We start from the raw sequence: 52,106 nt of genomic DNA, 5'->3' as shown, positions 1-52,106 counted from the left end.
GTGTAGGCTTCGTTGGGCTGGAGGGTGACGCGCACGGTGATCCGCTCGCCCGGCCCGCCGGAAAGGGGGCTGACCGAGTACCACGCCTCGTTGGCGGGCGAGGCGGTGATCCGCCACGCCTCCGAGGTGGCGAACTGAAGCTCGGTGCTGCCGCCCGCGGCGCTGAACGGCGTCGGTGCGGGAGAGAGCAGGTTCAAGCGGGGTTTGTTCGGTTCGGGATCGTCGACCGTACCGCTGTCGCCGCAGCCGAGGAAGAGAAGTGCTGCCAGCACCGTCGGAAGAAGGGAGAAACGGGACATAGAAGTGGAATTTGGGGTTATGTGCAAGATAGTTAAAAAACGGCTGATTTGCAACTTACGTGCAACTTGTCGAGCTGTGCCGCACCCCTGAGCGGTTGGGCGGCGATGGCCGGCCGATAACCGTCCCAATTCGATTTTTTCGCCGGTCGCAGTCCTCCGGATTAGATTTCCGCCGGGCGACCGTCCGGTTTATTTCGTAATTTTGCCTCCTGCATGTTCGGGCTAAAGATTCGTTCAAGACGTCCGCAGGCGTATTCCGTCAGGGCGCAATGTTGACGCGAACAGGTGTTTTTGCGGGTGCATTCCCTGTCAGAGCCGCGTGGAGCGCAGATCGGGAGGCGTCTTTACAAGTGTGTAGTAAAATATCCCTTTCGAATTGCGGTAATTTGCACCATGAAAAGGCAGCGGCGGAATACATTGGTGGACGTCCAGATTGCAGTGCGGCTCAAGGGGCTGCGCTATGCCCGGGGACTGACGCAGGAGGATGTCCGTTACGCAGTCGATATGAATATCGCCCGCATCGAAAGCGGCCGCCACAGCGTCTCGCTGGGCACGCTGGCCGATCTGAGCGATTTCTACGACGTGCCGTTCGAAGAGCTGTTCCGCGGAGTAGTGACGCACTGACCCGGAGAGGGGCCGGAACCGGAAGGTCCCGGCTCTGATTTTACAGCCGTTTCTCGAACGCCAGCCGCTCGCCGCTCTCGTAGCGGATCTTCCCGCAGTAGGCAAAACCCAGCCGAGAGAGCATGCGCAGCATGTAACGGTTGTCGAAATTGGTGTCGATGCGGAACGCCCGCACGCCCCGTGCGCGGGCCAGCGCTTCCGTGCGGCGCATGAATGCGGTGGCCGCGCCGCGCCCTTTTTCGCCGTCGGCCACGGCGAGCCGGTGCACGACCACGTAGGGACCCTCCGTCAGCCAGCTGCCCGCGATGCCGGCATAGGCCGCCTCGCCGTCGAAAACCACCGCCCCGTAGGCGATCGGGCGATCCGGCGCGGCTGCCCGGACCAGCACATAGCCGTATCCCAGCCGCAAGTCCCGCCGGATGTCCGCCTCGGCGGGATAGCCGTCCTGCCATTGCGTGCTTCCCAGCGCCCGCATCTGCGCTTTGGCCTGGGCGATAATCCGCAGGATCTGCGGCAGGTCGGCGGCGACGGCCTCTCTGAATTCGAGTTCTTTCATAGTTTTCGGCAAAGATAGTGCAAGCCGGGCGCAGAATCAAGCGCAGCGCGTTATGCCGAGGCGCAGCCTGTCTAAGCCGGGTTTATCAAGGGCAAAGATAGGTCGTTTCGGCGGTCGAACGGTCGGCGGGAGGCGGAAATATGTCCTTCCGCAAGGATCGGAAGCAGGGGCCGTGGCACAGGATTTGACCGTATGCAGTCAGACCGCATCGAGCGGCAGCAAGTAAATTCAAGTTAAACCAAATAAACCGAGGAGGACAAAATTATGGTTCCTGCAAGACGTAATCAAAACTGGTTGCCGAGCATCTTCAACGATCTGCTCGGATCGGAGTGGGTCGAGCGCCACAACACCACGGCCCCTGCCGTGAACATCATCGAGGATGAGCAAGAGTACAAGGTCGAGGTCGCCGCTCCGGGGATGACCCGCGAGGATTTCAAGGTCCACATCAACGAGGACAACGAACTGATCATCTCCGTGGAGAAGAAGTCGGAAGAGAAGGAGGAGGACAAGAAGCACAAAGGCACGTACCTGCGCCGCGAATTCTCCTATACGCAGTTCCAGCAAAGCCTGCTGCTGCCCGACAACATCGAGCGCGACCAGATCGAGGCCCGCGTCGAGAACGGCGTGATGACCATCGACATTCCCAAGAGGAAGGTCGAAGAGACCGCCGCTTCGCGTCAGATCGAGGTGCAGTAAGCACTCGCTGTGCGCCGTTCGAAGGGAGCTTTCAACCGAAAGCTCCCCTTTTTGTGACCTGCAGGATGCGAATCCGCCCGCGAAACTTGCGGTTTCGCGCGGAAATCCGTAATTTCGGGTCATGATCGAAACGGAACTTTGCGCCTATTCGCTCGAGGCGTGCGAGACGGCCCGCCGCGCGGGCGTGACGCGGGTGGAGCTGTGCGCTTCGCCCTGGGAGGGCGGCGTAACCCCGTCGGCCGCCGCCGTAGGGATGGCTCGTCGCATCGGGGGTTTGCAGCTGAGCGTGATGATCCGACCGCGCGGCGGCGACTTTCTCTATACCGACGGCGAATTTCGCCAGCTGCTCGAAGAGGTGCGCTTCGCCCGCGAAGCGGGGGCCGACTGCATCGCCGTCGGTGTGTTGACCGCCGACGGACGGGTGGATGCCGCGAGGATGACTGAGGTTATGGCCCAGGCCGGAGGGATGGAGGTGACCTTCCACCGCGCTTTCGATCTGGTCCGCGACCGGCGCGAGGCACTCGAAACGCTCGTCGGTCTCGGCTGCCGCCGCGTGCTCACCTCCGGGGGCCGCGCTACGGCTGCGGAGGGGATCGACCAGGTGCGCGCGCTGGTAGGTCAGGCCGCCGGACGCATCGCCGTCATGGCCGGCAGCGGTGTCAAACCGTCGAATGCCCGCATGCTGGCCGCAACGGGCGTGGATGCGCTCCACTTCAGCGCCCGGCTGCTGCGCGAGAGCGGCATGACCTACCGCAACCCCGACGTGTCGCTGGGCGGCGTACCGGGCGTTCCGGAGTACGCCTCGGTGGGCGCGGACGAAGCGATGATCCGTCAAATTCTCTTTCAGATAGAACGATGAAGACCTCTCTGATGTTGCTGGCGGCCCTGCTGCTGGGGGCCTGCGGGCGTTACGGGGCGGGTGTCCCTGCTTGTTGCGAAGCGCAGCTGGATGCGGCGCTGGCCGACTGTCCGCGCGCCGACAGTTTGCGGCAGCTGCTGCGCGAAACGCCGCGCTGCAACCGTGCGGCGATGGCCTGTCTGCTGGTCGGAATGCCGCGCGGCGACCGCGATACGATGGCGCTCGACCTGCTGCGCGAAAACGTGCAGTACGCCTGCCGGGCCCGGCGCGACTATCCGTGGACGCGGGCGCTGCCCGACAGCGTGTTCCTGAACGAAGTGCTGCCTTACGCCGCAGTCGATGAGGTGCGCGATGCGTGGCGGGCAGACTTTTACGCCCGGTTCGCCCCGCAGGTGGCTTCGTGCCGCACGCTGCGCGAGGCGGCCGAGGCGGTGAACCGCAGCCTGCGCGACCTCGTTGAAGTCGATTACAACACGGCCCGTGAGAAGACGAACCAAAGCCCGCGCGAGTCGATGCGGCAGCACATGGCCTCCTGCACGGGGCTGTCCATCCTGCTGGTCGATGCGCTGCGCGCCGCAGGCGTGCCGGCACGCTTCGCCGGAACCCCCGCCTGGCACGACGACCGGGGCAACCACAGCTGGGTGGAGGTGTGGATCGACGGGGAGTGGCACTTCACCGAATATTACCCCTCGGGCTTCGACCGTTCGTGGTTCCTCCCGGATGCGGGGCGCGCCGACCCGGCCGACCGGGCGCACGGAATCTATGCCGTTTCGTTCCGGGAGACGGGCGACTGGTTTCCGATGGTGTGGAACGAGGATTCGCGCGCGGTGCACGGGGTGAATGTCACGCCGCGTTACCGCGCCCTTTGGCGCGCTGCGGCCGACAGCCTGCGGGCGCAGGGTACGCATGTCGAGGTGCGCTTTGTGATGCTCCGCGAGGCGGGGCATGCCGCCGCTTCGGACGACCGGGTGGCGGCCAATGTGGATGTCTTCTGCGGAGCGGAGCAGGTGGGCGGCGGCCGCACGGCCGGACCGCGGCAGGATATGAACGACTGCCTGACCTTCCTGCTCGAAAAGGGTCGGAGCTATGCGTTCCGCTACGAGAATGCGCGCGGTGACCTCGCGGAGGTGACGGCGACGGTGGGGGATGCCCCGCTGACCGTTACGGGGTATATGGAGTAGTGTTTCGGGCGGCACTCTTACCGCTCGAGATGCAGGATGGGGTAGGGGCGGCCCGAGGGGTCCCGCTCGTCGCGCGATACGGGGCGGAATCCCAGCCGCCGGTAGAATCCGACGGCCTGTGCGTTCTGCTCGTTGACGTCGACCCGCCGGATGCCGCGCTCGCGGACGAGGTGTTCGACCAGCGTGCGACCTACACCTTTGCCACGGCTGTGGGGTGCGACGAAGAGCATCTCCAGTTTGTCGCCGCCGATGCCGGCAAAGGCCCTCCATTCGCCGCCGTCGCGTACGACGTACAACTCCGCCGCCGGAAGCGCTTCCGTGCGGACGATGCGGCGGAAATAGGGAATATCCGCTGCGTCCAGAAATGTGTGCGTGGCGACTACCGAGGCCTCCCAGAGTTCGGTCAGCCGGTCCAGCTCTTCCGGTGTCGGGGCCGTCAGGCGTTCGACCATGCTAAAGTAACGTGACAGGCGGTTTGCGCCGCGCGAAACAGCGCGACAGGGCGGCCGCGAAAGGGGTCGGGTAGGTGCGCGATCCGGTCGGACACGCCTTGACGCAGGCGTTGCAGCGGATGCAGCGCGCAGGGTCGGTACGCAGCTCGTCGCCCGGAGCGATTGCCTGCGTGGGACACACCCTGACGCAGCGGCCGCAACGGGTGCAGCGCTCCGCATCGCCGGAGGGAAGCAGCACAACTGGGTTGCGTTTCTGACGACGGCGGTAATCCAGCACGAAGCGGATGAACCGCAGGCGGGAAAGGAACGGCGTGCGCGGCTCTTTCAACCGCGCCGCATCGACGGGCGCAGGCGTGCCGGACGCGAGTTTGCGGCCGACAGCCTCCCCGAAGGCTTCGGCCTCGGCGAGGTCCGCGGCATCGGGCCGTCCGGCAGCGATCGGGGTCGCGGAGGTGGAGTAGGAGTGCTCGCCGACGAACGCGGCCGCGGCCACGGGCACGAATCCCCGCTCGGCGACGAAAGCGGCCAATTCCCGTACGGCTCCCTCGAAAGCGCGGTTGCCGTAGACGGCTACGACGACGGCGGGAGTGCCCTCCCCGCGCACGTCCCGCAGGCGTTCGAGTGCCGTCGGCGCCGGATGGCCTCCGTAGACCGGAACGGCGAACACGGTAACGGCGTCCGCGGGCAGGGTTTGTGCCGGGGCGGGAGCGTGCGTCAGATCGAGCGGCTCCACCTGCCCGGTTGAGAAGCCGTCCGGTTTATTCGATCCGTTCGGTTTGCCGAATCTGACTGCGCCGTTTTCCGACCGGCTGTCGGCGATTCCGCGGACGATGGCCGCGGCGATCTTTTGGGAGGTTCCCGTGGGGGAGAATACGAAGGTGTGGAGGGTGCGGGGTTTCATGACAGCGCTTTCAGTTGCACAAATTTACACAAAATCAGCCTATATTCGTTCGGAAAGCGATCGGATCCGGAAAGAAAAATGCTTATCTTTGACCAAAGGCTTGTTTGGTCGGGTTCCATCTGAGGGCGGCAGCCTGCGGAGGAACGCGACAAGCGGGCCTCCGCTGCCCGGAGGCTGCGGCCCGCTCGGCTCTTAGAGCCGAAAGAATAGGAAGTTGTGTGGCTGGGGTTGTATCGCATTTGATTTATAGACGCAGGCTGCGGCCCGCCGGCTCAAAAGCCGCTAAACAAGACGCAAGAATAAAACGATTGTATCTCAGTTCGTAGCCGGCGGAGGGGGATCGAAGCCGGAGGCTGAGATGCAGCCCTCCGCACCCGGCGGCTGCGGGCTGCCGGCTTAACAGCCGAAAACAAGACAAACCGGACAGTCCGCGCAGTTCCGAGAAGCAGCAAGAGCGAATACGAAGGGCTTAATTTCATACCTGAGGCTCTTCTCCTCCCTGTAGCGCAATTCAAACGATCAACCTGATTAACCGATACGACCATGAAAACCTTACTTCTTTCAGCCGCCCTGCTTCTGATGGCGTGCGGCACGCGGCCTGCCCGGCAGGTGACCGCCACTCCGGTGGAATACGATGCCGAAATCGCGCTGCTGACCCCCGATTCGACGGGCGGCCTGCCGATCGACGAGGCGTTGTGGAAGCGCGCCACCTCGCGCGACTTTACGGGCGAAGCGTTGACGCTCGAAGAGCTTTCGGGCGTGGTGTGGGCTGCGGCGGGGATCAACCGTCCGGACAACAACCACCTGACCGCTCCGTCGGCGCTGGCGCTCTATCCCATTCGGGTCTACGCCTTTCTGCCGGGCGGCGTCTACCGCTATGACCAGCCGGCGCATCGGTTGGTGCGGGTGGTCGACGGCGATCACCGGGCGCTGGCGGGCACGCAGCCCTTCGTGGCGACGGCCTTGCTGAATCTGGTCTACGTCGCCGACCTCTCGGTTTACGACGGGCGCGATATTCCGGCCGAGCATATCCGCTACCTCTGCGGGCAGGATGCGGCGGGGTATGCCGAGAATGCCAACCTTTACGCGGCCGGGCATGGGCTGAAGTCCGTGACGCGCGGCAGCGCACCTGCCGCGGAGCTGCTGGCGCTGCTGAACCTCGATCCTGAGCGTTACTTCTTCGCGCTGGCGCAGTCGGTCGGGAAATAATCCGTCCTGCGGAACGGACATTCCCCGATCTCCGTGTCGCGGATCGGGCCGTTTCATCCGGACGCCGGGACGCGACGCTATCGGTCCGCTCCGGCCTCTTCGGCCAGGTAGCGCCAGAGCGGTGCGGCCATCAGCGCCTGCCGGATACGGTCGGTGCGGAGCAATTCTACTACCTCCTCGCGTGTGAAAAGGTGCACGCGCAGGTCCTCCGTGGCGTCGAGGTGCTGCGCCGAAATGCGCTCCACGCCTTCGGCCAGGAAGCAGTGGGTCAGGTTGTTCTGTGTGGCGGGGTTGGGCGAGAGGGTTGTTACGAGCCGCCACTGTCCGCCGCCGTAACCCGTCTCCTCCTCCAGTTCGCGCTGCGCAGCGGCGAGCGGCGATGAGTCCGCGGGTTCCATGACGCCCGCCGGCAATTCGTACGAGGTCTCGCCCAGCCCGTGGCGATATTGGTCGATCATCACGAACCGCCCCTCGCGCGTTATGGTAATGACGTTTACCCAGTCGGGATATTCGAAAACGTAGTAGTCTGGGATGCAGCGTCCGTCGGGCAGGGCGATCGTCTCGTGCCGGACGGTGAACCACGGTTTGCGGGCCAGGTACTCGCTTGCGAGCACCGTCCACTTCCGGTTTTCGGGGTTTTTCATGGGACGGATGTTTTCTGCGGCGAAGATAACGATTTTTCGCTATCTTTGTAGGCAGAGTTATCCAAGAACCGAAACGATGATACCCCAGTCCGAACGCAAGCGCATCATCGCGCTTATCGACCGCGAGGTCGTGCCCGCCATCGGGTGCACCGAACCGATCGCCGTGGCCCTCTGTACGGCGCGTGCCGCCGAACTGCTCGGCACAGTGCCCGAAAAGATCGACGTGCGCCTGAGCGCCAATATCCTCAAGAACGCGATGGGCGTCGGCATTCCCGGCACGGGGATGATCGGCCTGCCGATCGCCGTGGCCCTCGGCGCGCTGATCGGCCGCTCGGACTACCGGCTGGAGGTGCTGCGCGACGTGACGCCCGAGGCGGTCGAACGGGGCCGCCGCTACATCGACGAAAAACGCATCTCGATCGCCCTGCAGGAGGGGATCGACGAAAAACTCTATATCGAGGTCGGGGTCTCGGGTGCGGGGCACACTGCCACGGCGATTATCGCCGGAGGCCATACCTCTTTTGTCTATCTGGCCCGCGACGGGGCCTGTTCGCTCGACAAGCGCGCACCTTCGGCGGCGGAGCAGGAGGAGGGAGACGTGGAATTGTCGCTCGCCCGCGTCTGGGAGTTCGCCACCACGGCTCCGGTGGACGAACTGCGTTTCATCCTCGAGTCGCGCCGCCTGAACAAGGCTGCGGCGGAGAAAGCCTTCGCCGGGGAGTTCGGCCATTGCGTAGGCCGCACACTGCGCCGCGACCGCGAACTGCGGATCATGGGCGACAGCATCTTCACGCGTATTCTCTCCTATACCTCGGCCGCCTGCGATGCGCGCATGGCCGGGGCGATGATTCCCGTGATGAGCAATTCGGGCAGTGGCAATCAGGGCATCGCCGCGACGCTTCCCGTGGTGGTCTATGCCGAGCAGACCGCCGCCACGGAGGAGCAGACCATCCGCGCGCTGGTGCTCAGCCACCTGACGGTGATCTACATCAAGCAGAGCCTGGGCCGCCTCTCGGCCCTGTGCGGTTGTGTGGTGGCCGCCACGGGGTCGAGCTGCGGCATCACCTACCTGATGGGCGGCGGTTACGAGCAGGTCGCGGCGGCCGTGAAGAACATGATCGCCAACCTGACGGGCATGATCTGCGACGGGGCGAAACCCAGCTGCTCGATGAAGCTCACCAGCGGCGTCTCGACCGCCGTACTGTCGGCCATGATGGCGATGGACGGCCACTGCGTAACGCCCGTGGAGGGGATCATCGAGCAGGATGTCGACCGGTGCATCCGCAACCTGACGGCCATCGGCCGCGACGGCATGAACGAAACCGACCGCCTGGTGCTGGGTATCATGACCCGCAAATGCTGACGGCTGGCTCCCGCCGATAAAAGAACCCCTGCCGCACTCTTTGCGGCAGGGGTTTTTCGACAAGCTGGGGACAAAAAAAGAAGCCGGACGGGTTGGCCGGCTCCCTGTTTGGCGGGGCGTTCAGTGGAAAATCGTCTTAACGATAATGCCCGTGGCCCCCTGATGGCGCATGGTGTAGTCCTTGGCGATGCGGCTGGTTTTGAGCAGGAACTCCTCGTTGTCGCGCAACGGAATGAACCACGTGCGCAGCGCCTCGTAGTCGGTGACCGGCCGGGCCGCGCCGAGCGTCACCAGGTCGCGCGCCTCCTTGAATTTTTTGTAGTTGGGTCCGAAGGCGACCGGAAGTCCGAACGTCGCGGCCTCGAGCGTATTGTGGATGCCGACGCCGAAACCGCCGCCGATATAGCTCCACGCGGCGTAGCCGTAGACCGAAGCGAGCAGCCCCACCGTATCGAGGATCAGCAGCTGCCGCGTGCCGTAGCTCGTGCGGGGAGTGCACTGCGTGAAGCGCAGCGCGCCGCCCTTGGTCTGCGAGAGCAGCCGTTCGATGCGTGCCTCGTCCATCTCGTGGGGGGCGATGAGGAACTTCACTTCGGGATTTTCGTTCATCAGCCGGATCAGCAGCTCCTCGTCGGGTCCCCAGGTCGAACCGGCCACGAAGAGCCGTCGGTCGCCCTTGAAACGCTCCACGATATCCACGTGTTTGGCCGCGCGGGCGATCTCCGCCACACGGTCGAAGCGCGTGTCCCCGGCCACGAGCACGTTGTCGAAGCCCAGTTCGGCCAGCAGCGTTTTCGACTCCTCGTTCTGCACGAAGAGCGTGTCGAACGATTCGAGCGCCTGCCGCCACAGACCGCCGTAGGGGCGGAAGAAGACCGAGTTGCGGCGGAAGATGGCCGAGACGATGTAGGTGCGCACCTTGCGGCGGCGCAGTTCGCGCAGCAGGTTGAGCCAGAACTCGTATTTGACGAAGATGGCGATCTCGGGCCGGGCCGCGTCGAGGAAGCGGCGCGCGTTGCGCGGGGTGTCGAGCGGCAGGTAGAAGATGTAGTCCACGCCCTTGTAATCCTTGCGGATTTCGTAGCCCGAGGGGGAGAAGAACGTCAGCAGAATTTTGAATTCGGGATGCTCCTTGCGGATGCGTTCGATGATGGGCCGCCCCTGCTCGAACTCGCCGAGCGACGCCACGTGAATCCAGACAATGCGGGCTGCGGGGTCGATCGCCTCCCTCATGCGCCGGAAGAGGTCTTTGCGCCCTTCGGTCCAGAGCCGGGCTTTCCGATGCCGGGCCGATGCGAGCCGAATGATCCAGGCGTAGAGTCTCAGACCGAAATTATAGAACCACATCGGTGTTTGCGTTTTGCGGGGTTTGAAGTATTATCGGTTCCTTTCCGCCGGCACGACGCGGGGTCGCGCCGCAGCTTCGCGGGTCTCGTTTTTGGTCCGACAAAGGTAGCACAATTTGTCGGAAATGCAAAATTACCAGTTGCATTCCATCGCCTGCCCGATCAGCCGCACGCAGGTCCCGCCGTCGGGGAATACGTCCACGGCCGCCAGGTCGAACTGCACCTCCCCCTGCCAGCCCGCGCGGGCGAGGTAGGCGTCGGCGGCGCGCAGCAGCGCACGCTGCTTCTGCGCCGTCAGGGCCGCTTCCGGGGGCGTCAGGCCGTCGGCGCGGCGCGTCTTGACCTCCACGAAGTGCAGCACGTCCGCTTTGCGGGCCACGATGTCCAGCTCGTAGCGACCCTGCCGCCAGTTGCGGGCGCAGAGGTCGTAACCCATGCGGCGCAGGTACTCCGCCGCGGCACATTCGCCTGCGCGGCCCGTATCGGCGGAAGCGGTCACGGGAGGATGCGTCGGATGGTGTTGGCGCGCCGGATGGCGTCGGCAAGCCCCTCGGCGTCGTCGCGCTCGATCATGCGGCGGAGGATTTGCAGCTGGTGGATATGCTCGCGCAGCACGTCCAGCACGTTGTACTTGTTGCGCAGCAGGATCGGAACCCATGTCGACGCAGCGCTCTTGGCCAGCCGCACGGTGCTTCGGAAGCCGCCGCCCGCCAGGTCGAAGATATGCCGCTGCTCGCGCTCCTTTTCGAGCACCGTCAGCGCCAGCGCGAACGAGGTGACGTGCGAGATGTGGGAGACGTAGGCCGCGTGCAGGTCGTGCTCCTCGGGGTTCATGCAGAGGACGGGAGCGCCCAGCGTCCGGAAGAGCGATTCCACCGCCGCCAGCGCGTCGGCGTCGCTGCGCTCCGTCTCGCAGAGGACGACGTTGCACCCCGTGAACGCGCCCCGGCGGGCTGCCTGCGGGCCGCTGTACTCGGTTCCCCACAGGGGATGGGCCGCGACGAAGCGGCCGCGGCGGGCGTGCATCGAGATCACCTCGCACAACTCCTCCTTGATCGAGCCGAGGTCCATCACCACCTGCCGGCCGTCGATGCGGTTGAGCGCCTTGACCGCCAGCAGCGGCAGCGTGTCGACGGGCGTGGCCAGCACGATCAGGTCGGCTTCGGGAACGCCCTCCTCGAGGGTTACGATTCGGTCGGCCAGCCCCAGCCGAAGCGCCTCGCAGGCGTGCTCCGGGGAGCTTTCGACCCCGAGTATCTCGTCGGCCAGCCCCCGCTCGCGCAGGGCGAGGGCCAGCGAGCCTCCGATCAGCCCCAGACCCGCAATGAGCACCTTCATATACCTATATTTATAGTAGGAACTTCAGATCGCCGCCCGGCTGCACCTCGAAAGGCTCCGTGCCGTGCCGAAATATCCGTATCGGGCGGCTGCCGATCAGCTCCAGCCGGTCGTCCTCCAGACGGAGCATGCACCCCTCCCGAAGTCCGGCCACCCAGCGCCGCGGATTGGCCCGGATGTACTCCAGGATGCGCTGCTCGCGCGTCTCGCCCGCATGCCCCTCGGGGTTGGCGTCGAGGTAGTGGGGGTTGATCTGGAACTTCACCGCCCCGATGGCCCGGAACGAGGCGGGCTGGACGATGGGCATGTCGTTTGTGGTGCAGATCGTGGGGCAGCAGACGTTGCTGCCGGCCGACCAGCCGACGTAGGGGACGCCGGCGCGGATGCGGCGCAGAATGGCCGCCATCAACCCCTGCTCCTGCATCTTTTTGGCCAGCGCGAAGGTGTTGCCGCCCCCGACGCAGATCGCCTCGGCCTGCCGGATCAGCTGCACGGGGTCCTTGGCGCGGTGCACCGAATGCACGCGGATGCCCAGCTCCGCGAAACGGGCCTGCACCCGCCGTTCGTACTCGGCGTAGGAGAACGTAACGGCGGCGTAGGGGACGAAGACTATTTCGCGTACACCCGCCAGGAAACGCTCTATTTCGGGCAGCGGATAGCGCAGATACTCCTCGCCGGCGTTGGTCGAATTAGAGATCAGAAGTAGTTTCATAAGGGTATGGTTTTAAATAGCTTACTCGGAAAAATGTGCTAAACGTCGAAAAAATTGTGAATAAAAAAAACCGCTGTTTTGTCAAAAGTAATAAAAAAAGTGTTACTTTTGCGCAGATTTCCACAAAAACGAGCGTAACTATTTCTAAATAATTGTTTAACTAAAAACTTAAAATTATGGCAGATGTTCAATCAAAAGTTGTCGAGATCATCGTCGACAAACTGGGCGTTAAGGAGTCGGAAGTAGTTCCCGAAGCGAGCTTCACGAACCACCTGGGTGCTGACTCGCTCGATACCGTCGAGCTGATCATGGAGTTCGAGAAGGCTTTCGACATCACGATTCCCGACGAGGACGCCGAGAAGATCGCCACCGTGGGCGACGCTATCAGCTACATCGAAGCGCACAAGAAATAAGTTTTACAGCAACGTTTTCACGGTAAGTAAGCCTTAAATTTATGACAGAAAGAAGGGTAGTAGTGACGGGTATCGGGACGATCAACCCGCTCGGCAGTAACATCGAGGAGTATTTTTCGAATTTGGAGAAGGGCGTCAGCGGAGCCGGAGCCATTACTCATTTCGATGCCGAAAAATTTAAGACCAGATTTGCTTGTGAAGTAAAGAATTACGACTCGAACCGGTATTTCGACCGCAAGGAAGTACGCAAGTACGACCTGTTCACGCAATATGCTCTGATCGCCGCCACGCAGGCCGTCGAGGATTCGGCGCTCGATGTGGAGGCGATCGACAAGGAGCAGGTGGGCGTCATCTGGAGTTCGGGCATCGGAGGACTCAAGTCGTTCTTCGATGAGTGTCTGGGCTACGCCGCGGGTGGAATGACACCGCGGTTTAGCCCGTTCTTTATTCCCCGCATGATCTCCGACATCGCCGCCGGGTTCATCGCCATGAAGTACGGCTTCATGGGTCCGAACTACTGCTGCGTGTCGGCCTGCGCCTCGTCGAACCACGGCATGATCGACGCCATGAACGCCATCCGCTACGGCAAGGCCGACGTGATGGTCACGGGCGGTTCGGAGGCCGCGGTCAACGAGCCTTCGGTGGGCGGTTTCAACTCCATGCAGGCGCTCTCGACGCGCAACGACGATCCGCAGCACGCATCGCGTCCGTTCGACAAGGACCGCGACGGCTTCGTCATCGGCGAAGGCGCGGGCGCGCTGATCCTCGAGGAGCTGGAGCATGCCAAGGCGCGCGGGGCCAAGATCTACTGCGAGATCGTGGGCGGCGGGGCTTCGGCCGACGCCTACCACTTCACCGCACCCCATCCCGAAGGGAAGGGGGCCATCAAGGCGATGCGCGATGCGCTCAAGGATGCGCACCTCACCGCCGAAGAGATTGATTACGTCAATGTCCACGGAACCTCGACCCCCGCGGGCGATGTTCCCGAGCTGAAGGCCGTAGCGTCGGTGCTGGGCGAGCATGTTTACGAGGTGAACATCTCCTCGACCAAGTCGATGACCGGCCACCTGCTGGGTGCTGCCGGAGCCGTCGAGGCGCTGGCCTGCATCCTGGCCATCACGCGCGGCGTAGTCCCTCCGACCATCAACTGCGAGACGCTCGATCCCGAGATCGACCCGCGGCTCAACCTGACGCTGAACCAGGCGCAGCGACGCGAAGTGAAGTGCGCGCTGAGCAATACGTTCGGCTTCGGCGGCCACAACTCGACGGTCATTTTCCGCAAATACTGAAAACCCTTACGGCGTGCTGGATTTCGTGTTGAGGCCTCTGAGGAGGAACTTCGGGCCGGACAGGTCGTATTACCGGGTGGTCGATGACATGTTCGGATTCATTCCGCACAACATCGAACTCTATAAGCTGGCTTTGATTCACAAGTCAGCTTCTTTGCTTTTAGACGACGGCCGCTCGATCAACAACGAACGGCTGGAATTTCTGGGCGATGCGGTGATCGAAGCGGTCACCTCGGACTACCTCTTCATCGAATTTCCCGATCGGGACGAGGGTTTTCTGACGCAGCTGCGTTCGAAGATCGTCTCGCGCCAGTCGCTCAATGCGCTGGCCGGGGAACTGGGGCTGGACCGGCATATCATCTCGAGCACCGGAACGGGAATCGCCCAGAAACACATCTATGGCGATGCGTTCGAGGCGATGATGGGGGCCATCTACCTCGATCAGGGCTACGAATTCGTCAATCGGCTGCTGATCAATACGATCTATGGCCGGCATCTCAACATCGACGAGCTGACCCGGTCGGAGAATGACTTCAAGAGCCGCCTGATCGAGTGGTGTCAGAAAAATCACCATCAGGTCGAGTTCCGCACCGATCCCGGCAAGGGATCCTCTTCGGCGCATCCGGTCTTCTGCTCCACGGTGGTCGTCGACGAGATCGAGGTCGGCCACGGCTCCGGCGAATCGAAGAAGGAGGCCGAGCAACAGGCCGCCTTCTCCGTGGCGCAGTACATGACCGACGAACAGTGTGCCTCGCTGCTCGACAAGGTCGACAGACTGGTCCGCTCATGACTGACCCCGCAGCCGACAAGATGGCGGCGCGCGGGGCCGCGGCGCTCTCGGACCGCGAACTGCTGACGGTGCTCACGGGGGACGAGCTGGTAGCCGAAGCGCTGCTCACCGCGGCGGGCGGTTCGCTGGCGCGACTGGCCGCGGAGGACACCGCACGGCTCAGGATGGTCGGCGGGCTGGGTCTGAGGCGGGCGCGCCTGCTTGCCGCCGCTGCCGAATACGGCCGCCGTGTCGCGCTGGCTCGCGCCGATGAATCCGACGTGATCCGCGAAAGCGGCGATGTGGTGCGGCTGTTCCGGCAGCAGTTGGAGGGGCTGGCGCACGAGGAGTGCTGGGCCGTCTACCTTACGGCGTCGAACCGCATCATCGAGCGGCAGCGCATCAGCCAGGGCGGAGTGCAGGCCACGGTCGTCGACCACCGCCTGATCGTCAAGCGCGCGCTGGAACTCCTTGCCACCCAGCTTATCCTGATCCACAACCACCCCTCGGGCGCGGCAGAACCCAGCCCGCAGGACAAGGTGCTCACCGAACGGGTCGCGCGCGCTGCGGCGCTGTTCGATATTCGGTTGGTCGATCATCTGATCATTTCGCGCGAGGGCGATTACTCGTTCCTCCGAGCCGGGTTGCTGCGGTAGCCGCCCGGACCGGACTGGGTAAGGACCGGGGCCAGGGTCGGGTTTGGGTTGGTGTTGAACTTCGGGCCGGGCCTGGGCATAGGTTTGGGATGTTTGCTTGCGGCCTCTCTCTCCGATCTGTCCCTTTTGTTCTCGTTTTTGGAGCGGACTGTTCTCTTGGCCCTTTCCGGCAGTTCCTCTCCTGTCAGCTTCTTTTCCGTCGATCTTACCGGGTGTATCCTTTGAGGCTGCTATCTCCATCAGTCGCCAGATCGTCTGTCCATGCGTTTCTGCCCGTTCCCTGTCTTTTTCTGTTTCCTCCCGTCCCGGCCTCCTTTCCGACGTCTGCTCGTCTGCTCGTCTCCGCTCCCCGGCTATCCCGGGGGCCTCTCTGCTTGCCGCCTGCCTCGTCCCTGCTTTGAAAAGTTCATGCGCGAAAAGGGCTTCGGTAATTCCCTTTATTCCCGATTATTTTGTACTTTTGTCCTTCAGAAAACAATAACAACTCAATACGATGACGCAGGAAGAACTTTTCAAAAAACTGGTCGCCCATTGCAAGGAGTACGGCTTCGTATTCCCCTCGAGCGAAATTTACGACGGATTGGCCGCCGTCTATGACTACGGTCAGAACGGCGTGGAGCTGAAGAACAACATCAAACGCTACTGGTGGGATTCGATGGTCAAACTGCACGAGAATATCGTGGGGCTGGACGCCGCCATCTTCATGCACCCGCGCACGTGGGAGGCTTCGGGCCATGTGGGCGCGTTCAACGACCCGCTGATCGACAACAAGGATTCGAAGAAGCGCTACCGCGCCGACGTGCTGATCGAGGACTGGCTCGCCAAGCAGGACGAGAAGATCGAAAAGGAGGTCGAAAAGGCCCGCAAGCGCTTCGGCGCCGAGTTCGACGAGGCCAAGTACCGCGCGACCTCGCCCCGCGTGGCGGAGACCGCGGCCAGGCGCGAGGCCGTGCATGTGCGTTTCGCCGAGGCGATGAACGCCAACGATCTGGATGCCTTGCGGCAGATCATCCTCGACTGCGAGATCGTCTGCCCGATCTCGGGCACGCGCAACTGGACCGAGGTGCGCCAGTTCAACCTGATGTTCTCCACGCAGATGGGTTCAACGGCCGAGGGAGCTTCGACGATCTACCTGCGCCCCGAGACGGCGCAGGGCATCTTCGTCAACTTCCTGAACGTCCAGAAAACGGGCCGCATGAAGATTCCGTTCGGCATCGCGCAGATCGGCAAAGCGTTCCGCAACGAGATCGTGGCGCGTCAGTTCATCTTCCGCATGCGCGAGTTCGAGCAGATGGAGATGCAGTTCTTCGTCCGCCCCGGAACCGAAATGGAGTGGTGGAACTCTTGGAAGCAGACCCGCATGGCGTGGCATCGCGCGCTGGGATTCGGCGACGAGAAGTACCGCTTCCACGACCACGACAAGCTGGCCCACTACGCCAACGCCGCCACCGACATCGAGTTCGATTTCCCGTTCGGCTTCAAGGAGGTCGAGGGCATCCACTCGCGCACGGATTTCGATTTGGGCAATCACCAGCAGTTCTCGGGCCGCAAAATCCAGTACTTCGATCCCGAGACGGGCGAGAGCTATGTCCCCTATGTGGTCGAGACCTCGATCGGCGTCGACCGCATGTTCCTGCAGGTGATGTCGGCGGCCTACACCGAGGAGCCGTTGGAAGGCGGCGAGCAGCGCGTGGTGCTGCGGCTGCCTGCGGCGCTGGCTCCCGTCAAGGCGGCTATCCTGCCGCTGGTCAAGAAGGACGGCATGCCCGAAAAGGCGCAGCAGATCGTCGACCGGCTCAAATACGACTACAACGTGGTCTACGACGAGAAGGATTCCGTGGGTAAGCGCTACCGCCGACAGGATGCCGTCGGCACGCCTTTCTGCATCACGGTCGACGGTCAGACGATGGAGGACGACACGGTGACGGTCCGTCACCGCGATACGATGCAGCAGGAGCGTGTGAAGATCGACGACCTGCATGCGATGGTCGGGGAGGAGTGCTCCTACCGAAAGTTGTTCAAGAAACTGAATCTGTAATGCGTCTTCTGCCCGACAGCTCCCGCAACGCACGCCGGATCGTGATGCTCGTCTGCTTCGCGCCGGGACTGCCGGCCGGCTGGCCCATTTCCGGCTGCTGGCTCGACTGCGGGTCCGGGATCAATTTATAGCGCACGACCGTGGGACGCATCCTTGCCATAGACTACGGCACCAAACGCACCGGAATCGCCGTGAGCGACCCGCTGCGGCTCATTGCCGGGGGGCTGGAGACGGTGGAAACGAAGCAGCTCGAGGCGTGGCTGGCGAGCTATTTCGCCGCGGAGGACGTTAGCACCATAGTCGTGGGCAAACCCACTCGCATGGACGGCACGCCGTCGGAGACGTGGCGCTACGTCGAACCGCTGGCGGCCCGCCTCCGCCGGGCCTGGCCCGACAAGGAGGTGGTCTTTTACGACGAGCGCTTCACCTCGGTGATGGCCCACCGCACGATGCTCGAGAGCGGCATCGGGAAAATGGCCCGCCGCGACCGGGCGCTGGTGGACAAGATTTCGGCAACGATTATTTTGCAGGGATATATGGAATCGGTTTCCCATTGAGGGAAAAGCGGTTTTTCGGAAAAAAGCTCGTCGAAAGACGGGCTTTTTTGTCGTGAAGCGATTTTTTTCTATCTTTAGCACCATCTAATCCGATGCTTATGAAGAATATTTACCGATTTTCCGACCGGGCGGCGCGCATGGCGCTGCTCCTGTTCGCCGGCTTCGCACTGGCATGCAGCGACGACAAGACCGACGATGAACCCGCTGCCGGAGGCGGCGATAACCCGCAGGTGGCCGTGACGGCGATCGTGCTGAGCGAGCCGTCGCTTCGGCTGGATATCGGCACGCAGCAGACGCTGACGGCCACGCTGACCCCCGATGATGCGACCGACAAGAGCGTGGTCTGGTCGAGCGACCGGCCTGAAGTGGCGGCCGTCGATGAGCAGGGAACGGTGACCGCCGCCGGTGTCGGCTCGGCTACGATCACCGCCACCGCGAAGGGCGGGAAAGAGCTGTCGGCGACGTGCTCCGTAACGGTCGATCCGGTGGTGTATGTCGCCGGTTCGTACAACGGCAACACGGCGGTGCTGTGGACGAACGGCGTACAGAGCGATCTGACGGACGGCGGCATTGCGGCCATAGCCAACGACGTTTACGTCTCGGATAAGGGCGACGTCTATGTTGTGGGATGGGACACGCCCGACGATACGGGTATCGACCGCGCCGTGTTGTGGAAGAACGGCGAGATGAGCTATCTGTCCGACGGCAAGAAGAATACGCAGGCCAAGAGCGTCTTCGTGCACGGCGGCGACGTCTATGTCGCCGGCAACGAAATCGGCACGGCCAACAAGGTGTTCCTCTGGAAGAACGGCGAGCCGACCGTGCTTCCCTCGCAGGCCAACTATGCCGAAGTGGGTTCGATGGCCGTGGCCGAAAACGGCGATATCTACGTGGCGGGCTTCGACAACGGACCGACCGTGTGGAAAAACGGCGTCAAGACGGGCGAGAACCTCGGCGACGAGGCGACGCAGCTGTTGGGCATCTGCCTGCACGGCTCCGACGTCTATTACGCCGGTTATCGGACCGACGCGGAGAGCATGTACCGGGCTATGGTGTGGAAGGGTACGCAGGTGACGGAGCTTACCGACGGTTCTGACGACTGCCTGGCCAATGCCGTCTGGGTGTCGGATGCCGGTGACGTCTACGTGGCGGGCAACCAGTCCTCTTCGCCCAAGCAGGCGCTGTTGTGGAAAAACGGCACGCCGGTAACGCTGCCTGCGGGCAGCTACAAGGCGTTCGACGTATCGGGTTGCGGGGAGGATCTCTATGTCGTGGGGCAGATCAGCACCGGATCGTTCCCGTTCGGCGCTCAGAAGGCGGTGTTGTGGAAAAACGGCGAGCAACAGCCGCTCTGCGAGGAGAAGTCGGACGCCCGTGCGGTCTTCGTGCGTGTGAAATAAGCGCCGGGGAATACGAAACCGGTTATTTCGATCGTTCACCGGAGGTGTTCGGGCACGTTTGTGAGCCTCGAACGTCTCCGGTGATTGTTTGGCGATCCGACATAAAAATTGTATCTTTGCAAGGCTTTCGTTTCGACGGGAGGCGCTTCGGGAACGGCAAGCGGTTGCCTCCCGTATGCCGGGTGGTAGCTGTTGCGCGATGCGCAGGACGTCTCAAATGGTAACAGTTGTCGGCTCTTGCGGCTTCAGCCGCGCGGGCCGCAGCCTCGGGTGTTCGGGGGTGGCAGCTGTCGTGCGACGCGACAGGTCCCTTGAAATTGAGACACCAGTTGGTTCTTGCGGCTTCAGCCGCGCGGGCCGCAGCCAATGGTGTTCGGGGTGTGCAGCTGTTGAGACACCAGTTGGTCCTTGCGGCTTTTGCCGCGCGGGCCGCAGCCTCCGGAGGCGGAGGCCCGCTGAAGCGTACCTCCGCAGGCTGCGACCGCGACTGAAAATGGAGCGGTAAAGCATTCGCTTCGTCTGTTGCACGCAGCCGAAGTTCCCTCCGAGGACAGCGCTGGATTGTCGTCTTGTTGCGCGATGCGACAAGCCCCTCCCGAGGGAGGAAATGTACTATCAATCCTGTCGCGCAGCTGAAGTCCCCTCCGAGGAGGGGATTTAGGGGAGGGTCAGATTTGTAAACGCGGCTTAAGGCCGCGAGTGCGGCGCTCGAAAGCGAGATTGAAAAATGAAAATCAAAATTGGTTCCATATCATGATTTATCCCATCGTAATTTACGGCGACGAGGTGCTTCGCAGGCGCTGCGAGCAGATCGCGCCCGACTATCCCGAGGTGAAGAAACTCGTGGAGGATATGTTCTCGACGCTCTCCGAGGCGGAGGGCGTCGGACTGGCCGCTCCGCAGATCGGCAAGAACATCCGTTTGTTCATCGTCGACTGCACGCCGTGGGCTGAGGAGGACCCCTCGTGCGTCGACTACAAGCGGGCGTTCATCAACCCCGAGATTTACGCCTTCTCGCCCGAGAAGAAGACCTACAACGAGGGTTGTCTCTCCTTTCCGGGGCTGCATGCCGATGTGCAGCGTTCGCTCTCGATCCGCATGCGCTACCTCGACGAGGAGTTCAAACCCCACGACGAGGAGTTCGTCGGGCTTAAGGCGTGGGTCATCCAGCACGAGTACGACCACGTCGAGGGCGTGGTCTTCACCGACCGCGTTTCGCCGCTGCGCCGCAACCTCATTAAGGGCAAGCTGCTGAATCTGGCCAAAGGTAAATACAGTTGTTCCTACAAAACCAAATAAGCGATGAAGAGACTTTTACTGGCGGCCCTGGCCGCCGCGGCCTGCGCGGCCTGCGTCAAAGCGCCCCTTGTGGGCGGTATCTATACCGATGTGAAGGACGGGCTGGCCGTCACGGGCAACGCCGGGTCGAGCAAGGTCGGAACGGCCGAGGCGAAGGGTTATCTGGGCATCGTGGCGCTGGGCGACGCGAGCATTCAGGCCGCAGCCCGCGAGGCGGGGATCACGCGCATCCACCACGTCGATTACCAGGCCAAATCCTACGTGGGGGTCTACACCATCTATACGGTAATCGTCTACGGTGATTAAATCCCTGCTGTTGGCGCTGTTCGCGGTCGGGAGCTGCGCGGTGTCGGCCCAGAATATCCGCGGCCGCTACGTGTCGAAGGCGGAGGAGGACGGGACGATCTACCATACGTTCCCCTGCACGCTCTTCGAGAATGACGAGGCGGGCGATCTGACCTTCGACATCACCTACAAGGAGCGGCAGGACGGGCTGGCGACGCTCAACTTCACCTGCATGCGGGAGGACGCCGCGGCGGTCGATTCGGTCCTCTTCGATGCGGGCCGGACGCAGCTGCGCGGAGCGGTCCGGCGCATCTACGCCGAACCGGAGAAGAAGCGCTGGAAACACCGCTATTCGCTCCGCACGCCGCTCGCCTCGCTCTGCACGTTCTTCGACGAAGAGGCCCTTCCGACCGTGACGCTCTACGAAGGCGGTCGGCCGACGGTCTACCGGGCCAAACGCTCCGCCTGGCGCAGCTATGCTCCGGTGGGCTACAAGATTTTCGAAACGGTACGGGTGAACGAAATACCCTGATACGGACCCTATACAACAAGAGCAGCGAACCCCCTCGAGGGAGTTCGCTGCTCTTGGTTGGGTCGCTGCGTCAGAAGCGGTACGAACCGCCCACGAAGACCACCAGCGGGTTCGAACGGTCGCTGTCGAACATCGGTTCGTACTTCAGACCGGCCGAGATGTCCCAGCGGCGGGCGACGTTGAAGTCGAAGCCGACACCGACGCTCATGCCGAACGCCCAGTCCTTGATGTCGTTGGCCACGAAGCCGACCAGCGGATAGACGTTCCACCACCGTCCGACGTGGAAGACGTACTGCGCGTCGAAGTTGATGTCCACCGAGCTGTCTTTCTCCGTCAGCACGTAGATCGACGGCTCGATGCGCCAGTGCGAGTCGAAGCTGAAGCGGTAGTAAGCACCGATTCCGACGGTGGCATCGTCCGTGTTGGTGTAGAAGTTCACGCGGGGACCGATCGAGCTGCGGTAGTTGGTGCGCGCATTGCCCGTGGCGTTGGCGTTGCCGGGGTTGTAGGCGTCGACCGTGTTGTAGACATCGCTCCGGCCGTAGTTGTTCGACGTGCCGTAGGTGTTGGCGTTGCGGTTCGTGCCCGTGTTGTCGTACGTGCCGTTCGTTCCGTAGCCGTCGTTCCGGGTCCGCCGGTTGTCGCGGTAGGTGTCCCGGTTGTCGTTGGTCCCGTACGCTTCGTTCCGGTCCCGGTTCCGGTTATCGCGGTAGGTGTCCGTGTTCTGAGCCAGGACCGATCCGGCGAACAAGGCGGCGATGGAGATTAGAAGAATCTTTTTCATGTTCTTGCAGTTAAAGTTTTTACTTGTGTTATAATGTGGCTTTTAGGCATTTAAAGTTCGGAAGCGGGCGGTCGGGACCAGCTCGGGGCACTCGTCGTTCCGTCGTGCCAAGATGTACAACACTCGTGCCGTGATCGAAATTTCGCGCATCGCACCTCCGCGTCGCCCGGGTGCGCACGGAGTTTCTGCGCGCTTCGGCGGACGGGAAAAATCCCGGAGCGTTTCGCTGCGGGGTTCCGCGATGAAGCCGATGCCGTTGGGTTCGTATGCCGTCTGCTTGGCAATGAAAAAACCCGGAACCCTTTTGGAAAAGGTTCCCGGGATAGCCGCTACCCATAAAAAATCCGGCAACCTTTTGGAAAAGGTTCCCGTTATGGCGTTATCAATTAAAAATCCCGGAAACCACACTATGGTTTCCGGGATCGCTTGTCCGGCGGTTGTGCCTTAGAACTTGTAGGCTGCGCCGATGCTGATTACGACGGGATTGCTGCGCTTGTTGTCGAACATGGGCTGCCACTTCAGGCCCGCCGACAGATCCCATTCGGAGGTGATCGCATAGTCGAAACCGCCGCCGATATTCAGGCCGGCTGCCCACTTGCCGATGTCGTTGGCCGTCAGACCGACTGCAGGGTAGACCTCCCATCCCTTGCCCAGGTGGAAAACATACTGCGCATCGACGCTGATGTCGATCGAGCAGCCGCTGTGCAGCAGCGCCATGAGCGAAGGTTCGATGCGCCAGTTGTCGGTGAAGCTATACCGTCCGAATGCACCCAGACCGACAACGGCATCACCCGTGTTGGTGTAGATGTTCATGCGGGGACCTACCGCCCAGCGGCCTGCGTCCTGCGCCGAAACGGCCGTTGCCAGGAACAGCGTTGCGATTGCCGTAAAAAGAATCTTTTTCATTTTTCCGTTTATTTTTTGTAGACTGTTTCCAGTTGTTTGCAGGACAAATATAGCCAAATTCCCTATTCGGGCCAAAAAATTTCAATGAACACGCCTTTTTTATCAATTAATAAGAGGTCTGCGACAGGGTGTCGCAACCCGGCCGGAATCGGGAAAGGAGCTGTGCGACGGGCTGTCGGGAACCTCCAAAAAAAGGTCCGCGGCATTTGCCGCGGACCTTTTCACTAAAGAAATTTCTCGGACCCGGAACTGTTATTTCTCGTTGAGGGCGGCGTGTGCAGCGGCCAGACGTGCGATGGGCACGCGGAACGGCGAGCAGCTCACGTAGTTCAGACCCGCATAGTGGCAGAACTCTACCGACGAGGGTTCGCCGCCGTGTTCGCCGCAGATACCGCACTTGAGCGTCGGACGCACGCCGCGGCCCTTGAATACGGCCTCGCGGATCAACTGGCCCACGCCGTTGCGGTCGAGAATCTGGAACGGATCGTTCTTGAGGATGCCCTTGTCGAGGTAGACGGGCAGGAACTTCGAAATGTCGTCGCGCGAGAAGCCCAGCGTCATCTGCGTCAGGTCGTTCGTGCCGAACGAGAAGAACTCGGCCACCTCGGCGATCTGATTGGCCGTCACGGCGGCGCGCGGAACCTCGATCATCGTGCCGACCATGTAGTCGATCTTGTCGTTGCGCTCCGTGAAGACCTGTTCGGCGGTGGTGTCGATGATGTTCTTCTGGTAGCGCAGCTCCTTGTGGTTGCCTACCAGCGGAACCATGATCTCCACGTGCACGGGCGTAACCGAAGCGCGAACGTTCATCGCAGCCTCGATGATGGCGCGCGCCTGCATCTCGGTGATCTCGGGATAGGTGTTGCCCAGACGGCAGCCGCGGTGTCCCAGCATGGGGTTGAACTCGGCCAGCGACTCGACCTTGGCGACGATCTTCTTGAGCGGCACGTTCATCTCCTCGGCCATCTCTTTCTGGCCTTTCTCGTCGTGCGGCACGAACTCGTGCAGGGGCGGGTCCAAAAGGCGCACCGTCACCGGGAATCCGTTCATTGCCTTGAACAGCCCTTCGAAGTCGCCGCGCTGGATGGGCAGCAATTTCTGGAGCGCCACGCGGCGTCCGGCCTCGTCGTCGGCGAGGATCATCTCGCGGAACGCCTTGATGCGGTCGCCCTCGAAGAACATGTGCTCCGTGCGGCAGAGGCCGATGCCTTCCGCCCCGAACGCGAACGCCTGTGCGGCGTCCTTCGGCGTGTCGGCGTTGGCGCGCACCTTCAGTACGGCGTACTTGCCGGCCAGCGTCATCAGCTGCCCGAAATCGCCGCTCAGGTCGGCGGCTTTGGTAGCCACCTCGCCCAGGTAGACCTCCCCCGTCGAGCCGTTGAGCGAAATCCAGTCGCCCTCCTTCACGGTGAAGCCGTTGACCTTGATCGTGCGGGCCTTGTAGTCGATCTCCAGCTCGCCTGCGCCCGATACGCAGCATTTGCCCATGCCGCGGGCCACGACGGCCGCGTGGGAAGTCATGCCGCCGCGTGCGGTGAGGATGCCGGCGGCGTCGAGCATGCCCTTGAGGTCCTCGGGCGAGGTCTCGATGCGGACGAGGATCGCGCGCTGGCCCGACTTCTCGAACACCTTCTCGGCGTCCTCGGCGAAGAATACCACCGGACCCGTAGCGGCGCCCGGCGAGGCGGGAAGCCCCTTGGTGATGACCTGCGCCGAAGCGATGGCCTTCTTATCGAATACGGGGTGGAGCAGCTCGTCGAGCTTCGCGGGCTCGCAGCGGAGCACGGCGGTCTTCTCGTCGATCAGCCCCTCGCGGAGCATGTCCATGGCGATCTTGACCATCGCGGCGCCCGTGCGCTTACCGTTGCGGCACTGCAACATCCAGAGCTTGCCGTCCTGAATCGTGAACTCGATGTCCTGCATGTCCTTGAAGTACTGCTCCAGGTGGTGCTGGATCTCGTTCAGCTCGGCGTATACGGTGGGCATCACCTCCTCGAGCGAGGGGTATTTCGTTCGGCGGTCCTCCTCCGAGATGTTCTGCGCCTTGGCCCAGCGCTTCGAACCCTCGATGGTGATCTGCTGCGGGGTGCGGATGCCGGCCACGACGTCCTCGCCCTGGGCGTTGATCAGGTACTCGCCGTTGAAGATGTTCTCACCCGTGGCGGCGTCGCGCGAGAAGGCTACGCCGGTGGCGGAGTTCTGACCCATGTTGCCGAAGACCATCGCCTGCACCGAAACGGCCGTGCCCCACTCGGCGGGAATGTTGTTGAGCTTGCGGTAGAGGATCGCGCGGTCGTTCATCCACGAGCCGAACACGGCGCAGATGGCTCCCCAGAGCTGATCCCACGGGCAGGCGGGGAAGTCCTCGCCGGTCTGCTTCTTCACGGCGGCCTTGAACTTGGCCACCAGCTCTTTCAGGTCGTCGGTCGTCAGGTCCGTGTCGTTCTTCACGCCGCGTTTCTCCTTTTGCTCCTCGATGATCACCTCGAACGGATCGTGATCCTCCTTCGATTCGGGCTTCATGCCCAGCACCACGTCGCCGTACATCTGTACGAAACGGCGGTACGAGTCCCACGCGAAACGGGGGTTGCCCGTGCGCTTGGCGACGGCCTCCACGGCCTGGTCGTTCATACCCAGGTTGAGGATCGTGTCCATCATGCCGGGCATCGAGGCGCGTGCGCCCGAACGTACCGATACGAGCAGCGGCATCTCCTTGTCGCCGAACTTCATGCCCGTCAGGCGCTCGATGTTCTTCATGGCCTTCTCGACCTCGGGCCGGAGCATCTTGATGACGGCCTCTTTGCCGTGCGCATAGTATTCGGCGCATACCTCGGTGGTGATGGTGAAGCCCGGAGGTACGGGGATGCCGATCAGGTTCATCTCCGCCAGGTTGGCTCCCTTGCCGCCGAGCAGTTCACGCATTTTGCCGTTGCCCTCGGCTTCCTTGTTGCCGAAGGTGTAGACTCGTTTTACGTCTGCCATAGTCTCTTGTGGTTTAATTGATCTGTTAAATATAATGAATTTTTCGAATTATGTTCGCCGCTCGACGACAAAAAGTTACGGCCGCTCCCGGAGCCGCCGCCACACCTGATCCTCACTGCCTTTTGCCGTTGGGATTGCGAATATAGGAAAACTTTGCGAAACCGCCAAAAAATTCTACTCGATGTAGGCGAACACGGGCAGCGCCTCCCCGTAAAAGCCCCGGTAGCGCTTCCCGTCGTAGGTCCGAAGCGGCGTACCCGTCTTTTGGTCAACCAGATAACGGCGCATGAAAACGTCGCCTCCCGTCATGCGCAGCGCCGTGTCCGCCGCAATGCGGTCGCGCATCAGCCACCCGCCCCGTCGGTGTACGTTGCCCCGGCCCGCCGCTTCGGCCCGCGCCGTGGCGTCGTGCAGTCCGTAAGCCGCTTCGGTCCGCCTGCCGATGCGTCCCGCAACGAGCAGTTGGACCCCGGGCCGCTCCGCACGCAGGTCACGGACGACCCACTCGGCCATGCGCTCGTCGCCGCACAACACCAGACAGAGCGTGTCGCACCCGTCCGGCCGCCGCAGCGTCCCCTCGACCGCAAGGTAGCGGCGGCCCGGTTCGACCTTGCCGGGGAAGAACAGATCGCCGTAGTATAGGAGGGCGAAGTCAATGCCGTCCAGCGCATCGAGCGTGCAGTGCAGGTAGGAGTAGTCGCCCCGGCAGGCGCTCACGATGTCGCGGACGACCGCCTCATTTTCCACGCCCCACAACGCCACCAGCGGCAGGGCCATCGAGTCGATCACCGCTGCCGTGTTGCGCACCTTGCGCGCATAGCGTTCCGCCGTCCAGCGCAGCCGCCCGCCGGGCGTGTGGTCGTCGTCGTTGTAGAAAGGGGAGGGGATCGTGTCGTAGAAGCGGTCGAGGTCCCAGTAGGCGATGCCGACGGGCTGCCGTGCCGCTGCCGTGCCCAGAGCGAGCAGCCCCGGAGCGGCCAGCGAAGCGATCAAGCGGCGCAGCATCTTGGGGAGGGATTATAAAGGCTTTTCGGGGAGAAAGTCGCGGGGCGAACAGCCTAAGTATTTGGCGATTTCGTTGATGTCCCGAAGTGTATATTTCGTGGGACACTTCGAACTTTCCACTTGTCCGATAAAACCGTTCGACTTACCAATGCCATACGCAAGCATCGCCTGCGATACTTTTTGGGCTTTCCGCGCTTTGCGAATAGCGTCGATGGCATATTGGTCGATTTTGGAAATCACTGGACAATTTTTAGTGTTGTAAAACTAAAAATCGTACCATTGATATTAACTCACAATACTAAGTATTGCTTCATTATAACTAAGCAAATCAAAGAAATTGCGGACGCAGCCTGCGGAGTGCACGCGACAAGCGGGCCTCCGCACCCGGAGGTTGCGGCCCGCCGGTTCTTCGAACCGATAAAGTGATAAATTGATCTTAATTATGAAGCCCCCGCTCTTTCTCGGACGCAGCCTGCGAAGGAACGCGAACAAGCGGGCCTTCGCCGGGGGAGGCTGCGGCCCGCGCGGCTCTTCGAGCCGGTTTCCCTGCCCTTTCTTCAAAAGAAAGGGCGAAAGAACGGCGCACGCAGAAAACGGCGGCCGTCCGTCCTACTCCTCGCTGAACGGGCACGAAAGCTAAAGCATATCGCACGCCCGTTCCGGGCGCTCGTCGTCGGACGGCCGCAATTCCCGCCGTTTCCAGAAGTGCGCAAGCAGGAGCGGCGCGATGCGCCGCAGAATAATTAAAGGAAGTGATAGTTTTCGGGCGCAGCCTGCGGAGGACTGCATCAGCGGGCCTACGCGCCCGGAGGCTGCGGCCCGCCCGGCCCGAAGAGCCGGAAACATTTGCAAATAGAAAGGTACTATTAAATTTTTTGCTATCTTTGTAAATAGATACTTCGGCATAGCCGAAAAGACATATTCAAAGAGCTGCAACTCTTTATATCCAATAGAGAAATTAGGCACTTTTCTAAACGGAGGTATAAATGTTGCCGGTCCTTGTTATGTCCTGTCCGGAAGCGGACGGGACAGGCAAGGGCGTGGTGCATTTCTCCGTTTTGGGTCGCCTAATACCTTCTATTGGAAAATGTATCCGCGCCTCTTGCTTTTTTTGTATTCATAGGTCGCGGTGGTTGTGGCTCATTTAATGTAAACCAACCGCCAACCTATGAAAAATCATTGGGACTTTTTCTGCCGTCGCAACCGTTTCCGGCGTTTAGCCGTCGAGTTCGAATCCAATCTCGGCCGTCTGGAACAGCTAACCGTCGAGGCGTTGACCGCCGAAGAACCGAAACGCAGGGAAATTACAATCGGGATGCGCAGTCGGATGGAGCGGCAGGAGGAACTGTTGGCTTCGCTGCGGGAGTACGGGAATGTGTGCGAGGAGTGGACTTTCCATCGTCTCCTTGACCGTCACGAAAAGGTTGGCAGCGCGATCTTCGAGTTAGAAAGATTATAATGCGCGTTTCGGGCGGCAGCCTGCGGAGGGCTTGGGCTATGCGGTCTCCTTTAATCGGGATAGACCTTTGTTTTCGGGCGGCAGCCTGCGGAGAGCACGCGCTAAGCGGGCCTCCGCCAGCCCGAGGCTGCGGCCCGCCGACCGAAGGTCGAAAACATGACAAAGCGAAACCGATCCGTGCGGCTTGAGGAGATGGAAATAATTCCTCAGCCGTCCGGGTCGTGCGCCATCTCCCTCCCTGAGGGAGGGTTGGGGTGGGGTCAGATTTGGATACGCGGCCATCGGCCGCGAGGATTCAACGGTCGGAAGCAGATTTCGCAGACGCGGCCCGATGACCGTCTGATAGTCTTAACCAATCACGCCTCGATCACCCCCGACCCGACGAGTTCATCGCCGTCGTACCACGCGGCGAACTGTCCGGGCGTGATGCCGCGCTGGGGTTGGTCGAAAAGCAGATAGGCTCCCGCGTCGCGCATGAAAAGCACCGCGCTTTGGAGCGGCTGGCGGTAACGGATGCGTACGGCGAAGCGGCGGCTTTCGCCGGGTGCGAGGCGCAGCAGCGGATCGACCCAGTGAACGTCCTCGGCCGCGATATGCAGCGCAGGCCGCCAAAGTCCCGGATGCGTGTCGCCCTCGCCGACCCAGATGACGTTCTGCGCGGTGTCCGTGGCGAGGATGAAGAGCGATTCGCGGCGTCCTCCGATGCCGAGACCCTTGCGCTGGCCGATGGTGTAGAAGTGGGCCCCGTTGTGTTCGCCGATCTTCTTGCCGTCGCGCACGGTGTAGCGCCACGGAGCGGCGAGCGCCGCCAGCTGCGCATCGCTCGGAGCGCCCGTCGCCAACTGCGCATTGGTCGGAGCGCCTGCTGCCAGCTGCTCATCGGTCGGAACGCCCGCAGTCAGCGGTTTATCGGTCGAAAGCCCTGCCGAAGCGTCGTAACCCTCCCGCAGCCCGTAGCCCCGCCACGAGGGAAGAATCTCGTGGATATTGCCTTTCCGGGCCGCGAGCTGCTGTTGCAGGAAGACCGGCAGATCGACCTTTCCCACGAAGCAGATGCCCTGCGAATCCTTGCGGCGCGCCGTGGCCAGCCCCTGCTCGGCAGCGATGCGCCGCACCTCGGGTTTGACCAAATCGCCAACCGGAAAGAGGGCGCGGCGCAGCTGCTCCTGCGAAAGCTGGCAGAGGAAGTAGCTTTGGTCCTTGTTGGGGTCGCTCCCCGCCAGCAGCCGGTAGACGGTCCGCCCGTCCGGAGCGGTCGTCTCGGCCTTGCGGCAGTAGTGACCCGTGGCCACGTACTCCGCACCCAGCCGGAGCGCTTCGCGCAGGAAGACGTCGAACTTGATCTCCCGGTTGCACAGCACGTCGGGATTGGGCGTGCGGCCCCGTTCGTACTCGGCGAACATATAGTCCACCACGCGCGTGCGGTACTCCGCCGAGAGGTCCACCACATGCAGGGGAATGTCCAGCTTTTTGGCCACCAGCTCGGCGAAGACCCGGTCATCGTGCCACGGGCAGTCGCCCTCCAGCGTTCCGGTCGTGTCGTGCCAGTTGACCATGAAGAGGCCGATCACCTCGTGTCCCTGCTCCTTCAGGAGCCAGGCCGCCACCGACGAATCGACGCCGCCTGAAAGTCCGATCACTACCCGTGCCATACCTGACGAATCATTTTGCAGTGCGGAATGCCCGCTTCTGAATAAAGTTCCGATACGACCTCGAACCCGAGCCGTTCGTAAAAGGGGATGATATACTCCTGCGCCGAGATGCGGACCGGCGCGTGCCACGTCCGGTCGATGTACGCCAGCGCCGCCTGCATCATCGCCCGCGCCACGCCCTGCCGGCGGTGCTTCGCGGCCACGGCCACGCGGCCCACCGACGCCTCAGCATAGCGCACGCCCGGGGGCACGATCCGCAGTACGCCGATAACCGCTCCCTCCGCCTCGGCCCAAAGGAATATCGAGCTTAGGTCCGTCGAATCGAGGTCCTCGCAGTCGACCTTTTGCTCCAGGTAGAACACCTCCTGCCGCAGCCGGGCAGCGGCGTGCAGTTCGGCGGCGGTCAGTTCCGCAAAGGGTCTGAGATGGATGGTCGTTTTCATGACAGGTCCAGCAGCCCCTCGGGCAGCACCAGGTGCATCGTGCCCTTGTCGAAGTCGATATGGACGATAAACTCCTCGACGGCGGGGACGAGCACCCGGCGTCCGTCGATATCCAGTTCGAACAGGGGGTTGGCCTCGCTGTCGTAGTAGTCCGCAAGCGTTCCCCGCAGCGTCCTGCCGCCCGTCTCCTGTGCTTCGACCGCGAAGCCGATCAGGTCCTCCAGATAGAATTCGTCGTCCTCCCCGCTCCCGGTTTCCCGCAGGTAGAACTCCCTATCGAGGAGTTCCGAGGCACGCCGCTCGGTGTCGAAGTCGGCGAATGCGGCGACGGCCCCCGCGATGCCGCGCCGTTCAAAGCGCTCGCACCAGAGCGGCACTTCCAGCGCGTCGATCTCGACGAAAAGGGGCGTGTCCGGCGTGAAATCGTCCGGGAAAGCGGGGTAGAGCGTGAGCATCACGCCGCCTCCCGTGCCGAAGAGTCTGTTGATCCTGCCTGCGGGGTTCATGTCGATGGATTTAGTGGAACAAAGGTACGAAAAAACGGTAAATCGCCCGAGGGAAATTTACCGTTTTTATCGTTCGTAAGTCAAGCGGTCTTGCCGGCCCGGGGCCGCATCCATGTTCAGCCGCGAAGCCGATCGGTCGGCGACCGTGCCGGGCGGGAACCGCAGTTGCCCTCCCCGGACCGCTTATTCGGCGGCGGGAGCCTCCGGAGCCTCCTCGGCGGGAGCGGCTTCGGCGGCAGCAGCGGCCTCAGCCTCGCGTGCGGCGGCTTCGGCAGCGGCCTTCTTCTCCTCGATGGCCTTTGCGCGCTCCTCCTTGACCTTGGCTTCGGCGGCCAGACGGGCCTTCTCGGCCGACTTGGCGTCGGTGGCGAGCTTGTTGGCCTTGGCCTCGATCTTACCGGCCTTGGCCTCCATCCACTTGTTGAACCGGGCTTCGGCCTCGGTCTCGGTGAATGCGCCCTTGGCCACGCCGCCCAGCAGGTGCTTCTTGTACATCACACCTTTGTAGGAGAGGATGGCCCGACAGGTATCCGTGGGTTGTGCGCCTTTGAGTAACCAACCCAGAGCTTGCTCGAAGTTCAGGTCGATCGTAGCAGGATTCGTGTTGGGGTTGTAGGTTCCCAACTTTTCGATGAATTTACCATCACGTGGCGCTCTGCTATCTGCGGCAACGATGTGGTAGAAGGCGAAACCCTTCTTACCGTGGCGTGCCAGACGAATTTTAACAGCCATTTGCTATAAAATTTTGATATGAGTTATTTAAAAACGCTCACCCCTTCGGGCTTTTAAGCCTGCAAATGTAGACAAAATATTCCGCCCGGCCAAATAAACGGCATAAATTTCCTGGATTTCAGTCCGCTTGCCCCGTCCGGAATCCGCAAAACAGGGACGCTCTCCACCGAGAAGAGCGTCCCTGAAGCAAGTGATCCCGGCGCGGCTCGAACGCGCGGCCGGCAGATTAGAAATCTGCTGCTCTATCCAACTGAGCTACGGGACCCTCCGTCGTGCGGTGCAAACGCCTCGCCGAGGGTGTGTCGCTGCCGGCTCCCTTCTCCGGAAGCCGTCCGGCAGATACCTCGACGCGTGTAATCGCGGAGCAAAAGTACGAAAATTCGCCCGAACTGCAAATATTTTTCCGCTTTTCCGCAACCCGAGCCCCGGGGCAGCAATCGGACGGAGCAACTCCGTGCCGGTCAGCCGACAGCGCCTCCCGCTCCGCGCTTCCCGTGGCCCTTCACCTCCCGACGACACGCCGGAGCGGTGCGGAACGTGCGATCCGTTTGGCGGAAAATTTGCAGGCGGCGGCCTGTCCGGCTTATCCGGACCGATCGAATATGCCGCGACAGCTCACTTTCGTCATCAACCGCGCGACCTATCGGGTGACGCCCCGCAAGATCGACCGCCGCAAACTCTACGGCTGGACGGCCGTCGAGGCGACGGACGATGCGGGCGGTGCGTGCGAAGTGGTCAGCACCGACGAGACGGGCCGCCTGATCATTCCGCGCGGCGGCACGGCGGTCGGACTGCTCACCCCGAACGGCGAGTGGGTCGAACGCAGCGAACTGATCGCGGTAGATTCCCAGGGCAAACCCGCCGCGCTGCTGCCGTCGAGTTTCGACACGCAGATCGCCCTGCGGCGCAAGGCCGCGCCCGAACGCTACCTCGAACACAACATCACCGACTTCTATGCGCTCGAAGATGCGTCCGAAGAGCTGGTGCGGGCCGTCGGGAGCGACATCTACACCTTCGACTACTGCTATACGGCGGGCTGCGAGGGAAACCCGGCCTTCGTGCTGGCCGCCGACGGACGGCTCTTCCTGCTGGTCGGGCAGCGGCTGCGCTTCGAAATGATCGGCTACGACGAGCCGGGCTTCATCGACGAGGAGGACGAGGACGGCGACGAGGTGATGGATTTCGCCATGTTCTGAACGGGCGAAAGTTACCTTTCCGGCCTATCTCCGCAGTCCGAAAAAACCGGATAACCGCCTTTTGTTGGCAAATTATTTGCAACAATGCGCCCTGTTCGCACCCGAAGGGAGCAGGCCGTTGCGGCGCACTCCCTTGCCGGTCCGAACGGGCGGACAGTAGGTCAGGACCCTAAAAAATTGAGCAATGAACAGATTCGTTTTTGTGCTGGCGATCCTGCTGGCATCCGTGAACGCGTCGCACGCCCAGCGCTGGGCCGTGAAGAGCAACCTGCTCTACGACGCTACGGCCACCATCAACCTGGGCGTCGAAGCGGCGCTCGGCAAGCGGGTCACGCTCGATGTCTCGGGCAATTACAACCCGTGGACCTTCGGCGACGCGCGCTGGAAGCACTGGCTCGTGCAGCCCGAGGTGCGTTACTGGCTTTGCGAACGCTTCAACGGCCATTTCTTCGGGCTGCACGCCCACTATGCCGAGTACAACGTGGGCGGCATCGGATTCAACGACAACTTCCGCCACAACCGCTACCAGGGCCACCTCTACGGCGCGGGCATCTCCTACGGCTATCAGTGGCTGATCGGCAAACGGTGGAATCTGGAGGCGACCGTGGGTGTGGGCTACGCCCGCCTGTGGGACAAGAAATACCCGATCGCCGAGTGCGGCGAGGTGATCCGCACCCGCACGCGCAACTATTTCGGTCCGACGAAGATCGGCCTGACCCTCGTGTTCATCATCAAATAAACCACCGGATATGATACGCAATACGCTATACCGCTTTTTGGGTCTTATGGCCGCCTGCCTGCCGCTCGCGGCGGCGGCCTCCGACGGCGCGGGCGATCCGGCCGCCTACCGCGACGGCGACCGCCTCTTCGTCCGGCTGCCGCTGGAGCCGGGAATCGACCTGCGGGCCAACGAACAGCTGATCCTGCGCCCCGTCGTGGTGAACGGCGAGTTGCAGGAGGCGCTGCCCGCGCTGGTCTACACGGGCCGCATCCGGCAGAAGGTCAACCTGCGCCGCGAACGGCTCTACGGGACGCCCGCCGTGCCCGAAGACACTTTCGACAACGTCGTGGTGCAGCACGCCAAGCAGGCCGCGGAGCAGGGCGTCCTCTACGAAGGCGACATACCTTACCAGCCGTGGATGGCGGGCGGCCGGGTGATGGTCTACCGCGAGATGGAGGGGTGCGCCGGCAGCCGCTGGAGCCTTGCGCCGCTGGTCGCCGCCCGCATCGCCGCCCCCGTGCGGCCGCAGCTGTCGTTCCTCATCCCCGCGGAAGAGGACGTCAAGCGGCGCAGCGAGCAGATTACGGCGGTCGTGCACTTCCCGCAGGGGCGTTCGGTGCTGCTGCGCGGCTTCGGCGACAACCGCCGCCAGCTCGCGCGCATCGACAGCCTCACGGCCCGGCTGACGGGCAGCGACAGCCTCTGGGTCGACAGCATTTTCCTCAAGGGATACGCCTCGCCCGAGGACACCTACGCCTTCAATACGCGCCTGTCGGCCAACCGCGCCCGCTCGATCCGCAACTACCTGCGCGACAAGTACGGCATCTCCGAATCCGCGTTCACGCTGGCCAACGTTCCCGAGGACTGGGACAGCCTGCGCCGCTGGGTGGTCGTTTCCGACCTGCCCGCGCGCGACGACGTGCTCGCGGTGATCGACACCATTCCAGATCCGGATGCCCGCGATGCCGCCATTTGGCGGATCGACGGCGGACGAACCTACCTCAAGCTGCTGCACGATGTCTACCCGCAGCTGCGGCGCGTGGATTACCGCATCGGCTACACACTGCCCGCGTATACGCTCGCCGAGAGCCGCGAGGTGGTCTACACGCACCCCGAGTGGCTGGGCGTGGGCGAACTGTGCCGGCTGGCGGCGAGCTACCCGCCCGATTCGCCCGAACGGGCCTATGTCTGCGCCGTGGCGGTCGAATATTACCCCGACGATGCGTGTGCCTGCAACAACATGGCTATGCTGGCCCTGTGCCGCGGCGACGTGCAGACGGCCCGCATGTACCTCTCCCGCTGCGCCGACGATGTGCGCGTGCAGAACAACCTGGGCGTGCTGTGCCTGGTCGAGGGCGACCAGGAGCGGGCCGGGTACTGCTTCGCCGTGGCGGCGGAGAACGGTTCGTCGGAGGCCGTCTACAACCTCGCGCACTGGGGCGAACTCGATCCGCAGTTTTAGTAATAAATCTTTATCCAATTACTTATGACCATGAAAAAGATCTACCGATTACTTGCATTTGCAACCCTCGCAGCCGTCGTAACGGGCTGCGCCAACGAGGAGGAGAACGACGGCGCTGCGGTTGCGGCGTCGGGCAACGTGGAATTCGTTACCCGCACGCCGCAGCCGGCTTCGGCCCGCGGTCCGGTCTATACCGCCGATGAATTCCGCATCCTCGCCTTCCGCGACGCCGGTTCGGGCTATGTCTACCAGCAGGAGATTCCCCTTGCAGGCATGACCTTCACGCAGACGACCCTCAAGGGTTCGGCCCAGTTGCCCGCCGGGGTGTACAAGTTCCTGCCCTCGTATGGGTTAGTGACGCCGGGCAACTACGCCTGGCCCGATCTGACGAACGCCGCGCTGTCGGACGCGCTCTACGTGACCCACACGCAGGGGAGCTTCCCTGCGGTCTTCATGCTCAATGAGAAGCTCGACGACGTTCCCGCCTACACCGTCTCGCTCGACGGTCCGAAGCAGACGGTCAGCGCCACGTTGCGCCGCGCCGTCTCGCGCGTGGACGTGCTCTTCATCCGTGCGGAGAAGGACCCCGCCACGGGAGCGTATAAGGAGGTTGCGGGCGACGACGTGTTCGGTCCCGAGAAGCTCGCTTCGGCCCGGTTCTCCTATACGGACGCCAACAGCCGCCTGGGTCTCTCGGGCGAGAAGGTCGACGGCGTGTTCGACCCCGTGCATACGGTCACGGCCTCGGACGCGGTGCTGACGATGGGTACGGGCGCTGCGACCACGGTCGGTGCTGACAAGTACGACTTCGAGAACGTGCAGCCCGCCGACATCATCTCCGGCTCGGCGCACCTGAAAGGCACGTACCTGATCCCCAACGCCGACAACGCGGCCACCGCCAAGCTGGAACTGCTGCTCACCTCGGGCGAGAACAACACGCGCACCATCATTCTTTCGCAGCCGATTCCCGTGGAGCGCAACAAGGTCACGCTGATCCGGGTCTATGTGCTGGGCGACAACGTTTTCACCACCAAGGTGGACTTCGCCGTCGAGGTCGACACCGCCTGGGACGGTTCGAACTTCGTGGACGAAGAGATCGACTGATAAACTCTTAAAACGACCGGACCATGAACTATCGGATTATCACCGGATTTGTCCTGGCGGCCGCCGCTTTCGCGGCCTGCTCGGAGCGGGAGGGGGATGCGTCTCCCTCCCCGGCTCCGGACGGGACCTCGACGCGCGTCGAGCTGCTTGGCGAGGGGATCGGGAACGGGACGGTCTATGCCTTTCGCCGGCAGGACGACCGATTCCTGTTCGACACCCTTTTCCGCGCGGGCTGGAACCCGCAGGGGAGCCGCTCGGTGCGCATGCGCCGGGGCGACTACCGCTTCCTGTTCGCCAGCGGCGAGGGCGAGAACCTCTCGCTGACCCCCGCGTCGCTCACCCGGGCGACGACGTGGGAAGAGGCGGCGTTCGCCCTGCGTGCGGACGATGCGGCGGCGGGAGTGTGCTTCCCGGCCGACGAACTTTTTCTGCAATTCCCCGCCGCCGATGCGGAGCGCATCTATACGGTCGGCAGCTCGAACGTGAGCGTCTCGGCCCGCCTGACGCGTGCCGTCTCCCAGATCGGGGTCACCCTCAAACGGGGTTACCGCGACGGGGCGGGGTATGTCGAGGTCCCCTATACCGCGCCGCACTCGGTGCTCGATGAGATCGAGCGCGTCGATTTGACGGTTAGCGGAGCGGGCCGTAGCGTGCGGCCCGACGGATACGCCGGGACGGCCGCGGTCAGCGCGTCGCTGGCGACGGCCGACTATACGGAGCTTACCGAACAGGGATTCGTCCGGCTCGACGGGCCGTTCATCCTCCCGGCTGCCGACGGCGCTCCGGTGGCGCTGACCCTTGCGGTCACGCCAGCCGCCGGGTCGGCGCTTCAACCGGTTGAAGTGACGCTGGAGGGGCTGGCGGAGCGTAACAAGCGTCTCGACGTGACGCTCTGGATAACGTCCGGCTATCCCGTGGTCGGGGTGGAGATACGCACGATGCCGATCGGTCAGGAACAGAACGGCGACGAGGGCATTTGGGAATAATACGGAATTGCGATGAAACGAAAAGCGATCAATCGGATATGCGCCGCGCTGGCGCTGCTGCTTGCGGCGACGGCGTGCAGCCGGGACGACGGCGGGGAGTGCCTGCCGTGTCAAACGGGCCGGACCGTGGACGTGCGGCTGGCCGAAGCGCTCCCCAAAGGACTTTCGACGCCGCTCTGGGCTTTCCGGCGGGAAGCGGGGTCCGGGCAGGGGTATGTGCTCGACCGTGTTTTCGCCGCGGTTGCCGACGGCCAGACGCTCAAGCTGCCGCTGGAGGGGCTGCAAAAGTACGACTACCGGCTGCTGATGGTGGCCCAGCCCGCCGACGCGGCGTGGCTGACGGTCTCGACGGCGGACGGAGCGCCCCTGGCGCCGGGCGATGCGTGGGAGACAGTGCGCCTTGCGAGTGCTTCGGGCGCGGCGGCGTCGGACGGCTACTGCGGCTTTACCGATGTGAGCGGCGCACAGCTGCTCGCGGAGGGGAGCGTGCGCCTGACGCTTACGCGCGTGGCCGGGCAGCTGCTTTTCGACATTTTCCGCACCGCCGGAACGCTCGAAAAGCCCGAAGGGGTGGTCTCGGACGAGGTGGCGTCGGTCATCGACCGCGTATCGGCCATCGAGATCGAGTATGCGAACCCCACCGCCTCGCTGCGCTTCGATGCGGACGGAGTGCTGATTCCCGCCTCCTACGCCGCGCAGCCGCTCCGGCGGACCGTGCGGCCCGAGCTGGTCGATTTCCGGGTTTCGCTGCCGCAGGCCGACAAGGGGCTGGACGTCTACGATGCAGCCTTGCGCGGCAGTCTGCGCCTTGCGGGCGACTTCCTGCTGCCGTCCGATGCCAAGCTGCGCGTCAGGATGGTCTTCACCTATTACGACACGCTGCCCCTCTGCGGCAACGGCCACACGGGGGCACACGACGCATCGTGCTACGGGCAGCGGCAGCTGACGCTCAGCCTGCCGGCCCCCGACGCGCCCGCGGGGCTTCCCGTCGCTTCGGACTTCTTCACGCGCAACCGCATCGGGCTGCGCTGCGACCGGATCATCGACGTCCCCGTTTCGGGAGGCATGACGGCGGATTTCGACTGGTTATGAACAGGTAAAATCGGATGGTTATGAAAAATCTTTACCTCTTGTTGGCGGGGGCGCTTCTGCTGACGGCAGGCTGTTCCGAAAGGGAACCGGGCCTGTCGCCGACCGCTGCGGCACGCGCCGCAGCGGTGGAATTCCGCCTGGAAGCCGATCTCGACACGGAAACGACGCTCGAACCCATGACGCGCGCCGGGACCGTCCGGGAGATGATGTCGAACCAGTGCCGCATGCTCGTCCTCAGACGGGATGCGCAGCGGTGGATCGTGGATACGACGCTTACCCAACGGATCGATACGACCGTCGGCATCTTCAACGAACTTATCGTCACGGACCGGCTTCCGTCCACCGGCTTTCGCCTCGAAATGCAGCCGGGCGACTACCGGATCGTGGCGGTTCTCAACGGGGACCGCGCCGTCTGGAACGAGGAGCTGCTGCCGGGGGTGACGGTCGCCGACGGGGCGAATCCGTCGACCGTGCCGCCGCTGGTCGTTTACCGGGTGTCGGACCACGTGGCCAATCCCGGCTACCGGATGCTCAACCGGGAGATTTTCGTGGCCGTCAGCGACTTCACGGTCCCCAAGAGCGGCGACCTGCACGGGGAGCCGATGCCGCCCGTTACGTTGCAGGCCGTCCGCCGGGTGGGCAAGATGCGGCTGATGCTCAAAAACCGGCCCTCACCCGACGAGGAGTTCAACTTTATCGGCACGGCCTACACCTTCCGCATGGTGCTCCGCGCCACGGAACGCCCCTTTGTGCTGGGGGTCGACGCGCTGGGCGATGCCTACTACGGCGACGAGCCGTTATACGAGCTGCCGTGGAGCCTTTCGACCATCGGCGACTTCCAGCCGGCGGGCAGCGGCTCCTACCTCACGTGCAATCACAACTCCACGGTCTTTTCGCCGTTCCTGTTCACCGACCCGAAGGTCGACTTGCTGCCTTTCGAGGTGACCAATCTCATCATCCTTGGATACAGCGGCGGACCCCGCTACCACGCCGAGCAGTCCTATCCGCTAACGCTCGCCGCGAGCCGCATCAGCGGTCTGGTCTTTCAGACTACCGACCGCATCGGGGGTTCCTCGTGGCAGCTGGATATCGCCGTCGAACAGTCTTTCGACGACGAGGGAGAGCCGGAGGATCCGGTGAAGCTCTTCGACGCGTTCTTCGAATGGAACGTCAACTAATAATACACGAAGCCATGAAACGATTTTTCCATACGCCGCTTGTGCTCGGCTGCCTGCTCTGCGCCGTGTCGTGCATCGATGACGATCTCGATCCCTGTCCGACGGACGGGGGCGCGCTGGCGGTCACGCTGCGGGTCGAGAAGTTCCGCGCCCGGCCGCCCTACGCGCCCGAGGAGCTGGAGGAGGACTTCGCGCAGCGCGTTCAGGCGCTCGACTACCTGCTCTATGCCGACGGACGGCTGATCGAACAGGGATCGATTGCCGATTTGCAGCCTGCCGGACGCGACGCTTACCTCTTCCGCCGCGAGACGCTTCCTTTCGGCACGTACCGGTTCGCCGTGGCGGCCAACGCTGCGCCGGAGGGGATGAGCGGGTCGACCGCGGCCCCGGAGCGGCTCTACTTCGTCTACCGGGGCGCCGCAGACGACGATTACTTCCGCGGCGATGTCACCTTCGAGGTGACGTGCCCCTGCCGCAACGAGTTCGAGACCGTCCTGCAGCGCGTACACGGCGTGACGCGCTTCCGCTTCGAGAACCTGCCCGCCGAGGTCGCCTCGGTGGAGGTCTCGCTGGACAACGTGGGGCGGCGCATGCCGCTCGCCGGGGAGCCGGACACGGAGTGCACCGTCACGCGGCGCGTCGATGCGGCGGAGCTGGCGCGCAGCAAGGGGGCGTTCGTGGTCGGAACCTTCCCGACGCTGCCGGGCCGGAAAACCGCATGGCGGCTCAGGCTCTTCGACGCTGGGGGCGCGACGCCCCTCTACGACCGGGTGGTGACCGACACGCTGACCGTCGAGCGTAATCAGCTCCGCGAACTGGCGGTCCGCTTCCGCGAGAGCGGGATCGAGTTCTCGGTCGAGGTCGATCCGACGTGGGACGGTTCGAACGACGGCGGCGGGGACGTCACGATCTCCAGCCTCGGCCGTCCGGAGGTGGAATGACGGTTTACGACGATAAGCTACGGCCTCTGCACGGTTACGAGGAGGGGCGCGCCGAGGCGGTCGACGCGCAGACCTCCGAACGGGCGCTTACCTATAAAAATCAGTTTCTCAAGCGGTTCATCCCCATCGACCAGCGCCAGATCGGGCGCCGGCTGACGGGCGACCGCTTTTATGTGACCCGCAAGTACGACGGCGAGTACGCCATGATCGTGCACGACGGGTCGCAGACCGTGACGATCAACCGCTCGGGCCGTGTCCGGCGCGGCATCCCTTGCATCGCGGAGGCCGGGCGGCTGTTGGAGGCCGCGGGGGTGGGCGAAGCGATGCTCGGGGCGGAGATCTACGTCGACAGGGGCAACCGCCGCGGCCGGGTGAACGACCTCTTGGCGGCGCTGGCCGACCCCAAGCGGATCGGCGATCTGCGGCTGGCGGTTTACGACATCGTATCGTGGAACGGCAAGCCGTGGCGGGCGAACTACACGGAGACGTGGAAGCGGCTGCACGAAGTGCTGCGCGCGGGCGAGCGGGTCCGCGTGGTGGACATGGAGGTGGTCACCACGGCGGAGCAGGTGGCGGAACTTTATGAGAAATGGGTCGTGCGCGAACGCTCCGAGGGGCTGGTCGTGCGCAGCGACCTCCCGTTCGTCTTCAAGATCAAGCCGCGCCACTCGATCGACGCCGTGGTCATCGGGTTCTCGGAGGGGATCGGGACCGAGCGGGGGCAGGTGCGCTCGCTGCTGCTGGCGCTGATGCCTGCGCCGGGGCGCTATCAGGTGATGGGGCGCGTGGGCAGCGGACTCATCGAGGAGGTGCGCGAACTGCTCTTCGACCGTCTCTCGCAGCAGGTCATCCCCTCCGATTTCGTCGAAACCGACGCCAATCTGGTCGCCTTCCGCATGGTGCGCCCCGAGGCGGTGGTCGAGGTAACGGTGGGCGACCTGTTGTACGAGACCGAGGCGGGTCCGAAGATGAACCCCCTGCTGGAGATCGTGAACGGAGTCTACCGCATCGCCGGAACGGTCGCCGGGGCCAAGTTCATCGCCCCGGTCTTCGTGCGCATCCGCACCGACAAGAGAGCCGACGCGGGGGACGTGCGGCTCGAGCAGATCGAACGCTTCGCCCTGCAGGAGGCGTCGGAGCGCATCGTCGAAGCGCCGCCGCCCGCCCCGCTGGCGAAGAGCCGCCTGCTCTTCCGCGAAGTCTATCTCAAGACGGTCGGCGAGAAGACGATGGTGCAGAAATACATGGTCTGGAAGACGAACAAGGAGCAGTCGGGCGACTTCCCGGCCTACGTGCTCTACGTGATGAACTACTCGCCGCAGCGGATGGAGCCGTTCCAGCGGGATGTGGACGTGTCGGACAGCGCCGACCAGATCCGTTCCCTGCTCCGGCGTGCGCTGGAGAAGAACCTGAAGAGCGGCTGGCGCAAGGTCGCTTCGCTCACCGACCGTGCGGCGGAAGAACCGTCGGCGAAGAGGGTCCCGCCGGGAGATGCCGCGCAGGAAACGGTCCCGGCCCAAAAGCGGGCGTCCCGAACCCGGAAACCCGCAGCGCCTCACGCAAAGAGCGCCCCGAAAGGGGGAGCGGCCGCGCCGGAAAAGGGTTCGGCGCCGAAACGCAGAACCGCCGTGCCGGAAGAGAATCCGTCCCCGAAGCGGACCGCAGCATCCGAAAAGCGGGCGGCGCCGAAGCGGACCCGGGTCAAGGTCGAAAGTTGATGCTATTTGCGCGGCAGGGTGACCACCATGCGCGTGCCGCCCGTCCAGGAGGCGTCGATCCGCACATCGCCGCCCAGGTGGCGGGCGATCAGCCGGCAGAGGTATAGCCCCAGCCCGTTGCCGGGGCGAAACGTGTCGAGTTTGGTGAACCGCTCGAAAACGCGCTCGTGCTCCGCGGGCGGAATGCCGCAGCCCGTGTCGGTCACCGCGATGAAGACCCGCTCGTCGCCGGCGCGGCCGCACGCGATCTCCACCCAGCCCTTCTCGGTGAACTTGCAGGCGTTGTCCAGCAGCTTCGCAAGGAGCATCCCCAGGTATTTTTCGCTGACGACCAGTCCGATCTCCTCTGCGGGGATAATCTCCTTGTAGCGCAGCCCCGCCTTGGGGCTGCGTACCTTCATTCCGCGCACCAGCGTGCGGCAGAAGGCGCAGAGGTCCATGTAGTGCCCGGGCAGCGGCTGCGTGAGGTTCTCCAGATGGGCCGTTTCGAGCATGTCGTCGAAGATGTAGCGCAGCTGCCGGCGGTTTTCGCGGATGATCCCGCAATACTCGCCGTGCGTTTCGCGCGTCACGTCGTCGCCGCACAGCAGTTCGGAGAACCCCGCCACGCAGTTGAGCGGCGTGCGGACCTCGTGGCAGATCGAATTGATGAAGGCGGTCTTCTTCTGCTCGCTTTCGCGGACCCGCTGCACCTCTTGCAGGAGCTTCCGCTGAAGCCGCCGGGTGCGGCGTTTCGCCGTTTCGATGAATACCACGCCCAGGATGGCCGCTGCCAGGAGCAGCGACAGGGCGATCAGGGTAGTCTTGTGCTGACGGGCTTTCAGCAGCGCCTCGTCCAGCGCCAGGCGGTCGAGTTCGTAGGAGGCCTGCATCTCGCGCACCGCGCCGTTCTGCGAAAGCAGACGCAGCGAATCGCTCACCTTGATGGCCCTTTCGTAAGCCGTGCACGCCTCCGCCTCCCGGTGCAGCAGGTGCAGCAGCTCCGCCCGGTCCTTGTAGCAGCGCCAGATGCGCACGTCGCGCTCGGGGGCGCTTTCGATCAGGCGGATGACGGAGTCGCAGGCGGCCAGCGCTTCGGCGTAACGCCCGCTCTCGAGCGAGCGGCGGTATGCGTCGCGGTAGTTGCGCGCCCGGGCCAGAAAGAGGCGGTTTTCGTGCAGGGTGGGGATGAAGTTGCTCGGCAGGAAGAGGTGCATGCCCGGCGTGCCGCCGAACTCGTTGTCGCCTTCGGGACGCAGCGGCTGCGCCTCCGTGCGTGCGAAGGCGAGGAGCGCGAGCAGAAGCAGCGCGGCGGGGAGCGGGGTATGGGTGCGGAGGATCATGGGCGGGCGGGGACGGTGAAGATGAAACGGGCGCCCGGCGCGTAGCTTTCGTCGAGACGGATCGAGCCTGAGAGGTGGTCGGCGATCAGGCGGCAGAGCGCCAGGCTCAGCCCGTAGGAGGCGTTCGGGTTCTCGTCGAACGGCCGGAATATCCGCTCGCGCTGCTCGGGCGGAACGCCCGGCCCCGTGTCGGAAACCATGACGCGGAGTTCGCCCGTGTCGGCGAGCAGTTCGTAACGCAGCACGACCGCGCCCTGCCGGGTGTACTTGCCGGCGTTGTCCAGCAGGGCGCGGACCACGAACGAGAAGTATTTGGCGTGCGTGCGGACGATGCACTCGCTTCCGGGCGCTTCGATCCGGTATTCGACGGCCGGGTTGGGCCGCATGCGCGAGGCGGCGAGCACCTCGGCGCGGCACACCTCGTCGATGTCGGTGCGTTCGAGCACCAGCTCTTCGGTCAGGCTGTCCAGATTGGCCGCCTCGAGCAGGTTGTCGAGCGTCGAGAGCAGGACGCGCGTGCTGGTATGAATCTCCTCCAGCAGCGCGCCGCACTCCGGAGCGCCGATGCCGGCCACCATCAGCTGCCGGGTCTTGCGGTCGAGCGCTTCGAGCGGCGGTTCGACCCCGCGGCAGATCGTGTCCAGGAAGGTCGACTTCATGTGTTCGCTCTCCTGTGCCTTGCGGCTCATGCGCTGAATGCGGAGCTGGAGTTTGCGGCTGTTGCGCAGCGTACGGTAGAGGTAGCCCGCGGTGGCGAGCAGCAGGAGGCCCAGTGCCGTGAAGGCGACGATGGCCGTGGTGCGGTTGCGGATCACCTCCTGCGTGTCGGAGAGGAGCCGGCGGTCCAGCTCCTGCCGCTGACGGATGGTTTCCAGTCGTTCGGCGCGCTCGGCCCCGAGGATCGAGTCCTGGACGCGGCTGGTGCGCCGGTAGCTCTCCGCGGCGGCGGGGTAGTCGCCCGAGCGGTAGAGCAGGCGGCTGCGGTCGCGGTAGACCTTTTGGATCTTGTGGGGGTTGGTGCGGAAATACCCCTGCCCGCTCTCGATCAGCCGCACCAGCGAATCGTTGTATTTCAGCGCGCGGTCGTAGTCGTCGATCATCCCGTGCCAGAGGTATCCCAGCTCGTAGAGGTAGGTCTTGTTGCGCACCAGGTCCTCGTCCCGGGCCGCGAGCATGCGGTTGCGGAAGTCGTCGAAATGCTTCTGTACCAGATCCCTGCGGCCGATGTTCATCGCGCAGAGCAGCAGTTGCTGGTAGGGTCTCACGTAGCTGTTGTCCGCATAGAGGTAGGGTCGTCGTCCCGATTGGCGCTCCCGGGCATAGTAGGCGTCCAGCAGGGCGATGTGTTCGTCGGTGAGGGCGGCCTGTTTGTCGTAGTCCCGCGCCTGGTTGTAACCGCCGCTGAGCAGGTAGTAGACCAGCTCGGCATAGAGTCGGCGCACGAAAAGCTGCGGCATCTGCCGCGTCAGGTCGTAGGCCTGCTCCCAGATGGGGATCTGCCGCTGGTAGATCCTTTCGGCGCGGAGGCGGAAGTAGTCGATCAGCAGTCGGGCGTAGCCCCGGACCAGCAACGACTTCGTTTGCCGGTAGATGTCGGGCGGCAGCGCGTCGAGGCTGTCGCACCAGCGCAGCGCGTCGTCAGCCTGCTGCAGGGCGCGCTCCCGGTTGGTTTCGCTGCTCAGACGCTGATAGGCGATGTTCATCTCCGCGTAATCGGCCATCCCCTCCTCGGGCGTCCCGGGCGTGAGGCGGTGCAGCGTGCGGACGTAGTAGCGCACCGAATCCTCCTTCTCGGCATAGGCCGCATAGCGGCTGATGACCGGAACGACGGCCACCGACATGGCGTAGGTGTCGCCCGCGTCGGCGGCCTTGCGGAACAGGCGGATCGAGTAGGGGAGGTTGAGACCCGTGTCCTCGTTCAAATCCTTCAGATCGAGCAGCAGGCGGAGGCGCTCCGCGGGATCGGCCGTCCGGGCGAGCACCCGCTGCAGACTGTCGCTCGACGGACGCGCGGCCTGCGCGGCGAAGGCCGTCAGGAGCAGCAGTGCGAGGAGTGTCGGTCGGAGTCGCATCGGATCGGTTACGGGGTTCGTGGCGCTAAATTAATGAAAAAAACGGACCGGACAATATTCCGGTCCGTTCTTAGATTGTCCCTGCCTTAGGTTTACGCATTGTCCCGGTGAAGGTACTGATCCAGATACATCTTCAGCTCGCGGGGCATGACGGGTTTGGTGATGAACCCGTTGCAGCCCGCCTCCTCGGCGATGCGGCGGTCGGTGTCGAAGGCGTAGGCCGTCTGCATGATCACGGGCAGCGTGGCGTTGTGCCGGCGAATCTCCTTCAACGCTTCGATTCCGTCCATCACGGGCATTTTGATATCCATCAGCACGGCGTCCGGATGCGCCGAGAAAGCGTAATCGACGGCTTCGCGGCCGTTCTTGGCCCAAAGCAGGTCGTACTCCTTCTTGAGGATGATCTCCAGCAGCTTGTAGTTGCTTTCGACATCTTCTGCTATGAGAATCAGCGGTTTGTGGGGCATGGAGGTGCTATCGGTCATTGCGTGTGCGTTCTCTGAGGGTAAGTTTCCGACAAATATAACCATTTTTTCGCAATAAGCGGGTTCGCTCAGCGATAAAAAGTTCCCTGCCAGCGGGCCGTGTTGCCCGCGGCGTCGGTGGCCGTGAGCGTGGCAGTATGGCGGCTGCGGGCGGGCGGCGTGTCGAAGCGGTGAGAGAGCGTGCTCTGCATGGGGTAGCGGTCGCAGGGGACCCAGCGCCCGTCGATATGAAGCGTCCAGGCGACGATTCCCGCGAAATTGTCCGCCACGCGGAAGCGCAGTTCGGCGGCTCGCGTGAGGTCGGCCCCTTCCGCGAAGCGGGGCCGGATCACGGGCGGCAGGGTGTCGGCCACCGCCACGAGCCACCCCGTGGTGCGGGTACGGGCCGTCACGGCCTCGCCGTCGAAAGAGCCGCCGACGTAGCGCAGTCCTTTGGCGGGGTTCCACGACGCGAGGGCGGCGCGCAGCCGCAGGTCGCGGGGCACGTCCGCGCGGACGGAGACGGTGGCCGGGGTGCGCAGGGGCGTCGTTGCATCGAGGATGCGCACGGCGGGCGAGAGGACGACCAGCCCCGAGTCGGCCCGGGGCGCGGGAATGCTCTCCGGGCGGCAGAAGAGGGATTCGTAGAGCGCTCCGGCAGGAATATGGGCCGTCACGAGGCAGCCCAGCGCCACGTCGCTCTCGCGGTCGGGGCGCAGCACGACGGCTGTGGTGTCGGCTTGGGCGCGGAACGCTCCCTCGCGGCCTGCGATGTCGAACTCCAGCGCCGAAAGGTTTCCGCTGTCGTCTTCGGCCTCGATGCGGATGCGCCGCCGCTCGCCCGCTTCGGTGCGGATTAGGCCCCGCTCGCGCATCAGGGGGTAGAATGCGTCGGGCGCTCCGGCCAACTGCGCCAGACGGATCGCCTCGTTGCGCGAGGCGAGTTGCAGCGGGTAACAGCTCACGGCGTCGCAGCAGCGCGAAAGCGCGTGCGTGAAGCCGTCCATGCGGTATTCGAAGCGCGGTTCGCCGTCGAGCGAAACCCGCACGCGCCAGACGCCGAACGTGTTGTGCACGTCGTTGCGGCGGTCGGTGACCTCGGCCACGAAGTACCCCCTGCGGCCTACGGGCAGCGGCTCTTCGCGCGTGAGGCGGTAGTGCCCCTCCGCCGTGCGGACCACGGCGTAGCTCTCCGGAGCGGAGCGCAGACAGACCCCCTGCACGGTGTCGACCTCGACGTAGTGGAGCCTTACGATGCGGGGCGGCAGGTCGTCCTTGGGGCGGATGATGCCCTCGCGGACCACGTTGCGCAGCCGTCCCGTGCCCGCCTCGCGCAGTTCGAAGTGGAGGTGCGGACCCATCGACGCGCCGCTGTTGCCCGAGAAGCCGATCACCTCGCCCCGCCGTACGGGCCAGCGTTCGGGACCGAACGAAAGGTCGAGCGCGTTCGAGCGGAGCCGGTAGCGCTCCGTGCGGACTTCCTCCTCCAGATCGCTGCGGTAGCGTTGCAGGTGACCGTAGACGGCCGTCGTGCCGTCGGAGAGGGTGAGGTAGAGGGCGCGGCCGTAGCCGTAGGCCGAGACGGCGATGCGCGAGATGTACCCGTCGGCCACCGCGACGAGCGGCTTGCCCTCCGCGCCGTCGGTCTTGATGTCGACGCCGCCGTGGAAGTGGCCCGGGCGCATCTCGCCGAAGTTGGCCGAGCAGAGTCCCGAAACGCCCACCACGGGGTAGGCGTAACCGAGCGTGTCGGGTTGTTGTGCAAGGGAGAAGCCTGTAACGGCCAGCGAGAGGCCGAATGTCAGAAGAAGTCGTCGCATGAATCGGTGTCGGGGTTCAGCGCCGAGGCCGTCTCCAGCACCGACGCATAGTCGTATCCGAGCGAAAGCCCGTAACGGATCAGTTTGGTTTTCAATTCGTAGGGGGTGGCGTAACGCACCGTGCGCGCCTTGCGTTCGAGCGCCTGCCGCAGCCGTTGGGCCATCTCGGGACCCTCGGCCTGCGCGAGCGCTTCGTCGATCGTGGCCGGGGCGATCCCCTTGCGGGCGAGCGCCGCGCGGATTTTGTAAGCGCCCCAGCCGCTCAGCCGCAGCTTTTCGCGCACGAAAGCCTCGGCATAGCGCCGGTCGTCGATAAAGCGGTCGCCGACCAGCCGCGCCAGCACCGCCTCCGCATCGCTTTGCGCGAGGCCCCAGCCGCGCATCAGCCGCCGCGCGTCGCCCGCCGACCGTTCGGCCCGGGCGCAGAGCCGCATCAGCGCCGCAAGGGCCTGGTCTGGCGTCTTGGACCGTTTGCCGGCCGGACCGGATCGATAGCCCTCGGGGGCATTGGTGCGCTTGGCTGCCGGGCCGTCCGATCGGCAGCCCCGGGGAGCATTGGTCCGTTGGCCGGTGGGGCTGTCCGTTCGCTGATCCGGTCCGCTTTCCCGTTTTTCGGGGGCGGCCGGCTGTTTTACTTCAGGCGACTGCATAGCATGCGGGGTTTGCCGAAGAGGTCTTCGCGCACCTCCGGGGCGGTGTAACCCTCCGCCCGGAGCATTTCGCCCATTGCGTCGGCGTGGAGGTGATAGATTTCGAAATAGAGCCGTCCTCCGGGCCGGAGCATTAGCCGTCCGGCGCGGGCGATGGCGCGGTAGAAGCGCAGCGGATCGTCGTCGGGGACCAGCAGCGCCTCGTGCGGCTCGTGGTCACGCACGTTGGGGTGCATCGTAGCAAGGTCGCGCCGGGGCACGTAGGGCGGGTTGGAGACGATGGCGTCGAACGGTCCCGGAAAGACCTCCGCCAGATCGTGCAGGGCATCGGCCCGGCGCAGGTCGACGTCGGCGCCGAGCGCGCGGAAATTTTCGGCGGCGACCGCCAGCGCGGCGTCGGACAGTTCGGCGGCGGCCACCGCGGCGGGCAGTTCGAGCGCCAGCGTGGCGGCGATGCAGCCGCTGCCCGTACCCACGTCGAGCAGCGCGCCGCCCGCCCGCTCGTCACGCACGACCCAGGCAGCCAGCTCCTCGGTCTCGGGACGCGGGATCAGCACCCCCTCGCGGACGGCGAAGCGCCGCCCGAGGAACTCCGCGATGCCCGTGACGTACTGCACGGGCCGTCCTGCGGCCAGCTGGGCGACCGCCTCGTCCAGCGCCGCAATCTCCAGCTCCGCACGCGGATCGGTGAGGAAGGCCGCCGCCGGAAGTCCCGACAGCTCCGAAGCGGCCAGCAGCGCGATGCTGCGGGCCTCCCGCTCGCCGTAGAGCGGCACGAGGGGCCGGGCGATGCGGCGGAGTATTTCGCTGCGCGCGGCCATCAGCGGATGAAGTTGGCCAGCGCGATGGCGACGGCCGCTTCGACCACCACCGCACCGCGCAGGGCCACGCAGACGTCGTGGCGGCCCTTGATGCGCAGCGGTTCGACGCGGTCCGTGGCCAGGTTGTAGGTCTGCTGCGGACGTCCGATGCTGGCCGTGGGTTTCACGGCGGCGCGGACGACGAGTTCGTTGCCGTTGGTCAGGCCGCCGTTGATGCCGCCGGCGTTGTTCGTGCGCGTGGTCCCCTTGAAGTCGAGGATGCAGTCGTTGTTCTGCGAGCCGCGCAGGCGCGAACCTGCGAAGCCGCTGCCGAACTCGACCCCCTTGACGGCCGGGATGGCGAACAGGAGGTGGGCGATCATGCTCTCGGCCGAGTCGAAGAAGGGCTGTCCCAGTCCGGCGGGAACTCCCTGTGCGCGGCACTCGACCACGCCGCCCACCGAATCCTCCTCGGCAGCGGCCTGGCGGAGCACCTCTTCGAAGCGCGCGGGGTCCGTGCAGCCGCCGATCTCCGCAAGACGGGTCGAAAAGCTCACGCCCGAGGGCAGCATCTTCTTCGCCACGACGCCCGCGGCGGTCAGGGCCACGGTCAGCCGGGCCGAGAAGTGGCCCCCGCCGCGCGGGTCGTTGAAGCCCGTGAAGCGGTGGTAGGCCACCATGTCCGAGTGGGAGGGACGGTAGTGGCGCGTGACGGTGGCGTAATCCTGCGAATGAACGTCGGTATTGACGAACTCGATGGCGATCGGGGCGCCCGTGGTCGTGCCGTTGTATACGCCCGACATGAGCTGCGGCCGGTCGGGCTCGTGGCGCGGGGTGGTCCCCGGCGCACCGCTGCGTCGGCGTGCGAGGTCGTGCTCGAAATCCTGTTCGGTGAGCGGAATGCCCGCCGGTACGCCGTCCAGCACGATGCCGATCTGCGGCCCGTGCGACTCTCCCCAGATGGAGAGCCGGAAGATGTTTCCGAATTGGTTCATGCGTTATCTGATTTTGATCTTTTCCAGCTCTTCGAAGAACGCCGGGTAGCTCTTGGCCACGCACGCGGCGTCCTCGATCACCACGTCGCTCTCGCTGCGCAGCGCGGCCACGGCCAGCGACATGGCCATGCGGTGGTCGCCGTGGCTCGAAACCCGCCCGCCGCGGATCTTCCCGCCGCGGATGCGCATCACGTCCTGCTCGGGCGTGTCGACCTCGATGCCCAGGCGGCCGTACTCCTCGCGGATGGCCTCGGCGCGGTCGCACTCCTTGTGCGTGAGCCGCGACGTGCCGCGCAGGATGCTCTCGCCCTCGGCCGCGGCGGCCAGCGCCGCCAGCGCAGGGAAGAGGTCCGGGCAGTGGGTGGCGTCGAACTCGAAAGCCCGCAGGGGGCGCGCCGCGGCGGTCACCTGCCGTTCGTCGCTCGTCACGGCCGCTCCGGCGCGCACGAGGGCCGTGCAGATGGCCGTGTCGGCCTGCCGCGAGAGCATGCCGACGTTGCGCACGGTCACCTCGCCCGCCGTGGCTCCGGCCACCAGCAGCATGGCGGCGGCGCTCCAGTCGCCCTCGATGTCGAAAAAGGCGGGGCGGTAGTGCTGCCGTCCGGGGATGTAGAACTCGGCGTAGTCGCGCTGGAAGATCTCCACGCCGAAGCGCGCGGCCGTGTCGAGGGTCATATCTAAATAAGGTGTAGAGACGGCGCGGTCGACATGGAGCGTCGAATCCGCGGCCGCCCGCGGCAGCGCGAGCAGCAGCCCGGTGATGAACTGCGAGGAGAGCGATCCGTCGATCCGCGCCTCGCCGCCCCGCAGCGGGCCGCACACCTCGATGGGGAGAAATCCGTCGTTGTCCTCCACGCGGGCGCCCAGCTGCCGCAGCGGTTCGGCCATCATGCCCATCGGGCGGCCGAGCAGCGAACCCTCGCCCTCGATGCGCATCGGGGCGGAGTGGAGCGCGGCGACGGGGGTGAACAGGCGCGTCGAGAGGCCCGATTCGCCCACGTGCAGCACGCGGCCCGCGGGCCGCAGTCCGCCCTCGATCGAGAGCGTCGCGTCGCCCATGCGCGTGACGTGGGCCCCGAGCGTTTCGATGCAGCGCAGCGCCGAGCGCGTGTCGTCGCAGAACTCCACGTTGCGCAGCACGGAGACCCCCTCCGCCAGCAGGGCGGCGGCCAGCGCGCGCTGGGCGTAACTCTTCGAACAGGGCGGCGTCAGCGCGCCCCGGACGCGGCCGGGTGAAACCGTTCTATCCATGCTTTATGTCGCTTTCCATTCGTTTCCTTTCAAGGGCGATCCCCGCTTCGGGCGGGGATTTTCGGGGTGGGGCGGGGCTGCGGCATCCTGCCGCTTCCCGCGCAAATCGTTTCATGCGATGCCCCGCGCGACGGAGAACTTCTCCCGCGTCGGTCGGCAACGGCTGCCGTGGGTGTCGGTTCAGGGGGTTTCCGGCGTCTTGCGGTTTTTCATCTCCTGCGTGAGCTGGTGACTCTTCTTCAGCTCGAAGTGCTGGCCCAGGTAGACCTTGCGCACCATCGGGTCGGCGGCCAGCTCTTCGGCCGTACCGGTCTTGAGGATTTTACCCTCGTAGAGCAGGTAGGTGCGGTCGGTGATGGCCAGCGTCTCGTCGACGTTGTGGTCGGTGATGATCACGCCGATATTCTTGTGCTTGAGCGTGGCGACGATCGACTGGATGTCCTCCAC

53 protein-coding genes, 1 tRNA gene and 1 pseudogene are annotated in these 52,106 nt (G+C 64.0%); 27 read left to right on the top strand and 28 right to left on the bottom strand.

The features are described 5' to 3' along the window. Positions 1–299: hypothetical protein (locus tag ACMO9O_RS08375; RefSeq protein ID WP_418983412.1), on the bottom strand; the 299-nt coding region annotated here is incomplete at its 3' end. A gap of 393 nt (positions 300–692) precedes the next feature. Between ACMO9O_RS08375 and ACMO9O_RS08370 the strand changes: the two genes are divergently transcribed. Beyond that, positions 693–923 carry a helix-turn-helix transcriptional regulator gene (locus ACMO9O_RS08370; RefSeq protein WP_418983411.1) on the top strand — a complete coding sequence of 77 codons (231 nt, stop codon included), beginning with the start codon at positions 693–695 and terminating at the stop codon, positions 921–923. Positions 924–963: 40 nt separating this feature from the next. On the opposite strand, the gene ACMO9O_RS08365 is transcribed toward ACMO9O_RS08370, so the two are convergent. Then, entirely contained in the window at positions 964–1,479 is a 516-nt protein-coding gene (locus tag ACMO9O_RS08365; RefSeq protein ID WP_418983410.1) for an N-acetyltransferase family protein, read from the bottom strand. 264 nt (positions 1,480–1,743) lie between these two features. Between ACMO9O_RS08365 and ACMO9O_RS08360 the strand changes: the two genes are divergently transcribed. The 3 genes from ACMO9O_RS08360 to ACMO9O_RS08350 all read left to right on the top strand — a co-directional run bounded on the left by ACMO9O_RS08360 (position 1,744) and on the right by ACMO9O_RS08350 (position 4,215). Beyond that, positions 1,744–2,175 carry an Hsp20/alpha crystallin family protein gene (locus ACMO9O_RS08360; RefSeq protein ID WP_418983409.1) on the top strand — a complete coding sequence of 144 codons (432 nt, stop codon included), beginning with the start codon at positions 1,744–1,746 and terminating at the stop codon, positions 2,173–2,175. 124 nt (positions 2,176–2,299) lie between these two features. After that, complete coding sequence (locus ACMO9O_RS08355) at positions 2,300–3,034, top strand: copper homeostasis protein CutC (RefSeq protein WP_418983414.1); 735 nt, start codon at positions 2,300–2,302, stop codon at positions 3,032–3,034. Continuing rightward, entirely contained in the window at positions 3,031–4,215 is a 1,185-nt protein-coding gene (locus ACMO9O_RS08350) for a transglutaminase-like domain-containing protein (protein WP_418983408.1), read from the top strand. Before ACMO9O_RS08355 ends, ACMO9O_RS08350 begins: the two co-directional genes overlap by 4 nt. A gap of 17 nt (positions 4,216–4,232) precedes the next feature. On the opposite strand, the gene ACMO9O_RS08345 is transcribed toward ACMO9O_RS08350, so the two are convergent. Both ACMO9O_RS08345 and ACMO9O_RS08340 read right to left on the bottom strand, forming a co-directional pair. Beyond that, positions 4,233–4,667 carry a GNAT family N-acetyltransferase gene (locus ACMO9O_RS08345; protein WP_418983407.1) on the bottom strand — a complete coding sequence of 145 codons (435 nt, stop codon included), beginning with the start codon at positions 4,665–4,667 and terminating at the stop codon, positions 4,233–4,235. Position 4,668: 1 nt separating this feature from the next. Beyond that, positions 4,669–5,568 (bottom strand): 4Fe-4S binding protein, encoded by a 900-nt coding sequence (locus ACMO9O_RS08340; RefSeq protein WP_418983406.1) that lies wholly within the window; start codon positions 5,566–5,568, stop codon positions 4,669–4,671. Positions 5,569–6,111: 543 nt separating this feature from the next. Here ACMO9O_RS08340 and ACMO9O_RS08335 point away from each other — a divergent pair. Beyond that, the gene (locus ACMO9O_RS08335; RefSeq protein WP_418983405.1) at positions 6,112–6,777 is read left to right on the top strand and encodes a nitroreductase family protein; all 666 of its coding nucleotides are present in this window, start codon (positions 6,112–6,114) and stop codon (positions 6,775–6,777) included. 77 nt (positions 6,778–6,854) lie between these two features. Here the strand turns inward: ACMO9O_RS08335 and ACMO9O_RS08330 are convergent, their stop codons facing one another. Continuing rightward, positions 6,855–7,421 carry an NUDIX hydrolase gene (locus ACMO9O_RS08330; RefSeq protein WP_418983404.1) on the bottom strand — a complete coding sequence of 189 codons (567 nt, stop codon included), beginning with the start codon at positions 7,419–7,421 and terminating at the stop codon, positions 6,855–6,857. 76 nt (positions 7,422–7,497) lie between these two features. On the opposite strand from ACMO9O_RS08330, the gene ACMO9O_RS08325 reads away from it, so the two are divergent. Further along, positions 7,498–8,784 (top strand): serine dehydratase subunit alpha family protein, encoded by a 1,287-nt coding sequence (locus ACMO9O_RS08325; RefSeq protein WP_418983403.1) that lies wholly within the window; start codon positions 7,498–7,500, stop codon positions 8,782–8,784. 120 nt (positions 8,785–8,904) lie between these two features. Here the strand turns inward: ACMO9O_RS08325 and ACMO9O_RS08320 are convergent, their stop codons facing one another. The 4 genes from ACMO9O_RS08320 to pepE form a co-directional block, all read right to left on the bottom strand. Then, positions 8,905–10,131: a 3-deoxy-D-manno-octulosonic acid transferase gene (locus tag ACMO9O_RS08320; RefSeq protein ID WP_418983402.1), complete on the bottom strand. Its 1,227-nt coding sequence runs from the start codon at positions 10,129–10,131 to the stop codon at positions 8,905–8,907. A 132-nt stretch (positions 10,132–10,263) separates the two neighbouring features. After that, positions 10,264–10,629 (bottom strand): YraN family protein, encoded by a 366-nt coding sequence (locus tag ACMO9O_RS08315; RefSeq protein WP_418983401.1) that lies wholly within the window; start codon positions 10,627–10,629, stop codon positions 10,264–10,266. Continuing rightward, positions 10,626–11,468 carry a prephenate dehydrogenase gene (locus ACMO9O_RS08310; RefSeq protein ID WP_418983400.1) on the bottom strand — a complete coding sequence of 281 codons (843 nt, stop codon included), beginning with the start codon at positions 11,466–11,468 and terminating at the stop codon, positions 10,626–10,628. The genes ACMO9O_RS08315 and ACMO9O_RS08310 overlap by 4 nt, the downstream gene beginning before the upstream one ends. 10 nt (positions 11,469–11,478) lie before the next feature. Beyond that, complete coding sequence (gene pepE, locus ACMO9O_RS08305; protein ID WP_418983399.1) at positions 11,479–12,180, bottom strand: dipeptidase PepE; 702 nt, start codon at positions 12,178–12,180, stop codon at positions 11,479–11,481. 176 nt (positions 12,181–12,356) lie between these two features. Between pepE and ACMO9O_RS08300 the strand changes: the two genes are divergently transcribed. From ACMO9O_RS08300 to ACMO9O_RS08255, 10 genes are all read left to right on the top strand, one after another. Next, positions 12,357–12,593 carry an acyl carrier protein gene (locus ACMO9O_RS08300; protein WP_418983398.1) on the top strand — a complete coding sequence of 79 codons (237 nt, stop codon included), beginning with the start codon at positions 12,357–12,359 and terminating at the stop codon, positions 12,591–12,593. Positions 12,594–12,634: 41 nt separating this feature from the next. Then, positions 12,635–13,882, top strand: a complete 1,248-nt coding sequence (fabF, locus tag ACMO9O_RS08295) for a beta-ketoacyl-ACP synthase II (RefSeq protein WP_418983397.1) — start codon at positions 12,635–12,637, stop codon at positions 13,880–13,882. 88 nt (positions 13,883–13,970) lie between these two features. After that, positions 13,971–14,672, top strand: coding sequence for a ribonuclease III (rnc, locus tag ACMO9O_RS08290; protein ID WP_418983396.1), 702 nt, complete (start codon positions 13,971–13,973; stop codon positions 14,670–14,672). A 20-nt stretch (positions 14,673–14,692) separates the two neighbouring features. After that, positions 14,693–15,307 carry a JAB domain-containing protein gene (locus tag ACMO9O_RS08285; protein ID WP_418983413.1) on the top strand — a complete coding sequence of 205 codons (615 nt, stop codon included), beginning with the start codon at positions 14,693–14,695 and terminating at the stop codon, positions 15,305–15,307. Positions 15,308–15,800: 493 nt separating this feature from the next. Further along, positions 15,801–17,345: a glycine--tRNA ligase gene (locus tag ACMO9O_RS08280; RefSeq protein ID WP_418983395.1), complete on the top strand. Its 1,545-nt coding sequence runs from the start codon at positions 15,801–15,803 to the stop codon at positions 17,343–17,345. 140 nt (positions 17,346–17,485) lie between these two features. Next, complete coding sequence (gene ruvX, locus ACMO9O_RS08275; protein WP_418983394.1) at positions 17,486–17,902, top strand: Holliday junction resolvase RuvX; 417 nt, start codon at positions 17,486–17,488, stop codon at positions 17,900–17,902. Between the two features lie 98 nt (positions 17,903–18,000). Then, entirely contained in the window at positions 18,001–19,302 is a 1,302-nt protein-coding gene (locus tag ACMO9O_RS08270) for an Ig-like domain-containing protein (RefSeq protein WP_418983393.1), read from the top strand. 753 nt (positions 19,303–20,055) lie between these two features. Further along, positions 20,056–20,601, top strand: coding sequence for a peptide deformylase (gene def, locus ACMO9O_RS08265; RefSeq protein WP_418983392.1), 546 nt, complete (start codon positions 20,056–20,058; stop codon positions 20,599–20,601). Positions 20,602–20,604: 3 nt separating this feature from the next. Continuing rightward, the gene (locus ACMO9O_RS08260) at positions 20,605–20,907 is read left to right on the top strand and encodes a TRL-like family protein (RefSeq protein ID WP_418983391.1); all 303 of its coding nucleotides are present in this window, start codon (positions 20,605–20,607) and stop codon (positions 20,905–20,907) included. Continuing rightward, complete coding sequence (locus ACMO9O_RS08255) at positions 20,900–21,418, top strand: hypothetical protein (protein WP_418983390.1); 519 nt, start codon at positions 20,900–20,902, stop codon at positions 21,416–21,418. The genes ACMO9O_RS08260 and ACMO9O_RS08255 overlap by 8 nt, the downstream gene beginning before the upstream one ends. Before the next feature lie 70 nt (positions 21,419–21,488). Here the strand turns inward: ACMO9O_RS08255 and ACMO9O_RS08250 are convergent, their stop codons facing one another. Next, positions 21,489–22,202, bottom strand: coding sequence for a hypothetical protein (locus ACMO9O_RS08250; protein WP_418983389.1), 714 nt, complete (start codon positions 22,200–22,202; stop codon positions 21,489–21,491). 130 nt (positions 22,203–22,332) lie between these two features. Between ACMO9O_RS08250 and ACMO9O_RS08245 the strand changes: the two genes are divergently transcribed. Continuing rightward, positions 22,333–22,650 (top strand): hypothetical protein, encoded by a 318-nt coding sequence (locus ACMO9O_RS08245; protein WP_418983388.1) that lies wholly within the window; start codon positions 22,333–22,335, stop codon positions 22,648–22,650. On the opposite strand, the gene ACMO9O_RS08240 is transcribed toward ACMO9O_RS08245, so the two are convergent. The 4 genes from ACMO9O_RS08240 to ACMO9O_RS08225 form a co-directional block, all read right to left on the bottom strand. Beyond that, on the bottom strand, positions 22,647–23,108 hold the full coding sequence (locus ACMO9O_RS08240) for an outer membrane beta-barrel protein (RefSeq protein ID WP_418983387.1): 462 nt from the start codon (positions 23,106–23,108) through the stop codon (positions 22,647–22,649). The genes ACMO9O_RS08245 and ACMO9O_RS08240 overlap by 4 nt on opposite strands. A 252-nt stretch (positions 23,109–23,360) precedes the next feature. Then, positions 23,361–26,090, bottom strand: a complete 2,730-nt coding sequence (ppdK, locus tag ACMO9O_RS08235; RefSeq protein ID WP_418983386.1) for a pyruvate, phosphate dikinase — start codon at positions 26,088–26,090, stop codon at positions 23,361–23,363. A 174-nt stretch (positions 26,091–26,264) separates the two neighbouring features. Beyond that, positions 26,265–27,095: a hypothetical protein gene (locus ACMO9O_RS08230; RefSeq protein ID WP_418983385.1), complete on the bottom strand. Its 831-nt coding sequence runs from the start codon at positions 27,093–27,095 to the stop codon at positions 26,265–26,267. A gap of 12 nt (positions 27,096–27,107) precedes the next feature. Beyond that, on the bottom strand, positions 27,108–27,335 hold the full coding sequence (locus ACMO9O_RS08225) for a helix-turn-helix domain-containing protein (RefSeq protein WP_418983384.1): 228 nt from the start codon (positions 27,333–27,335) through the stop codon (positions 27,108–27,110). Between the two features lie 928 nt (positions 27,336–28,263). Here ACMO9O_RS08225 and ACMO9O_RS08220 point away from each other — a divergent pair. Beyond that, positions 28,264–28,554, top strand: coding sequence for a hypothetical protein (locus ACMO9O_RS08220; RefSeq protein WP_418983383.1), 291 nt, complete (start codon positions 28,264–28,266; stop codon positions 28,552–28,554). Between the two features lie 356 nt (positions 28,555–28,910). On the opposite strand, the gene mnmA is transcribed toward ACMO9O_RS08220, so the two are convergent. The 5 genes from mnmA to ACMO9O_RS08195 all read right to left on the bottom strand — a co-directional run bounded on the left by mnmA (position 28,911) and on the right by ACMO9O_RS08195 (position 32,152). After that, the gene (mnmA, locus tag ACMO9O_RS08215; RefSeq protein WP_418983382.1) at positions 28,911–30,206 is read right to left on the bottom strand and encodes a tRNA 2-thiouridine(34) synthase MnmA; all 1,296 of its coding nucleotides are present in this window, start codon (positions 30,204–30,206) and stop codon (positions 28,911–28,913) included. Beyond that, positions 30,194–30,649 (bottom strand): GNAT family N-acetyltransferase, encoded by a 456-nt coding sequence (locus ACMO9O_RS08210; protein WP_418983381.1) that lies wholly within the window; start codon positions 30,647–30,649, stop codon positions 30,194–30,196. The genes mnmA and ACMO9O_RS08210 overlap by 13 nt, the downstream gene beginning before the upstream one ends. Beyond that, entirely contained in the window at positions 30,646–31,155 is a 510-nt protein-coding gene (locus ACMO9O_RS08205; RefSeq protein WP_418983380.1) for a ribosome maturation factor RimM, read from the bottom strand. Before ACMO9O_RS08205 ends, ACMO9O_RS08210 begins: the two co-directional genes overlap by 4 nt. Before the next feature lie 183 nt (positions 31,156–31,338). Continuing rightward, positions 31,339–31,887: a 30S ribosomal protein S16 gene (locus ACMO9O_RS08200; protein WP_418983379.1), complete on the bottom strand. Its 549-nt coding sequence runs from the start codon at positions 31,885–31,887 to the stop codon at positions 31,339–31,341. Positions 31,888–32,078: 191 nt separating this feature from the next. Continuing rightward, positions 32,079–32,152, bottom strand: a tRNA-Arg gene (locus tag ACMO9O_RS08195). A gap of 337 nt (positions 32,153–32,489) precedes the next feature. Here ACMO9O_RS08195 and ACMO9O_RS08190 point away from each other — a divergent pair. The 9 genes from ACMO9O_RS08190 (at position 32,490) to ACMO9O_RS08150 (ending at position 42,285) form a co-directional block, all read left to right on the top strand. Further along, positions 32,490–33,083, top strand: coding sequence for a hypothetical protein (locus ACMO9O_RS08190; RefSeq protein ID WP_418983378.1), 594 nt, complete (start codon positions 32,490–32,492; stop codon positions 33,081–33,083). A gap of 184 nt (positions 33,084–33,267) precedes the next feature. Continuing rightward, on the top strand, positions 33,268–33,822 hold the full coding sequence (locus tag ACMO9O_RS08185; RefSeq protein ID WP_418983377.1) for a DUF3575 domain-containing protein: 555 nt from the start codon (positions 33,268–33,270) through the stop codon (positions 33,820–33,822). A gap of 10 nt (positions 33,823–33,832) precedes the next feature. Then, the gene (locus ACMO9O_RS08180) at positions 33,833–35,266 is read left to right on the top strand and encodes a hypothetical protein (RefSeq protein WP_418983376.1); all 1,434 of its coding nucleotides are present in this window, start codon (positions 33,833–33,835) and stop codon (positions 35,264–35,266) included. Positions 35,267–35,296: 30 nt separating this feature from the next. Beyond that, positions 35,297–36,370 (top strand): hypothetical protein, encoded by a 1,074-nt coding sequence (locus ACMO9O_RS08175; protein ID WP_418983375.1) that lies wholly within the window; start codon positions 35,297–35,299, stop codon positions 36,368–36,370. A gap of 23 nt (positions 36,371–36,393) precedes the next feature. Further along, positions 36,394–37,356 (top strand): hypothetical protein, encoded by a 963-nt coding sequence (locus ACMO9O_RS08170; RefSeq protein WP_418983374.1) that lies wholly within the window; start codon positions 36,394–36,396, stop codon positions 37,354–37,356. 12 nt (positions 37,357–37,368) lie between these two features. Beyond that, on the top strand, positions 37,369–38,448 hold the full coding sequence (locus ACMO9O_RS08165; RefSeq protein ID WP_418983373.1) for a DUF5031 domain-containing protein: 1,080 nt from the start codon (positions 37,369–37,371) through the stop codon (positions 38,446–38,448). A gap of 20 nt (positions 38,449–38,468) precedes the next feature. Next, on the top strand, positions 38,469–39,626 hold the full coding sequence (locus tag ACMO9O_RS08160) for a hypothetical protein (RefSeq protein ID WP_418983372.1): 1,158 nt from the start codon (positions 38,469–38,471) through the stop codon (positions 39,624–39,626). 14 nt (positions 39,627–39,640) lie between these two features. Further along, positions 39,641–40,567, top strand: a complete 927-nt coding sequence (locus ACMO9O_RS08155; protein WP_418983371.1) for a hypothetical protein — start codon at positions 39,641–39,643, stop codon at positions 40,565–40,567. After that, a complete protein-coding gene (locus tag ACMO9O_RS08150) occupies positions 40,564–42,285 on the top strand; it encodes a hypothetical protein (RefSeq protein ID WP_418983370.1) in 1,722 nt (573 codons plus the stop codon). Before ACMO9O_RS08155 ends, ACMO9O_RS08150 begins: the two co-directional genes overlap by 4 nt. 2 nt (positions 42,286–42,287) lie before the next feature. Here ACMO9O_RS08150 and ACMO9O_RS08145 read toward each other — a convergent pair whose 3' ends face one another. The 9 genes and pseudogenes from ACMO9O_RS08145 to ACMO9O_RS08105 all read right to left on the bottom strand — a co-directional run. Next, complete coding sequence (locus tag ACMO9O_RS08145) at positions 42,288–43,607, bottom strand: ATP-binding protein (protein ID WP_418983369.1); 1,320 nt, start codon at positions 43,605–43,607, stop codon at positions 42,288–42,290. Then, positions 43,604–45,679 carry a sensor histidine kinase gene (locus ACMO9O_RS08140; protein WP_418983368.1) on the bottom strand — a complete coding sequence of 692 codons (2,076 nt, stop codon included), beginning with the start codon at positions 45,677–45,679 and terminating at the stop codon, positions 43,604–43,606. The genes ACMO9O_RS08145 and ACMO9O_RS08140 overlap by 4 nt, the downstream gene beginning before the upstream one ends. Positions 45,680–45,771: 92 nt before the next feature. Continuing rightward, positions 45,772–46,164 carry a response regulator gene (locus tag ACMO9O_RS08135; RefSeq protein WP_418983367.1) on the bottom strand — a complete coding sequence of 131 codons (393 nt, stop codon included), beginning with the start codon at positions 46,162–46,164 and terminating at the stop codon, positions 45,772–45,774. A gap of 68 nt (positions 46,165–46,232) precedes the next feature. Continuing rightward, positions 46,233–47,963, bottom strand: a complete 1,731-nt coding sequence (locus ACMO9O_RS08130; protein ID WP_418983366.1) for a M23 family metallopeptidase — start codon at positions 47,961–47,963, stop codon at positions 46,233–46,235. Then, positions 47,945–48,397 carry a regulatory protein RecX gene (locus tag ACMO9O_RS08125; protein WP_418983365.1) on the bottom strand — a complete coding sequence of 151 codons (453 nt, stop codon included), beginning with the start codon at positions 48,395–48,397 and terminating at the stop codon, positions 47,945–47,947. Before ACMO9O_RS08125 ends, ACMO9O_RS08130 begins: the two co-directional genes overlap by 19 nt. A 197-nt stretch (positions 48,398–48,594) precedes the next feature. Then, positions 48,595–49,434, bottom strand: a complete 840-nt coding sequence (prmC, locus tag ACMO9O_RS08120) for a peptide chain release factor N(5)-glutamine methyltransferase (protein ID WP_418983364.1) — start codon at positions 49,432–49,434, stop codon at positions 48,595–48,597. After that, positions 49,434–50,408, bottom strand: a complete 975-nt coding sequence (locus ACMO9O_RS08115; RefSeq protein ID WP_418983363.1) for a chorismate synthase — start codon at positions 50,406–50,408, stop codon at positions 49,434–49,436. The genes prmC and ACMO9O_RS08115 overlap by 1 nt, the downstream gene beginning before the upstream one ends. A gap of 3 nt (positions 50,409–50,411) precedes the next feature. Next, complete coding sequence (gene aroA, locus ACMO9O_RS08110; RefSeq protein WP_418983362.1) at positions 50,412–51,659, bottom strand: 3-phosphoshikimate 1-carboxyvinyltransferase; 1,248 nt, start codon at positions 51,657–51,659, stop codon at positions 50,412–50,414. A 180-nt stretch (positions 51,660–51,839) separates the two neighbouring features. After that, positions 51,840–52,106: pseudogene (locus tag ACMO9O_RS08105) on the bottom strand (LPS export ABC transporter ATP-binding protein); the annotation flags it as partial.

Origin of the sequence: Alistipes sp. (assembly GCF_048465635.1) — a bacterium.
Lineage (GTDB): Bacteria > Bacteroidota > Bacteroidia > Bacteroidales > Rikenellaceae > Alistipes.
The sequence above is the reverse complement of the archived record's forward strand: the minus strand, read 5'-3'. Positions and strand labels throughout refer to the sequence as shown.

Coding starts and splice junctions, on each gene's coding strand:
- ACMO9O_RS08370 (WP_418983411.1), top strand. CDS start 693: ATGAAAAGGCAGCGGCGGAATACATTGGTGGACGTCCAGATTGCAGTG.
- ACMO9O_RS08365 (WP_418983410.1), bottom strand. CDS start 1,479: ATGAAAGAACTCGAATTCAGAGAGGCCGTCGCCGCCGACCTGCCGCAG.
- ACMO9O_RS08360 (WP_418983409.1), top strand. CDS start 1,744: ATGGTTCCTGCAAGACGTAATCAAAACTGGTTGCCGAGCATCTTCAAC.
- ACMO9O_RS08350 (WP_418983408.1), top strand. CDS start 3,031: ATGAAGACCTCTCTGATGTTGCTGGCGGCCCTGCTGCTGGGGGCCTGC.
- ACMO9O_RS08345 (WP_418983407.1), bottom strand. CDS start 4,667: ATGGTCGAACGCCTGACGGCCCCGACACCGGAAGAGCTGGACCGGCTG.
- ACMO9O_RS08340 (WP_418983406.1), bottom strand. CDS start 5,568: ATGAAACCCCGCACCCTCCACACCTTCGTATTCTCCCCCACGGGAACC.
- ACMO9O_RS08335 (WP_418983405.1), top strand. CDS start 6,112: ATGAAAACCTTACTTCTTTCAGCCGCCCTGCTTCTGATGGCGTGCGGC.
- ACMO9O_RS08330 (WP_418983404.1), bottom strand. CDS start 7,421: ATGAAAAACCCCGAAAACCGGAAGTGGACGGTGCTCGCAAGCGAGTAC.
- ACMO9O_RS08325 (WP_418983403.1), top strand. CDS start 7,498: ATGATACCCCAGTCCGAACGCAAGCGCATCATCGCGCTTATCGACCGC.
- ACMO9O_RS08320 (WP_418983402.1), bottom strand. CDS start 10,131: ATGTGGTTCTATAATTTCGGTCTGAGACTCTACGCCTGGATCATTCGG.
- ACMO9O_RS08310 (WP_418983400.1), bottom strand. CDS start 11,468: ATGAAGGTGCTCATTGCGGGTCTGGGGCTGATCGGAGGCTCGCTGGCC.
- pepE (WP_418983399.1), bottom strand. CDS start 12,180: ATGAAACTACTTCTGATCTCTAATTCGACCAACGCCGGCGAGGAGTAT.
- ACMO9O_RS08300 (WP_418983398.1), top strand. CDS start 12,357: ATGGCAGATGTTCAATCAAAAGTTGTCGAGATCATCGTCGACAAACTG.
- fabF (WP_418983397.1), top strand. CDS start 12,635: ATGACAGAAAGAAGGGTAGTAGTGACGGGTATCGGGACGATCAACCCG.
- rnc (WP_418983396.1), top strand. CDS start 13,971: ATGTTCGGATTCATTCCGCACAACATCGAACTCTATAAGCTGGCTTTG.
- ACMO9O_RS08285 (WP_418983413.1), top strand. CDS start 14,693: ATGGCGGCGCGCGGGGCCGCGGCGCTCTCGGACCGCGAACTGCTGACG.
- ACMO9O_RS08280 (WP_418983395.1), top strand. CDS start 15,801: ATGACGCAGGAAGAACTTTTCAAAAAACTGGTCGCCCATTGCAAGGAG.
- ACMO9O_RS08270 (WP_418983393.1), top strand. CDS start 18,001: ATGAAGAATATTTACCGATTTTCCGACCGGGCGGCGCGCATGGCGCTG.
- def (WP_418983392.1), top strand. CDS start 20,056: ATGATTTATCCCATCGTAATTTACGGCGACGAGGTGCTTCGCAGGCGC.
- ACMO9O_RS08260 (WP_418983391.1), top strand. CDS start 20,605: ATGAAGAGACTTTTACTGGCGGCCCTGGCCGCCGCGGCCTGCGCGGCC.
- ACMO9O_RS08250 (WP_418983389.1), bottom strand. CDS start 22,202: ATGAAAAAGATTCTTCTAATCTCCATCGCCGCCTTGTTCGCCGGATCG.
- ACMO9O_RS08240 (WP_418983387.1), bottom strand. CDS start 23,108: ATGAAAAAGATTCTTTTTACGGCAATCGCAACGCTGTTCCTGGCAACG.
- ppdK (WP_418983386.1), bottom strand. CDS start 26,090: ATGGCAGACGTAAAACGAGTCTACACCTTCGGCAACAAGGAAGCCGAG.
- ACMO9O_RS08230 (WP_418983385.1), bottom strand. CDS start 27,095: ATGCTGCGCCGCTTGATCGCTTCGCTGGCCGCTCCGGGGCTGCTCGCT.
- ACMO9O_RS08220 (WP_418983383.1), top strand. CDS start 28,264: ATGAAAAATCATTGGGACTTTTTCTGCCGTCGCAACCGTTTCCGGCGT.
- mnmA (WP_418983382.1), bottom strand. CDS start 30,206: ATGGCACGGGTAGTGATCGGACTTTCAGGCGGCGTCGATTCGTCGGTG.
- ACMO9O_RS08210 (WP_418983381.1), bottom strand. CDS start 30,649: ATGAAAACGACCATCCATCTCAGACCCTTTGCGGAACTGACCGCCGCC.
- ACMO9O_RS08205 (WP_418983380.1), bottom strand. CDS start 31,155: ATGAACCCCGCAGGCAGGATCAACAGACTCTTCGGCACGGGAGGCGGC.
- ACMO9O_RS08200 (WP_418983379.1), bottom strand. CDS start 31,887: ATGGCTGTTAAAATTCGTCTGGCACGCCACGGTAAGAAGGGTTTCGCC.
- ACMO9O_RS08190 (WP_418983378.1), top strand. CDS start 32,490: ATGCCGCGACAGCTCACTTTCGTCATCAACCGCGCGACCTATCGGGTG.
- ACMO9O_RS08185 (WP_418983377.1), top strand. CDS start 33,268: ATGAACAGATTCGTTTTTGTGCTGGCGATCCTGCTGGCATCCGTGAAC.
- ACMO9O_RS08180 (WP_418983376.1), top strand. CDS start 33,833: ATGATACGCAATACGCTATACCGCTTTTTGGGTCTTATGGCCGCCTGC.
- ACMO9O_RS08175 (WP_418983375.1), top strand. CDS start 35,297: ATGAAAAAGATCTACCGATTACTTGCATTTGCAACCCTCGCAGCCGTC.
- ACMO9O_RS08170 (WP_418983374.1), top strand. CDS start 36,394: ATGAACTATCGGATTATCACCGGATTTGTCCTGGCGGCCGCCGCTTTC.
- ACMO9O_RS08165 (WP_418983373.1), top strand. CDS start 37,369: ATGAAACGAAAAGCGATCAATCGGATATGCGCCGCGCTGGCGCTGCTG.
- ACMO9O_RS08160 (WP_418983372.1), top strand. CDS start 38,469: ATGAAAAATCTTTACCTCTTGTTGGCGGGGGCGCTTCTGCTGACGGCA.
- ACMO9O_RS08155 (WP_418983371.1), top strand. CDS start 39,641: ATGAAACGATTTTTCCATACGCCGCTTGTGCTCGGCTGCCTGCTCTGC.
- ACMO9O_RS08150 (WP_418983370.1), top strand. CDS start 40,564: ATGACGGTTTACGACGATAAGCTACGGCCTCTGCACGGTTACGAGGAG.
- ACMO9O_RS08145 (WP_418983369.1), bottom strand. CDS start 43,607: ATGATCCTCCGCACCCATACCCCGCTCCCCGCCGCGCTGCTTCTGCTC.
- ACMO9O_RS08140 (WP_418983368.1), bottom strand. CDS start 45,679: ATGCGACTCCGACCGACACTCCTCGCACTGCTGCTCCTGACGGCCTTC.
- ACMO9O_RS08135 (WP_418983367.1), bottom strand. CDS start 46,164: ATGACCGATAGCACCTCCATGCCCCACAAACCGCTGATTCTCATAGCA.
- ACMO9O_RS08130 (WP_418983366.1), bottom strand. CDS start 47,963: ATGCGACGACTTCTTCTGACATTCGGCCTCTCGCTGGCCGTTACAGGC.
- ACMO9O_RS08125 (WP_418983365.1), bottom strand. CDS start 48,397: ATGCGGCTCTGCGCCCGGGCCGAACGGTCGGCGGGCGACGCGCGGCGG.
- prmC (WP_418983364.1), bottom strand. CDS start 49,434: ATGGCCGCGCGCAGCGAAATACTCCGCCGCATCGCCCGGCCCCTCGTG.
- ACMO9O_RS08115 (WP_418983363.1), bottom strand. CDS start 50,408: ATGAACCAATTCGGAAACATCTTCCGGCTCTCCATCTGGGGAGAGTCG.
- aroA (WP_418983362.1), bottom strand. CDS start 51,659: ATGGATAGAACGGTTTCACCCGGCCGCGTCCGGGGCGCGCTGACGCCG.